Below are 55995 nucleotides of genomic sequence, written 5' to 3'. Positions count from 1 at the left end.
TGCCTCCAGCTCCTTGTGGACCTCCTGGGTGCCGCAGATGAAGCGGACCGAGGCCATGCCGTAGCCCCAGCGGTCCAGCGCCTCGTGGGCGGCGGCGACCACCTCGGGGTGGTCGGCGAGGCCGAGGTAGTTGTTGGCGCAGAAGTTGAGGACCTCGCCCGGACGACCGCCCGAGGACACGTTCACGGTCGCGGACTGCGGGGTGTCGATCACGCGCTCGGGCTTGTGCAGGCCGGCGGCGCGGATCTCGTCGAGGGTGGCGCGCAGGTCGTCGCGCACGGAGTCGAACATCATGGGTCCCTTGGTCAGTTGGTCCAGTCGAGGATGACCTTGCCGCCGCGGCCGCTCGCCGCGTCGGCGAACGCCGCCTCGAAGTCGCGGTGGCCGTACTGGCCGGTGATCACGGGGGCGAGGTCGAGTCCGCCCTCCAGGAGGACCGACATCGCGTACCAGGTCTCGAACATCTCACGGCCGTAGATGCCCTTGATGGTGATCATCGAAGTGACGATCCGGGCCCAGTCGACGGGGAACTCCGCGGCCGGCAGCCCCAGCATCGCGATCCGGCCGCCGTGCGTCATGTTGGCGATCATGTCGCGCAGCGCCTCTGGCCGCCCGGACATCTCCAGGCCGATGTCGAAGCCCTCGCGCAACCCCAACTCCCGCTGCCCGTCGGAGATCTGAGCCTCCGCCACATTGAGTGCCAGGCTCACCCCGATCTTGCGGGCCAGCTCCAGGCGCTCCTCGCTGATGTCGGTGATCACGACGTTGCGGGCACCGGCGTGCCGGGCGACGGCCGCCGCCATCAGGCCGATCGGGCCGGCCCCGGTGATCAGCACGTCCTCCCCGACCAGCGGGAAGGACAGCGCGGTGTGCACGGCGTTGCCGAACGGGTCGAAGATCGCGGCCACGTCGAGCTCCACGGGAACCCGGTGCACCCACACATTGGCCGCCGGCAGGGCGACGTACTCGGCGAAGGCCCCGTCCCGGCCGACGCCGAGGCCGACGGTGGCCCGGCACAGGTGCCGCCGCCCGGCGAGACAGTTGCGGCACTTCCCGCAGACGAGGTGCCCCTCACCGCTCACCCGGTCCCCGACCTGGATCTCCGTGACATCGCGCCCGGTGTCGACGACCTCGCCGACGAACTCGTGCCCGAGGACGAGCGGGGTGCGGATCGCCTGCTGCGCCCAGCCGTCCCAGTTGCGGATGTGCAGATCGGTGCCGCAGATCCCCGTGCGCAGCACCTTGATCAGCACATCGCCGGGTCCGACGGCGGGCTCCGGGACGTCCGCGAGCCAGAGCCCGGGCTCGGCCCTCTCCTTGACCAGCGCCTTCACGCTACGGCTCCTGTGGGTACGAGGGGTGGGAACGCAAGCAATCTGCCGTACGACACGGTCCTGGTCCATCGAGGATTTCTTAAGCGGTGCCACAGCTCCGCTTCACGCCTGGGGCACGCGAGGCTCGCCGTGGGGGGGCGGGGTCAGTCCGGCCGGGCGTGCTGGTCGCGGGCGGGGAGCGGGGCGTCCGGGGTTTCGGGGTCGTCCGGGGTTTCGGGGCCGTCCGGGGTTTCGGGGCCGTCCGGGGTTTCGGGGCCGAGGTGGCCACCCCCGCCCGACCTGGTCCGGCGCGCGAAAGTCGATCTCCGGCGGGGAGCAGCGCGGCACCGCGCGGATGGTGTGTGCGACCGCCCGGCCACTCATCCCGGCCACCGCCGCCGTACGCGAAATCCAGCCCGGCGGAAGCCAGTCGACGCGCCGAGGCGGACCGCGTGCGAACCCGCGAGGCGGCTCATGCGGCGCCGGAGGACGTCGGTCCGCTCCAGCAGCGCGGCCGCGGCGACCGTCGTCCTCCGGGGCGGATTCCCGCATCACATGGTCATCGCGGGCCGATCGCGGAGAGAATCGACCGAGGGGGCCAGGTCCGCGCACCGCGGTCCCGACGCCCTCGCCCCGCACTCGGCCGACTGACCTGGAGCCGCTCATGACCACCGCACGGGACCTCGCGATCGTCGCTCTGGACGTGGCTTCCGGCCGCTCCGTGGAGCAGGGCGATCTTTCGCTCGCGCTCGCGGCGGCCGAGGTGCTCGACCTCCTGGACGCCGGGGCGATCACCCTGGACGAAGACCGGATCGTGCCGGGCCCGCAGGCGGCCACGGGAGACCGGCTGCTGGACGAGGCCAGCGCGTCGCTCGTCCGGCAGGAGCCCTACGAGACGGTGGAGGACTGGTTGTGGCGCCGGGGCCGCGAGCTTGCCTCGGCCTACGTCCACGACCTGGAGAAGATCGGGCTGACCAGCCGCCCGCGCGGCCGTCGCCTCCCGCTGCTCTCCGGCCGCACGGTGCCGGTCGACTCCCCGGCCCGCAGCGCCGCGGAGGAACGCCGGGCGTCGGGCGAGCCGATTTTCGCCGCCCTGACCGCCGCCGCCGGGGTGGCGGAGAAGGAACCGGAGTTCGACGAGAACGTCGTCGGAGAGGTGGTCACGACCGTGCTGGCCGCCGTCGGGGACGCGGTGATGGAGCTGGAGGCCGTCCGGCAGCGACGGGCGATCGAGAGCTCCGCCTTCGACAACGTCTGGCGCGGAGGGGTGTGACGCTCACAGGCGGGTGCCCCTCCCTGTGACGCTCACAGCGGGAACCCGTCGGACTCCCTCCGCTCCAGCCGCGCCACGAGTTCGGCCGCCGACGCCTTGATGGTCTCCAGGCCGGACTTCCCCCAGGTCCGCGGCTGCACGTCCTCGACGCACACGGTGCCGAGGACCATCCCGGTGGAGTCGATGAGCGGTGCGCCCAGATAGGACCGGATGCCGAACTCGTCGACCACCGGGTTGCCCGCGAAACGCGGGTAGTCGCGGACGTCCTCCAGGGCCAGCGCCTTGCGCCGGACGACCACATGGGGGCAGAACCCATGGTCGCGCTCCATGTAGCGGCCCACCTCCGGCTTGGCCTCGGCGCCGTCCGCCGGGGCCGGAGGGCGAGCGGCGGGAATCCTGAGACCGGCGAAGAACTGCCGTTGCTCACCGATGAAGTTGACCATGGCGTACGGCGCCCTCGTGCGCTCGGCGAGCCGCTCGGCGAAGGCGTCGAGCGCCGGCTCCGGATGCTCCCCGAGCCCCAGCAGACGCAGCCTTCGCGTCCGGTCCGGGGCCTCCTTGTCCTCCGGGGTGAGCAAGAGCCGACCGGCCGGGCGTGGTGGGTCGTAGCTCATGGGCGGCTTCCGTCGCTGTGGACGTCGGTCATATGCGGCTCCGTGGCGGTGTGTGCGAGGGTCACATGTGGGCGCCATGGCTCGGCGCGGGCGCCGGGCTGTGGGCGATGAGATGGCGGACGAGGGTGAGCAGGGTCTGCACACCCGAACTGGAGATCCGGGCGTCGCAGCGCACGATCGGGATCTCCGGCGGGAGGTCGATGGCGACGCGGACCTCCTCCGGGTCGTAGCGGTACCCGCCGTCGAACTCGTTGATCGCGACGATGAACCCGAGCCCGCGCTGTTCGAAGAAGTCGACCGCCGCGAAGCAGTCCTCCAGTCGGCGGGTGTCCGCGAGGATCACCGCGCCGAGCGCGCCCTCGGAGAGCTCGTCCCACATGAACCAGAACCGCTCCTGCCCGGGTGTGCCGAACAGGTAGAGCACATGTTCCGGATCGAGCGTGATGCGTCCGAAGTCCATGGCCACCGTCGTCTCGACCTTGTTCTCGATCCCGTCGAGAGAGTCGGTCGCGGCGCTGACCGTGGTGAGCAGTTCCTCCGTGCTGAGCGGGGCGATCTCGCTGACCGCGCCCACGAAGGTCGTCTTGCCTACCCCGAACCCTCCCGCCACCAGGATCTTCAGTGCGGTGGGGAAGGGGTCAGAGCTGTCGTCGTAGTCCATCGAGCACTGCCTCCAGAAGAGCCCGGTCAGTCGGGTTGTGGGTGAACTCGGGGGGCTTGGTGGTCAGCGCCCCGCAGTCGACGAGGTCGGACAGCAGCACCTTGGTGACCACCGCCGGCAGCTTCAGATGGGCGGCGACCTCGGCGACCGAGACGGTCGACCGGCACAGGTCGAGCGCCTGCGCGTGCTCGGGGCCGAGGTAGCCGATGGGGGTGACCCCGGTGGCCCGCACGTGCGACAGGAGGTCGAGCGCGATGGACGGCCGGGTGCGGCCGTTGCTGACCGTGAAGGGCCGCACCAGCCGCCCGGCCGCGTCGTCGAGCCAGGGCCCGTCGCCGGCCGCCGCCACGCTCAAGGCCTCATCGCCGGGGATTCGACGGCGTGCTGCCGGGGCGCGGTCACCAGGTAGGGGCGGACGCTCTTGACGAGCATCGCCATCTCGTAGCCGAGCACGGCGGCGTCGGCCTCGCGTCCCGCCAGGACGGCGAGACAGGTGCCGGAGCCGGCGGTGGTCACGAACAGCAGCGTCGAGTCGAGTTCGACGACGACCTGGCGGACGTCTCCGCCGTCGCCGAACCGGGCGCCCGCGCTGCGGCCGAGGGAGTAGAGGCCGGAGGCCAGTGCGGCCATGTGGTCGGCGCTGTCGACATCGAGGCCGTGGACCGACTTCACGAGCCCGTCGCAGGACAGCAGGACCGCGCTGCTGGTGTGCGGCACGCGCTGCACGAGGCCGCTCATCAGCCAGTCGAGGTCGGATACATGGCCGGTCGGCGCTTCGCTCGCCATGGTGGATCGACTCCTTGAGGTACGAAGGTCTGCGGGAGCGGTGGGGGGTGGGGTGAACGCGGGGATGCTCATCCGGCGGGTGCGCTCCCGTCGTGCCGGGGGGTGGTGCGGTCGGATATGTGGGGCCGCTCCATGGGGGTCACGTCTGCGGAAGCGGACCCGGTCGTGGGTGCGGCGGCATCTGTACGACCCGTGCCATGCCCGAAGTCGAAGTCGAACGCGGCAGAGGGATCGGGGGCCGGAACGGGACGCGACTCCAGGGAGGCGGAGGTTGTGTATGCCAGGCCCACGGGACCGGACTCCATGTGACCGGGCGCTGTGTGCGCCGAGCCCACGGGACCGGACTCGCTGTGGGTGGACGCCGTATGCGCGGAGCTCGGGAGGCCGGCCTCCATGGTGTGACCGGACGAGGTGTGCGCCGGGCCCACGGGGCTGGAATCCAAGCTGTGACTGGACAGGGTGTGCTCGGGACCCATGTGGCCGGGCACCGACCGGCCGGTGTGCTCGGACTCCGTGTGGGTCGAAGCCACAGGCACTGCCGGTCCCGATTCACCGGGGGCCGACTCCAGGTGCTGCTGGGCCTCGGCGAGGCTGATGCCGCGTTGGAAGGCCGCCATGAGTCCCGGGTCGTGGCCGGCGAGGTACTCGGGGTCCTGGCGGGGCGCGGGCCCGCCGCGCAGTTGGGGCACGATGTGCTCCTGGGCGCGGCGCCGGGGCAGTTGTGGCTTGCCCATGGTGCCCCGCACGGTCCCGGTTCGCGGGGTGGGAGGCGCGACCACGTGCTCCGCGACCAGCGGCCGATCACCGGGCCTGATCCCGGGCACGGCCTCGGCGGGATTGGGCCGCCCACCGCGCGCGCCACGCACCGGCAACGGCGCGGGCCGCCCGGAACGAGCCCCCTGCCCGGCCCGGTCGCGACCGGCCGAAGGCCCCGTCCTGCCGGCGTCCACTGCGCCGCCACCACCCGACGACCCAGCCTTGTCGGCGCCCACCGCGTAGTCACCGGCCGACAGCCCGGCCCCGTTTGCGCCCACTGCATTGCCACCGGTCGAGGACGCGCCACCGTCCGGCACGACTCCGTTGCCACCGGCCGAGGGCGCGACACCACCCGACACAACTCCGTTGCCACCGGCCGAGGGCGCGACACCACCCGACACAACTCCGTTGCCACCGGCCGAGGACGCGACACCACCCGGCACAACTCCGTTGCCGCCAGGCGACTGCCAACTCCCATCCGCCACACCCCGGTTGCTGACGGCCCCCGGTTCGATCCCGTTCGGCCCAGCTCCGCTGCCCCCGGCAGCCGACCCGATCCCATCCGTCCCCGAGCCACCGCCCTCCGACGTGAACCGGCCCTGCTTCAGCACAGCCCCGCCGGCCAACGCCCCCGAGCCACCGTTCAGAGAGGACCCACCGCTCGACAGGGCATCGCTCCCACCGGAACTCAGCCCACCGCCGTGCGACACACCCGCGTCACCGCCCAGCGAAGTCCTCTGGTCCCCGAGAGCGGCAGCCCCGCCACCGTCCGTACCGCCCGCCGGCGCCCCGACGCCCCCGGCCACACCTCCCCCACGGCCACCAGCGTCCGCCGCACGCCCGCTTCCCCCAGACCCACGCCCACCAATGCCCGACGCACGCCCGTCACCACCTGCCCCACGCCCCCCACCACTCGACGGACCTCCACCGCGCCCAGGCCCGCCCCCCTCACTCCCGGCCTCAGCCTCAGCCGCCGCCCCCCGCCCATTAACCGCACTCCCCGCACCCTGGGCCCCCGCCCCGCCGCCCCTCGCCATAGGCGTCACGTGGCCGTTGCGGTTCGTCGCCGCGCCGCCCCCGGCCTCACGCCGCCCCGGTTCGCCCCCGGGACGCAGCTCCGCAGGTGCTCCCCGGTGCCGTGCCTCGTGGCCGGGCCGCAGCTGGCCAGGACTCCGCGGCGGCACCCCGATGCCGGAAACCGCGGCCGTCCCCGCCCCCTCCGGCGACTGCGCGCCCAGCGCCCCCGGCGCCGACCCCAGCAGCACCTGAGGTACGACGAGAACCGCCTGCACCCCGCCGTAGATGTTGGTCTGGAGCCGCACATGGATCCCGTGCCGCTTGGCGAGCTGCGACACCACGAACAATCCGATGCGGCCGTCCGCCAGCAGGCTGGCCACATTCACCTGATCGGGGTCGGTCAACAGCGTGTTCATCCGGTGCTGTTCGGCGACCGGCATACCCAGTCCACGGTCCTCGACCTCGACCGCGAGCCCCGACGTCACGAGGTTGGCCCGCAGCAGCACTTGGGTGTGCGGCGCCGAGAACACCGTGGCGTTCTCGACGAGTTCGGCCAGCAGATGGATGACGTCGGCGACGGCGTGCCCCCGCAGCGTGCCGTCGATCGGCGGCACCAGTTTGACCCGCGAGTACTGCTCGACCTCGGCGATCGCCGAGCGCAGCACCTCGGTCATGGAGACGGGGTTGCTCCACTGCCGACGCGAGACGGCACCGCCGAGCACCGCGAGGTTCTCGGCGTGCCGCCGGATCCGGGTCGCGAGGTGGTCGACGTGGAAGAGCCCCTTGAGCAGGTCGGGATCCTCGATCTCGTTCTCCAGCTCGTCGAGAATCGAGATCTCCCGATGCACCAACGACTGAAGCCGCCGCGCGAGATTGACGAACACCTCCAGCTTCTGTTCGCTGCCGGCCTGGCTGGAGAGCTGGGCGGCCTGGACGACAGCCGTGACGGCCCCGTCGTGCGCCCGGGCGAGGTCCGCGGCGAGCAGCTCGAAGTCGTCGGCGTCGTCGGACGGACCGCTGCGCGGAGCCCGCCCCGGCGGGACCTCCCCGCGCCGCAACCCCTCGACCAGCGCCCGCAGATCGGCCTCGCGGCGCGCACTGCTGCGGCGCAGGTCGCCGACCCGGTCGCTCACCGTGCTGGCGGCTCGGTCGGCCGCCACCGCGGCGATCAGGATCCCCGCCAGCGTCACCGAGACCGCGCCGCCGAGGACGCACCACAGGACGAGGCCGGGCCGGGCCCCGGTGGAGCGGACGGTGAACAGGACGGCCGCGCAGCCGCTGAGGGCGACCGCGATCGGCGGGAGCACGGCCAGGCGCAACAACTGGGGCCGTATATGCGTCTCCGGCAGCGAGGGTGCGGGGCGGGCGACCTGCCGCCCGTGCCGCCCGCCCTCACGGCGGTCTGCGCGCGCGGCCGGTGCACGGAGGTGAGACATCGGTGTCCTTGTAGTGGTCCGTCGGTCCTGATGGCCGGTGGGCCCCGGGCTGACCCGCCCGGGCCGGCGGGCCGCGGCGCGCGCCCCTGCGGGCTGCCGGGCGGGGGGCGCGGGGGTGGGTGCGGCGGCGCGTTCGTCGGTCACCGGCGCCTCCCCTCCCTCCTCCCCGCCCCCGCGGCGGTGTGCCGTGGGCATGCGTCGTGGCGTACCGGTCGAGAGAACCGAATACTTCAACCCCTCGTCGCCCGGCGGACACTCACAGTAGTCGCCAACGCATCATGTGCGAGCGGCAGTTGACAAACTCCCCCGGGGAGCGTCCCTCTCTGGTATGAGGCCTCGCACGACAGACCGACAACCCGACCAACAGGGCACCCTCGAACGAGTGAATTCCGATCATCCCTGGTCAGATGCGGTCAGCAACGCACGGCCGACCCTCGGGACACACGCACGCCCCGGTCATCACATCAGCCGCTTTTCCGCGTACGACCGCCCCCGGAAGCCCCTCCGGAGCCTTGGCCCAAGCCTTCCCCACCGTCACTGAACGTGTCCGTCAGCCCTCAACGCCCCGCCCCGAAACGGCACCACCCACACCCCACGCCCCACATGGCCCACCCACGCCCCACGCCCCACATACCGGAAGGAGCGCAGCACGAAGGGGTGCCGCGCGCCCCCGGCGGAACCATCGCCCGCCGCGACCACCCGACACCCCCACACCACCCCGCGAAGCACTCGACCAGCGGCGCTCAGCCGTCAGCCGTCAGCCGTCAGCCGTCAGCCGTCACCCCTCAAGCACGGCCTCCGGTTCACCCGTGACCGTGGGCAGCGCGTCCCATCCGCCGGCCGGTGCCTTGGCCACCGCCCGCCACCAGGGGTCGACCACCGGAACCGCCGCCGGCTCGAACGGCTCACCCGGCCGGGGCGAAGCCATCGCGACCCCGGCCTTGTGGGCCAGCAGCATCGTGCGGTCGGCCGGCTCCGCCCAGGGATGCGTGGCCAGGTTGAACGTCCCCCAGTGGATCGGCAGCAGCACGCCCTGCGCCGCGTCCCCGCCCTGGAGGTCCAGATGGGACCGCAGCGCCTCCTCGGGGGTCATGTGGATGTCCGGCCAGAAGTCCGAGTACGCGCCGAGCTGGATCATGGTGGCGTCGAAGGGCCCGAAGGCCGCGCCGATGTCCTTGAAGCCGTCGAAGTACCCGGTGTCACCGCTGTGGTACACCCGGTGCTCCTCGCCGGCGACGACCCAGGACGCCCACAGCGTGTGCTGGGGTTGCCGCAGCCCGCGCCCGCAGAAGTGCCGGGCCGGTGTGGCCGTCAGCGTCAGCCCGGCGACCTGCGTCGACTCGTGCCAATCCAGCTCGCGCAGCCGGTCCGCGGACACCCCCCAGTGCTCCAGGTGCGCTCCCACGCCGAGCGGCACGGCGAACACGGTGTCCGTCCCGGCGAGTGCCTTGATCGTGGGCATGTCCAGGTGGTCGTAGTGATCGTGGGAGATCACGACCACGTCGACGGGCCCGAGCGCGGCGATCGGCAGCGGCACGGGGTGCAGCCGCTTGGGCCCGGCGAAGGGGAAGGGCGAGCACCGCTCACCCCAGACGGGGTCGAACAGCACCCGCCTGCCGTCGATCTCGGCGAGCACGCTGGAGTGGCCCATCCAGGTCAGCCGCAGTCCGGTGGCGGGGGGCTTGGACAGGTCGGCGAGTGTCGTGGGGTGGACCGGGATCCGGCCTTCGGGAGCCCGCCGGGGCCGGCTGTCGCGGTCGAAGTAGACCTTGGCGAAGTCCAGCGGCGACGCGTCGGGCCGCATCCGCGTGGGGTTTCCGCCCGGGTTCTGGAAGACGCCGTCCTTGAAGTGAGGGGATCTGCGGATGCGCGCCATGCGCTCACCGCTCGGGTCCGCACCGAAGGCCGCGGGCTGCACCGCGCGGAGCCCGGAGCTCAGGGAACGGAAACCGGTCACGGTACCTCCATGGGGAGAAGCTGAGGCATCCATTATGGTCCGCCCCACTGACAGTGCCGGGGTCTGTCCGGTCACATGTGTGAAGACGCCCGGGGAGCGCTCCACGTTGACACGGCGGACCAGGATGCCAATACTGACTCCCCGTTCAGTAACCGTCCATCGCCCCCGGAGCCCGTGTGACCACCCCCTTGCTGTCGCTCACCTGGACCGACCACGTCACCGGCCGGCGCGGCTTCCTGGTCGTCGACCGGCTGGTGCGGGGCGTCGCCAGCGGCGGTCTGCGGATGCGCCCCGGCTGCACGCTGGACGAGGTCACCGGGCTCGCCCGGGGCATGACCATGAAGGAGGCCCTGCACTACGACCCCGCCGCGCGGTACGTCCCGCTGGGCGGCGCGAAGGGCGGCATCGACTGCGACCCCCGGGACCCGGAGGCGTACGGCCTGCTCGTGCGGTACCTGCGCGCCATGCGGCCGTACGTCGAAAGTTGCTGGACCACCGGAGAGGACCTCGGCCTCAGTCAGGACCTGGTGGACCGGGCGGCCGCGGAGGCGGGTCTGGTCTCCTCGATCCAGGCGGTGTACCCGCTGCTCGACGACGAGGCCGCGGCCCGGCGGCGGCTCGCGGACGCCTTCGCCGTCGAGGTGGACGGCATCGGACTCGACGAACTGGCGGGCGGCTGCGGGGTCGCCGAGTCGGTGCTCACGGCCCTGGACCGGGCCGGGGTGCCGTACCCGGGCACGCGCGTGGCCGTTCAGGGGCTCGGCACCATGGGCGGGGCCACGGCCCGCTTCCTCACGCGCGCGGGGCTCACCGTGGTGGCCGTCGCCGACATCAAGGGCACGATCTTCAATCCGGCGGGCCTCGACATCGAGGCATTGCTCGCCGCCCGGGACTCCTACGGCACCGTGGACCGCTCCGTGCTGCGTCCCGCCGACCGTGAGCTGCCCGGCGACGCCTGGCTGTCGCTGGAGGCGGAGGTGCTGGTGCCGGCGGCGGTGTCGTACGCGATCGACACCGGCAACCAGGCACGGATCCGGGCCCGTTGGATCGTCGAGGCGGCCAACATGCCGGTCCTGCCCGCAGCGGAGGAGATGCTGGCCGGGCGCGGGGTCACCGTGCTGCCGGACGTGGTGGTCAACTCCGGGACGAACGCCTGGTGGTGGTGGACGCTGTTCGGCGACATCGGCGCGGACGCGGACGAGGCCTTCGCCCATCTACGGCGTTCCATGCGCGCCCTGGTCGAGCAGCTGCTGGCGCGGGCGGAGGCGGACGGCATCTCGCCGCGCGCCGCCGCGCACGCGCTGGTGGCGGACCGGCTGCCGGTGATCGCGGAGCGGTTCGGCTGGTACCGCTCACCTTGACCCGGCCGCTCGGTGTCCCGCCGGGCGACGGATTAAGGTGACCTTGTGGCAAGAGTGCGGTTGACGGTGGCCGAGCGGCGCGAGGAACTGCTGCGGGCGGCCATCGAGCAGATCGAGGCGCGGGGCGTGGCGGCCGTCAGGATCGCCGACGTGGCCTCGGCGCTCGGGGTGAGCAACGCCCTGGTGCTGTACCACTTCTCGACGAAGGAGAAGCTGGTCGCCGCCGCGTTCACCCATGCCGCCGAAGAGGACCTGGCCCACCTCCGCAAGCTCCTCGGCCGCCGCACCAGCGCGCTGCGCCGACTGCGCTCGGCCGTGCGCTGGTACGCCCCGACGGGCCAGGCCAAGGGCTGGCGGCTGTGGATCGAGGGCTGGGCGGTGGCACTGCGCGAACCGGCCCTCCAGGAGGTCACCCGCGACCTCGACCGGCGCTGGAAGGCGGCGCTGGCCGAGGTGATCGCCGAAGGCGTCACGGCGGGAGAGTTCCACTGCCCGGACCCCCAGGCCACGGCCCTGCGCCTCACCGCCCTCCTGGACGGCCTCGCCGTGCAACTGACGTCCTACGCCGGAGCGGTCCCCCGAACCCGGGCCCAGGAATGGGTGGAAGAGGCCCTGACCCGCGAACTGGGCCTGGACCGCCCCGCGTTGACGCCGTAGCTCTCCCGGCGGAGGTCGGCGTCCTCGCCGCGGCGCCGACCGCCGTCATCGCCGAAGGGCACCCGGGCCTGTTCGACCGGGCTCGCTGACTCGGGACACCGATCCGGGCACCCCTGAGCAACTCTTCGGCGTCGGGGCACGGCACTGCCGGACCTCGGTGGCTGCGGATCTCGTTCGCTGCCCAGCCACCGCCACCACCCCGCCTCGGCCCCCGCATCCCCGCGCACAACCTCTCGCGCCCCGCCACAGCCTCGGGTACGGCGCGCGATCCCTCACCGCACCGCGACCGTCCCCGGAAGCACGCACGCGTGGAGCCCTCTCGTGAAGCACGCGCGCGTGGAGCGTCCTCAAGCCACCGAAGCGATCCGCGTCTTGATGTCGTCCGGCGACAGCACGCCCTTGGCCGTCACATGGTCCCCGGAGGACTCCCCCCGCAGGCGGCGGCCGATCCACGGCACCAGGTACTCCCGGGCCCAGTGGACGTCGTCGCGTCGCACGTCCAGCGTGCCGCGGGGCGGCAGCGGGGGCCATGCCTGGTCCGGGTCGGCCGGGACTTCGAGGCCGAGGACCTGGCCCGCGCGCAGCGCCACACGCGTGTGGCCCTCCGGAGACAGGTGCAGCCGGTCGCCGTCCCAGGCCCGCCGGTCCTGGATCGTCTTCAGGGACCACAGGTCGAGGACCGGGCAGCCGTACCGGTCGGCGATGGCCCGCACATGCCCGTTGTACGTGGCGATCTTGCCGCGCAGATGCTTGAGCACGGGCACGCCACGGGTGTCGAAGCCGGTGGTCACCATGACGGTGCCGCACGCCTCGCTGAGCCGGGCGACCGCCCGCTCGAAGCGCTCGGCGACCTCGTCGGGGTCGGTACCGGGCCGGATGATGTCGTTGCCGCCGGCGCAGAACGACACCAGGTCCGGTGCCAGTTCGACGGCCTGCGGAAGCTGGTCCTCGACGATCTGGTCGAGCAGCTTCCCGCGCACGGCGAGATTGCTGTACCTGAAGTCGCCCTCGGGCCGCCGGTCCGCGAGCAGCACCGCGAACCGGTCGGCCCAGCCGACGAACGCCCCGTCGGGGCCGGGGTCGCCGACGCCCTCGGTGAAGCTGTCCCCCACCGCCACGTACGACCCGATCACTGATCTGCTGTCATTCTTCGAATCGTCTGCCACAGCAGTTCATGATTCACCTTCGAATGTGACCTACGCGACCGTAGGAAAGGCTTGACGGTCGGTGAGATAAGCCACTCCTAAAGTGTTCGCCAAACAAGGAATAGGTCCCTCGTCACGGCTGTTGACGGTGCGATCGCCATACCCGGAAGTCATTGATCCGGAAGTGGCTCCAGGTGGTGCGGAACGCGAAGTGGCCACTCGTGTACGGCTCCGGATCGGCGTAGTCGAAGACGAGCCGCCCGTTGTTCCACCACTCGACCCCGGAGCCGTCGGAGACGATCCGCACCCGGTTCGGCCGGTTCGCGACGAGCAGCGGCTCGGTGTAGTCGTAGATCAGCGGCCGCACCCCGGCCTCGCCGACGTAGCGGCGCAGCCGGGTCGTGGTGTTGGTGTTGGCGCCGTAGCCGACGTAGTACGTCCTGAGGTAGTCGTACTCGGCGAGCGCCCCGCCGCGGGTCGTGGCGAAGATGTCCCCCGGGGACCGGACGTCGACCGCGTTCCAGAAGTTGTTGAGGTCGGAGACGCGGTCGTTGACCCCGCCCTCCGATACCGGCGTGGCGGTGTACTCGACGACGTACGGCCCGTCGAGCCGCTGCTTGAACCAGATCGTCGCACCGGCGGGCACGTCGACCTCCAGGGTCCCGCGCCTCGCGGTGACCGTGCCGCCCTTCTCCAGCTCGACGGCCCACTGTCCGAGACCGTGGCGGAAGTCGTCGTGGGCGACGAGGCGACGGTGACGGGGCGAGGCGCTCGCGCCGGCCGCGGGGCCGAGAGCGGTCAGGCCGACACCTGCGACGAGAGCTCCGAAGGCTCTGCGGGTGGTCGTCACGTCAGGGGGCTCCTTTCGGGTCGGATAGGCGCGGCAGGCAGCGCGGAACGCGGCGGAGCCGAACGCGGCGTCGCTGGCGGCCCGGTTCACCGCAGAAAGCGCTTACGCGGCAACGGAGTTCACTGTGTCCCCACCCTCCCCTCCCTGTCGACGCCCCGAGCACCCCCGCCACAAGAACGCAATGAAGGGACCATGAACGCGCAGACACCCACGCGGAACCCCTCCCCACGCAACACCGAAGGCCGGACCCGGGGATCGGGGTCCGGCCTTCGGTGGCTCAGGGGCGGGGGTCAGCCGACGGCGACACCCTTGGAACGGAGGTAGGCGACCGGGTCCACGTCGGAGCCGTAGTCCGGCGTGGTGCGGATCTCGAAGTGCAGGTGCGGGCCGGTCACGTTGCCGGTGGCGCCGGAGAGGCCGATCTGCTGACCCTCGGTCACGGTCTGGCCGGCCGAGACGGAGAGCTGCGAGAGGTGGGCGTACTGGGCGTAGTAGCCGTCGTTCAGCTTGATGACGACCTGGTTGCCGTAGGCGCCGCCCCAGCCCGCGGAGACGACCGTGCCCGCGGCGACGGCCTTCAGCGAGGTGCCGGTCGGGACGACGAAGTCGACACCGGTGTGGTAACCGCTGGACCACATGCTGCCCGCCACGCGGTACCCGGTGCCGATGGTGGCACCGGTGACCGGGAGGGTGTAGCCGCTGGAGCTGGTGGTGGCGGCGCTCCGGGTCGCGGCCGTCGACTTCGACGACTTCGCCTCCGCCTTCTCCGTCTTCGCCGAAGACGACTTGGAGGAAGACGACTTCGGGGACGACGACTTGGCCGAGGACCCGGTCTTCGCCTTGCCCGTGGTCGCCTTCTTGCCGATCGACAGCTTCAGGCCGGGGTGGATGAGCGAGGGGTCGTCACCGACGGCCTCGCGATTGTCGGCGTAGAGCTTCTTCCAGCCACCGGCGACATTCTGCTCGTCGGCGATCTTCGAGAGATAGTCACCGACGCGCACCGAATAGACGCGCACGGTCGAGGCCTTCGCGGCGCTCTTCTTGGCGGCGGTCTTTTCGGCCGACTTGTCGGCGGCCTTCTGCGCGACCGGAAGCGACTGAACGGCCTTTTCCGACACGGACTGCGAGGTGGCGGCGTGAGCGCCGGTGGCCCCCATGAGCGGGAGGGCGAGCGCGGCACCCCCGGTGCCGGCGACGGCGATCGAGCGGGTGAAGCGCTGGGACTTCGGGCGGCGGTGCTTACCCTTCGCGGGCATGGCGAATCCCTCTCCGGCGCCTGCGAGGTGAGCTGTCGGGTGCGAGCTGGAGATGCCCGGCCGCGTCGGGACGCGACTAAACCCCAAGCCTGTTCCGGAGACCGGAACAGGCGGTACTGCCTGTGGGTCCCCCGCTCCTGCCGTGCACGGGTGAGTGTGTGCGGAATCCGTTCGGCGGCAGGATTGGGCGTCCGACCGGATCGGTGGCGAACGTAAACGAGCAAGACGCAAAGGGACAAGTGAGAGGTTCCCCGTGAATGCGTTCCTGTTGATCCCTTATGAGAATTACCGGTCACCCTGCGTGAATCGGACGCCCGCCACAGACGCAAATCGCCTTGGAAACCACGCGAATTACGTGAACATGACGGGCGACGCACCGTCACCGTTATGACGCTCCTCACGTCACGAATTCACAGGATCCCTTTCCCCGGGAGGAGTTGGAAAGAATCCAGCAATTCGGACAGAAGCCCTAGATGCGGCGCAGCCGGAGAACTGCCGCATCCAGGTCGCCCCGCAAACCGGTGCGAAGTCCGTGATGCAGCAATACGGCCCCTCGGTGAACTTCGCCCGTTTCGAGGCATTCGTACGACGCCGTCGGGTCGAGTCCCCGCAGCCGCACCGCCGGTACGGGTTCCCCGTAGTGCTGGGCCTGAAGCCACGCGAGCACGACCGCCTCGCCCCCGCGGACGTACTGCACCGCGCTCAGCCCGCCCCGCGGAGGCCGCAGCCGGTAGAGCTCGCCGTGCTGCACCAGCGGGCGGATCTCCTTGTAGAGCTCCACCCAGCGGCGGGCCTCGGTGAGCTCCCCCTCGGTCCACTCCGTGAGGTCGCCGCCGACCCCGAGCACCCCGGCCATGGAGCTGACGAACCGGAACCGCAGCGAGCTGACCCGGTCGTTGAGCTGGGTGTTGGGGCTGTCGGTGACCCAGGCGGCCATCACGCGCGCGGGGTGGATCTGAGTGAAACCGTGCTGGATGGCGAGGCGGTCGAGCGGGTCGGTGTTGTCCGAGGTCCACACCTGGTCGGTGCGGCTGAGCACCCCGAGGTCGATCCGGCCGCCGCCGCCCGAGCAGGACTCGAAGGCGACACCGGGGTGGGCCGCGCGCAAGCGGTCCAGCAGGGCGTAGAAGCCGCGCACATGGTCCACCCACAGCCGCTGCGGGTAGGGGTCACCGGGCCAGCCCGCGTCGGTGAAGCAGCGGTTGAAGTCCCACTTCACGTAGTCGATCGGGGCGCTCGACAGCAGGGCGTCGAGCTGCTCCCACAGATACTCCCGGACGTCCTCGCGCGCGAGGTTCAGTACGAGCTGATTGCGGAACTCCGTCCGCTTTCGTCCCTCTTGGTACTGCACCCAGTCCGGGTGGGCCCGGTACAGCTCGCTGTCCGGGTTGACCATCTCCGGCTCGACCCAGATGCCGAACTGCATGCCGAGTGTGTGCACGTAGTCGCCGAGCGGCTTGAGGCCGTTCGGGAAGCGGTCGGGGTTGGGAGCCCAGTCGCCGAGGCCGGCCCGGTCGCTCGTGCGGGTGCCGAACCAGCCGTCGTCGACCACGAACAGCTCGACGCCGGCAGCCGCGGCCCGCCGGGCGAGGGCCTCCTGCTGCTCCTCGGAGATGTCGAAGTTGGTGGCCTCCCAGGAGTTGAACAGCACGGGCCGGTCCTGCTCCGCGTCCGGGATGACGTACGCGCGCTGGTAGGCGTGCCAGGCCCGGCTCGCGCCGCCGAAGCCGCCGTCGCTCCAGAGTCCGGCGAAGACGGGGGTCGTGAAGGACTCGCCCCCGGCCAGGCTCAGCAGGCCGGACTCGTCGTAGCCGGCGCCGCCGGTGATCTGCACGCGCGCGTCGGGGAGTTGGGCGACCGCGATCCGCCAGGACCCCGACCAGCCGAGCGCGACCCCGTAGACCTCGCCGCGCTCCTCGGTGGCGTCGGTGTCGAGCGCGACCCAGGGCAGATGCTGGTGCCCGGTGTGACCGCGACGGCTGCCGATGACCTTCTCGCCGTAGGTGAGCGGGGTCTGGGCGAGCAGGGACTCGGCGGCCCAGCGGCCGTGCAGCTGGGAGAGCCGCCAGCCGTCCTCGCGGTCGGGCAGGGTCCAGGTCGCGGAGTCGGCGCGCAGCAGCTCCAGGGGGTCGGGTCCCTCATTGTCCAGGGTCACCCAGCGCTCCAGGACGTCATGGCGCATCCGGTAGTGCAGCGTGATGGCCAGGCCGCCGTCACGGAACCGCAGCCGCAGCTCGTCGCCCTCGGTGTCGTAGGCCTCGAAGCCCCACTCGGTGCCCCGCCGCTCCTGCGTGCGCACGGACAGGGCGGGGCGGGTGAAGCGGGGGCCGCCCTCGACCGGGTACTCCTCGCGCCCGTCGAGCTGGGACTCGAAGGGCCAGTAGCCGGGCAGGGTGCGGTCGGTCAGGGCCTCGGCGTCGGCGAGGGCGATGCGCGGGCCCCAGTGCAGGTGCAGCAGCTCGTCCTCGGCGGTGAGGTGCAGGGCGTAACTGCTGGCCGGCCCGGACAGAATCCACGTACGGCCGTTCTCGGCGATCTCCAGCATGGTGTTCCTTACAGATTCGAACAGGTGCCAACAGGTGCACTCAGGCCCCAACATCATCAATGGCCGTGGGCTCCTGCTGCAACGGCTGTGGACAACTGATTGCCAGGCCTGTGGACAACTCATTGCCCCAGGAACCCATGTCGTATCGTCGAGAGGTGCCCGTCGACGAGCAGCGCCGGCGGTGCCCGGCTGGGAGGAGCCCCCGTGACGCAGCAGATCCCGTCGACCGAACCCGAGCTCGCCGGTGTCCGCAATTTCCGTGATGTGGGCGGACTGCCGACGACGGACGGACGGCGGGTGCGGTACGGGGTGCTGTTCCGCAGCGGTCACCTCGCGCACGCCACCGAGGACGACGCGGCCTTCCTGTCCTCGCTCGGGCTGCACACGATCTTCGACTTCCGCAACGCGGCGGACCAGAAGCTGGAGGGTCCGGACGTCGACCTGCCCGGGGTCACCAATGTGAACCTGCCGCTGAGCGACCCGGCGGAGGGCACCTGGTTCTGGAAGATGGTCCGGGACGGCGACATCGAGCAGCTGCGCGAGCTGCTCGGCGACGGCAAGGCCGCGGCGCGGATGACCAACTCCTACCGCACGATGATCAAGGAGCGCACCGGCGAGCACTCCCAGGTGCTGCACTCGCTCGCCGAGGACAGCGTTCCCGCCCTCATGCACTGCGCGGCCGGCAAGGACCGCGCGGGCCTGTCGATCGCGGTGACCCTGCTGGCGCTGGGCGTGGAGCGCGAGGCGATCGTCGCCGACTACCTGGAGTCGAACGCCAAGCACCGCCGCTACAAGGTCCGCCGCACCAGCACCTCAGCCGACGCCTACTCCCCCGAGGTCATGGAGCTGCTCAGCCCGCTGTTCGAAGCGCGCGCCGAGTATCTGACGGCGGCCCTGGAGACCATCGAGGAGACCTGGGGCAGCGTCGAGGTGTACCTGGAGGAGGGGCTCGGCCTCACCCCCGAGATCCGCGAGCGGCTGCGGGAGCGGCTGCTCGACTGAGGCGTACGGCTCCTACTGTCCGGCTCCCACCTCGAAGAGCAGGTAGAGGAAGGCCGCGAAGACATGTCCGGCGGCCAGGTAGATGAGCAGGCGCACCCACAGGGCGCGGGGGAACTTCTCCTCCATGTCACTCATGGCGTCTCTCCAGGGGTGGGGCCCAGGCACAGGGTGGCCGTGGGACTCTGCAACAGGGTGTGGACGAACAGGAGCTCGACTCCGTCGGGGTCCTGGGCGGCGATGCGGTGCGGGGTGAGCGAGTCGAAGTGCGCGCTGTCGCCGGGTCCGAGCAGGTGCGTGGCGTCACCGAGGCGCAGGCGCAGCCGTCCGCGCAGGACGTGGAGCCACTCCTCGCCGGGGTGCACGCGCACGATGTCGCCCTGGGAGCCGTGCGGCACCTGCACCCGCAGGGCCTGCATCGCGCGCCCGGAGGCGCCCGCCTGGAAGTAGGTCCAGCCGCCGGCCGCGGTCGGTTCCATGTCGGCGGCGCGTACGACGGAGTCCCGGTCGGCGACCGTCTCGCCCAGCAGTTCCGAGACCGTCGTACCGTAGATACGGGCGAGCGCGAGCAGCATGGGCAGCGAGGGCTGGCGCTGACCGGTCTCCAGGCGGGACAGGTGAGCGGGCGACAGCCCCGCGGCGGCGGCCGCGGCCTCCAGGGTGAGGGAGGCGCGGCGGCGCAGGGCGCGAAGCTGGGGAGCCACCGAGGGCAGCTCCGTGAAGGCTTCAGGGGAGCTCATGACTCCATTGAGCCGCAGTTTTGCCTCAGCGGCAATTTTCTTGCCTCAGAGGCAAACCCGCGGATCAGCGATTCGCCACCGCCTGCTTCACCAGCGTCTTGCTGAAGTCCCACATCAGCCCGCTGCCGCTGTGCGCGTCGTCCATCACATCGGTGAAGGCGTCGACGAACCGGTCCACTTCCTTCTCGCCGACGACGAGCGGCGGGATCAGCTTGATGACCTCCAGGTGGTCCCCGGAGACCTGGGTGAGGATCCGGTGCCGTTGCAGCAGCGGTACGACGACCATCTGCGCGAACAGGCCCTTGCGTGCGGCCTGGAGCATGGTCCAGCGGCCGCGCAGCTTGAGCGACCTGGGCTTTCCGAACTCGATGCCGATCATCAGGCCCCGGCCGCGCACGTCGGCGAGCAGCTCGTACTTGTCGACGAGGGCAGCGAGCCGGGACTTCAGCAGCTCACCGGTGGCGCGTGCATTCGCGACGATCTGCTCCTGCTCCATGACCGACAGCACGGCGAGCCCCGCGGCCATCGCCTGGGCGTTGGACCCGAAGCTCGCCGAGTGGACCAGCACCCGGTCCATGGACGAGTAGACCTTCTTGAAGATCCAGTCCTTGCCGAGGGTGGCGCCGACCGGCACATATCCGCCGGAGAGCGCCTTGGCCACGCACACCAGGTCGGGCTCGACCTCCTCCTCGTGCTGGTAGGCGTAGAAGTCCCCCGTGCGCCCGAGCCCGGTCTGCACCTCGTCGGCGATGAGCAGTGCCTTGTGCTTGCGCAGCAGCTCCTGCGCGGCCCGCAGATAGCCGGGCGGGGCCTCGTGCACGCCCTTGCCCTGGATCGGCTCGACGACCAGGGCGGCGACATCGCCCTTCTTCAGCTCCCGGGCCAGGGCGTCGAGGTCCCCGAGGGGCACGGCCGTGTCGGGCAGCAGGGGCGCGAAGCCGTCCCGGAAGCCGGCCTCGCCGTTGACCGACAGCGACCCGGTGGTCAGTCCGTGGAAGGCGTGGTCGCAGTACAGGACCCGGGGCTTGCCGGTGGCGTACCGGGCGAACTTGAGCGCGGTCTCCACCGCCTCGGTGCCGCTGTTGCCGAAGAACACCCGGTCCAGGTGCGGGCTGTGCGCGAGGAGCTTCTCGGCCAGCAGCCCGGGCAGCGGCTGGCAGTCGAAGCGGGTGAGGTCGGCGAGCTGGGCGTCGAGGACGTCGTGCAGGGCCTTGCGGACGACGGGGTGGTGGCGCCCCAGGCCCATCACCCCGAACCCGGCGAGCATGTCCAGGTAGTCGTTGCCGTCCGCGTCCCAGAAGTAGGCGCCCTCACCGCGCTCGTAGACCTTGTCGAAGCCGATGGTGTGCAGCATGCGCGGGAGCTGGTGGTTCAGGTACTTCCCGTGCAGCTCGTACCGCTCGGCTCCGCGCTCGGCCAGGAGTCTGCCGAGGTCGAACTCCGTGCTCATTCAGCTTTCTCCTTGGCTTCGGCCTGTTCCTTGACGGCCAGGCTCGCGCTGATCCGCCCCGCCACCTCGACCGGCGTCAGACCGATGTCGGCGAGCACCTCGCCCCGCTTGGCGTGCGCGAGGAACTGCTCGGGGATCCCGAACCGCCGCACCGGCACATCGACTTCGGCGTCCCCGAGGGCCAGCGCGACCGCGGCGCCCACCCCGGCGGCCCGGCTGTTGTCCTCGACGACGGCCACCAGCCGGTGCTCGGCGGCGAGGCCGGGCAGCGCCGGGTCGACGGGTTTGACCCAACGGGGGTCCACGACCGTGCAGTTGATGCCGCGGGCCGCCAGCAGCTCGGCGGCCTGGAGGCAGACGGGCGCCATGACACCGACGGCGACCAGCAGGACGTCCGGTACGTCCGAGGAACGGTGCAGGACGTCCAGTCCGCCCACCCGGTCGACGGCCGGCACCGCCGGTCCCACCGACTCCTTCGGGAACCGCACCAGCGTCGGCGCGTCGTCCACGGCGACCGCCTCCCGCAGCTGCGCCCGGAGTTGGTCGGCGTCCCGGGGCGCGGCGATCCTCAGACCGGGCACGACCTGGAGGATCGACATGTCCCACATGCCGTTGTGCGAGGCCCCGTCGACCCCCGTGACCCCGGCCCGGTCCAGCACGAACGTGACCCCGCAGCGGTGCAGGGCGACATCCATGAGGAGCTGGTCGAAGGCACGGTTCAGGAAGGTGGCGTAGACGGCGACGACCGGGTGCAGCCCGCCCGTCGCGAGGCCGGCCGCGGAGACCGCCGCGTGCTGCTCGGCGATCCCGACGTCCCACACCCGGTCCGGGAACCGGGCGGCGAACTTCCCGAGCCCGACCGGGTGCAGCATGGCCGCCGTGATCGCCACGACGTCCTCGCGCTCCTCCCCGATCGCCACGATCTCGTCGCCGAACACCGAGGTCCAGGACGGCCCGTTGGAGGGGGCGAGCGGCTCGCAGGTGAGGGGGTCCATCACACCGACGGTGTGGAAGTGGTCCTCCTCGTGCGCGAGGGCGGGCTCGTAGCCGCGTCCCTTCTCCGTCAGGCAGTGCACGAGCACCGGCCCGTGGAACCGTTTCGCCCGCCTGAGCGCCGACTCGACGGCCCCGATGTCGTGTCCGTCTATCGGGCCGACGTACTTCAGCCCGAGGTCCTCGAACATGCCCTGCGGCGCGAAGGCGTCCTTGAACCCCTTCTTCGCGCCGTGCAGGGACTCGTAGATGGTGTTGCCGACCACCGGGGTCTTCAGGAGTACGTCCTTGCCCCAGGCCAGCACCTTCTCGTAGCCGTCGGTCGTGCGCAGGGTGGCCAGGTGGTTGGCGAGGCCGCCGATGGTCGGCGAGTACGACCGCTCGTTGTCGTTGACGACGATGATCAGCGGCCGGTCCTTGGCGGCCGCGATGTTGTTGAGCGCCTCCCAGGCCATGCCGCCGGTGAGCGCGCCGTCGCCGATGACCGCGACGACATGCCCCGTCTCCCCCTGCACCTGGCGGGCCTTGGCGAGCCCGTCGGCCCAGCCGAGCGCGGTGGAGGCGTGGCTGTTCTCGACGATGTCGTGCTCGGACTCGGCGCGCGAGGGGTAGCCGGACAGGCCGCCCTTGGAACGCAGCTTCGAGAAGTCCTGACGCCCTGTCAGGATCTTGTGCACATAGCTCTGATGGCCGGTGTCCCACACGATGCGGTCGGCGGGTGACTCGAAGACCCGGTGGAGCGCGATGGAGAGTTCCACCACCCCCAGGTTGGGCCCGAGGTGTCCGCCGGTCCTGGCCACCGCGTGCACCAGGAAGTCCCTGATTTCCTCGGACAGTTCACCGAGATCCGATTCGGACAGCGCCTTCAGGTCGCGTGGTCCCCGGATGTTCTCCAGAATGGTCACGCTCGGGCCCCCTTCGGTCCGTGCTGTTCAACTCACGGTGACGGCCGGCTCCCCCGACGCGACGCCGTCCTTCTCCATCTGTTCGGCGATCTTCATCGCCTCCTCGATGAGGGTCTCCACGATCTTCGACTCGGGGACGGTCTTGATGACCTCGCCCTTCACGAAGATCTGCCCCTTGCCATTGCCGGAGGCGACCCCGAGGTCGGCCTCCCGCGCCTCGCCGGGACCGTTGACCACACACCCCATCACCGCGACCCGCAGGGGCACTTCCATGCCCGTAAGGCCCGCCGTGACCTCGTCGGCCAGCTTGTAGACGTCGACCTGGGCGCGCCCGCAGGACGGACACGAGACGATCTCCAGCCGCCGTTGCCGCAGGTTCAGCGACTCCAGGATCTGGATGCCGACCTTGACCTCCTCGGCGGGCGGGGCGGACAGCGAGACCCGGATGGTGTCGCCGATGCCCCTGCTGAGGAGCGCCCCGAAGGCCACCGCCGACTTGATCGTCCCCTGGAACGCGGGACCGGCCTCCGTGACGCCCAGGTGCAGCGGGTAGTCGCACTGCTCGGCCAGCTGCTGGTAGGCGCTGACCATCACCACCGGGTCGTTGTGCTTCACCGAGATCTTGATGTCCCGGAACCCGTGCTCCTCGAAGAGCGACGCCTCCCACAGCGCGCTCTCCACCAGGGCCTCAGGGGTCGCCCTGCCGTACTTCTGGAGCAGCCGCCGGTCCAGCGACCCGGCGTTCACCCCGATCCGGATCGGCGTGCCGTGGTCCTTCGCGGCCCGCGCGATCTCCTTCACCTTGTCGTCGAACTGCTTGATGTTGCCGGGATTGACGCGTACGGCCGCGCAGCCGGCCTCGATCGCCGCGAACACGTACTTGGGCTGGAAGTGGATGTCCGCGATCACCGGGATCTGCGACTTGCGGGCGATCGTCGCGAGGGCGTCCGCGTCGTCCTGCGTGGGACAGGCGACGCGGACGATCTGGCAGCCGGACGCCGTGAGCTCGGCGATCTGCTGGAGCGTGGCGCCGATGTCGGACGTACGGGTCGTCGTCATCGACTGCACCGACACCGGGGCCCCGCCCCCGACCGCCACCGGCCCGACCATGATCTGCCGCGACACGCGCCGCTCGGCGATCGGCCGGACCGGTACCTCGGGGACGCCCAAGGGAATGGCGGTCATGGCACTACTCGCGGTTTCCGGAGACGGTCTCGCGCATGGCCCGCAGCGACTCCTTGAGCGAGCCCATGGTGGCGAGGACGGCGGTGGGCTCGTAGCCGCAGTGCGCCATGCAGTTGGCGCAGCGCGGGTCCTTGCCGCGGCCGTACTTGTCCCAGTCGGTCTCCTCGATGAGTTCGCGGTACGTCGGCACGTACCCGTCGCTCATCAGGTAGCAGGGCCGCTGCCAGCCGAACAGGGAGTAGTTCGGGATCGCCCAGGCCGTGCACGGGAAGTCGACCTTGCCCTCCAGGAAGTCCAGGAAGAGCGGGGAGTGGTTGAGCCGCCACTTCCTGCGGTTGCCCCCCGCGAAGGCCTTCTTGAACAGCTCACGGGTCTGCTCCACGCCCAGGAAGTGCTCCTGGTCGGGCGCCTTCTCGTAGGCGTAGGCGGGCGAGATCATCATCTCGTCGACCTTGAGGTCGTCGTTGAGGAAGTTGAGCACCTCGATGATGGTCTGCGGGGTGTCGGTGTTGAAGAAAGTCGAGTTGGTGGTGACCCGGAAGCCGCGCTTCTTGGCCTCCTTGATCGCCTCCACCGCCTCGTCGAACACGCCCTCCTTCGCCACGGACTCGTCGTGCCGCTCGCGCAGCCCGTCGATGTGCACCGCGAAGGCGAAGTAGGGGGAGGGCGTGAACTTGTCCATCTTCTTGCGCAGCAGCATGGCGTTGGTGCAGAGGAAGACGTACTTCTTCTTCGCCACCAGCTGCCGCACGATCTCGTCGATCTGCGGGTGCATCAGCGGCTCGCCGCCGGCGATGGAGACCATCGGCGCACCGGACTCCAACACCGCCCCGACGGCCTGCGCCACCGGCATGCGCTGCTTGAGCACGCCCGCCGGATGCTGGATCTTGCCGCAGCCCTCGCACTTCAGGTTGCATGCGAAGAGAGGTTCCAGCTCCACGATCAGCGGGAACTTGTCCCGCTTGCGGAGCTTCTGTTCGGCCAAGTATGTAGCGACCTTGATGGACTGACGCAGCGGCATGGCCATCTGGCTCACCTCCTGGGGAGCAGCAAGGAACGGTGCCATTCATAGAAAGCGGGAAGAACGGAACGAAGGACGCGGAAGGCCGATATTCCACCGCGTACCGTGCCGATCCGGACGAGTTCATGTTGTGGAGCGTCCACGACCACCCGGACGGCCGCAACCGGGCGCTCGCCCGCGCGCACGGCGCTCAGCAGCGTGGCCGCGGACTCCATGTCGACCGCGATCGCGCCGGTCGCGAGCAGATCCGACCGCTCGTGACCACGGACGACGTGATCGGAGCCGGTGAGGGGTCCGGTATGCACGGTACGTCCCGGTACGGCCCGAACCAGCTCCTTGACGAGTAGGTCGGTCTCCACACAGGGAACGGTTCCGTCCGGATCCCGGGTCTCCTCGGCGACGACCAGATCGCCGGGGTGCATCCCGGGGGCGAGGCCCGCGCAGAAGCCGGTGGCCAGGACGGCGGCCCCGTCGAGCGCGGGGTTCGCCAGGGCCTCGGTGACGGCACGCTCGGCCGCCCTGGGGCCCATCCCGGTCCGGAGCACGGTGACCGGGCCACCCGCCCCACCTCGGCCGCCCGCTCCGCCGCGCCCGCCGGCCCCGCCGCGCTCGCCCGTGCGCAGGGCGAGGTGCTCGATGCCGAGCGCGCAGGCGATCAGCAGCGGGGCGGTGGCGGGCTCGGTGCTCATCAGAGTGCCTCGGTCCGGGAGAACGGTTCTCCATGGACGTAACGGCCCAGCGCGGTGAGCGGGAAGACCTGCCGGTAGAGGTGGTAGTTGATGGAGAAGTCCCAGGGGAAGCCGGTTCCGGTGAAGTAGGGCTCGTCCCAGGAGCCGTCCTCGCGCTGGGTGCTCGCGAGCCACTCGATGCCGCGCTCGACGGCCTTGGAGTCCCTCTCCCCCGCCGCCAGCAGCGCCATCAGCGCCCAGGCCGTCTGGGAGGCGGTGGAGGCGCCGCGGCCGCTCCACTCCTTGACGTACTTGTAGGAGCGCAGGTCCTCGCCCCAGCCGCCGTCGTCGTTCTGCACCTTCTCCAGCCAGGCGACGGCCCGGCGGATCGCCGGGTGCGAGGAGGGCAGTCCGGCGGCGGTCAGCGCGGGCACCACGGACCCCGTGCCGTAGACGTAGTTGACGCCCCAGCGCCCGAACCACGAGCCGTCCGCCTCCTGTTCGGCGAGCAGCCAGTCGATGCCGCGCCGGGTGCGCGGGTCGTGGGAGAGCCCCTCGACCGCCAGCATCTCCACCACGTGGGCGGTGACGTCGGCGGACGGCGGGTCGATGACCTCGCCGAAGTCGCAGAAGGGCAGCCGGTTGGGGAAGGGACTGGTGTTGTCGACGTCGAAGGCGCCCCAGGCGCCGTTCTTCGACTGCATCCCGAGGTTCCAGCGCACCCCCCGTCCGATGGCCCGCTCGACCCGCTCGGGGTCGTGGTGCCGGACCCGGCGCAGGGCGAGGACGACCTCGGCGGTGTCGTCGATGTCGGGGTAGTTGTCGTTGTGGAACTCGAACGCCCAGCCCCCCGGCGGGAGTTGGGGACGCTTGACGGCCCAGTCGCCGGGCCGCACGATCTCCTCGCCCAGCATCCAGTCCGCCGCCCTCACGAGCTGCGGATGATCGGCGGGTACGCCCGCGTCGACGAGGGCGATGGTGGCGAGGCAGGTGTCCCACACCGGGGACTGGCAGGCCTCGATCATCCGGGCCCCGTCCTCGCGCCAGATGGCGAAGCGGTCCAGGGATTCCAACCCGGCCCGCATGACGGGGTGTTCGAGGTCGTAGCCGAGCAGGTGCAGGGCGATCACCGAGTACACGGCCGGGGGCTGGATGCCGCCCCAGCAGCCGTCGTTCTCCTGCCGCTCGATGATCCAGCGAGCGGCGGAGTTCATGGCGGCTCTGCGGAGTCTGCGCGGGGCGACCTTGCGCAGCTGGTGCAGGGCCTTGTCGAGGCGCTGGAAGGCGCCGTCCCAACTCGCCACCGGGGCGAGGGGTGTGGCGGGGTTCGGGTCGGCGGGGTCGGTGTGCAGTTCGTCGAGCGGGAAGGGCGCGGGCCGGACCGGACGCTTCGCCGAGACGATCGTCAGCGGGACGATGGTCTGGCGGGCCCAGCACCCGAAGTCGTAGATGTTGAGCGGGAACCACTTGGGGAAGTAGATGAGCTCCGGCGGGAGTTCGGGCAGGTCCTCCCACTTCCACCAGCCGAACAGGGCGAGCCAGATCCGGGTGAACACCCGGGCGGCGGCGATACCGCCCTGGGCGCGGATCCAGGCCGACGCCTTGGCCATGTGCGGGGCGTCCGGCGCGTCGCCGTCCAGGCGGAGGGCGACGTACGCCTCGATGGTGGTGGAGAGTTCGCCGGGCCCGCCGTAGAAGCTGGCCCAGGTGCCGTCCTCGCGCTGCTCTCCGCGGATGAACTGGGCGGCGGCACGGGTGGTCGCCTCGTCGCGGATGCCGATGAACTGCCGGAGCAGCAGGTCCTCGGCGTCCATGGTGACGTTGGTCTCCAGGTCGCCCTTCCACCAGCCCTGGGCATCCTGACGGGCGAGCAGGTGGTCGGTGGCGCGCTGGACTGCCCGTACGGCGGCTTCTTGTACCCCGGCCGCCACGGGGGTGTCGAGACGGGTTTCGCTGGCCGCGGCAGCGCGGGACGGCAGGGCCCCGGTGCTTCCGTCGGTCGTCGCTGTCATGGCTTCCCCTTCGTGCAGTGTGCAATGTGGTGCTCTGCTGCGGGTCCGCCGTCGGCCGGTGCCTTTCCTTTCCTCGCAGCACCGGCCGGCGACTACGCGAGGGCTATTCGACCGATAGTGATCATCTCTTTCGTACGACGACGAAGTCGGCCAGCGCCGTGAACTGCTCCCGGACCCGCTCGGGCATGTCGACGGCGTGGAGGGCCTCGATGGCGACGGCGTGCTGACGGCGTGCCTCCGCGGCCGTCCACTCGCGGCCGCCCGCCTCCTCGATGAGGGCGGCGCGGGCCGCGAACTCCTCCTCGGAGAAGTTCTCGAAGTCGCTGCTCTTGGCGTCGGCGGCGAGGAGCTCGCCGAGCCGCTCGGAGGCGGCACCGCCCGCCGCGAGCGCGGCCACCACCGGCAGGGACTTCTTGCGCTGGCGAAGATCGCTCCAGGTCTGCTTGCCGGTGGAGACCGGGTCGCCCCAGATGCCGAGGAGGTCGTCGACGGCCTGGAAGGCGAGGCCGAGGTGGTAGCCGTACTTCTCCAGGGTGTCGGCGGTGCGGTCGTCCGCCCCGCCGAGCACCGCGCCGATGGAGGAGGCGCAGGCCAGCAGGGCGCCGGTCTTGTTGCCCTCCATCTCCAGGCACTCCTCGACGCTCACGCGGTCGCGGTGCTCGTAGGAGATGTCCTGCGCCTGGCCGTCGATGAGGGCGCGGGTGGCGGTGGTGAGGCGGCGCGTGGCGCGGCCCGCCTCGACGGTGCCGAGCTCCAGGAGGATCTCGTTGGCGAGGGCGAACAGGGCGTCGCCGACCAGGATGGCCTGGGCGGGGCCGTGCACCTTCCAGACGGTGTCGCGGTGGCGGCGCTGTTCGTCGCCGTCCATCAGGTCGTCGTGCAGGAGCGAGAAGTTGTGGACCAGTTCGACGGCGACCGCGCCCGGGATGCCGGTCTCGGGCGCGGCACCGGTGACCTCGGCCGAGAGCACCGCGAGCGCGGGGCGCACGGCCTTGCCGCCGTCGCCGTCCGCGGGGTTGCCCTGGGCGTCGATCCAGCCGAAGTGGTAGGCGGACACGGTGTCCATCGGGGGCGCCAGGCGGTCGACGGCCGCCCTCAGCACCGGTGTGGCCAGGGTCCGGCCGCGCTCCAGGAGCGCGGTCACGTCCACCGCGGTCCTCCGAGCAGCCGTCTCGGCAGGGGGCACAGTGGGCACAGTCTCTCCTCTTGTTGCGGTACCGGAGGTGCTGGGGCCGGTCGCGCCGTGCTGATCGAGCATCACGCGGCCTCCTCGACGTCGAAGAGGTGGGCGGGGCGGGGCCGGCCCAGGGTGCTCAGCGCGGCGTCCGCCGCACTCACACCGCTGCGGACCGCACTCTCCATGGTCGCGGGCCACCCTGTGGCGGTCCACGCACCGGCCAGGTAGAGGCCGGGGGCTTTCGTACGGGCGCCGGGCCGCAGCCGTCCGACACCGGGGGTGGGAGCGAAGGTCGCCGTGCGCTCCCTCGTCACGAAGAAGTCCTGCACCTCGGCGCCGCGCGCGAGCGGGAGCAGCCGCTCCAGCTCGGGCAGATACCGCTCGCGCAGTTCCGCCACCGGTGAGTCGATCTCGTGGTGCGCGGCCGACTGGGACAGGGCGAGGTACTGGCCCGCGCGCAGTCCGGAGGCGTCGGTGCGGTCGAAGACCCACTGCACGGGGCTGCCCAGGGCGGCGAAGAAGGGTGTGCCGAGCACCTTGCGGTCGTAGACGACATGGACGTTGAGGATCGGCGCGGTGCCGATCTCCCGGAGATTTTCCGGGGCGTCCAGCGCGCCCTGAGGCAGCAGGTCAGCGGCCTCGTGCTGGGCGACGGCCAGCACCACGGCGTCCGCCCGGAGTGTCTCCCCGGGAACCTGAACGCTCCAAGTGCCGTTCTCGTCAGTAGAGATGGAGGTGACGCGTGTACGGACCTCGGTACGCACGCCCGCGGAGTCGAGCGCCTTGCGGGCGAGCCGGTCATGCAGGTCGCCCAGCGGGACGCGCGCCCAGCCGATGTCGGCCGCGCCCGGGTCGGACAGCAGACCGGTCTTGAACACCATCGCGGCGAGCCCCAGCGAGGCGTCGCCCGCGACCGCGTTGAGGGTGGCGACCCCGACCAGGTCCCACAGGGCCTCGACGGCACGCGCCGACTGACCGTGCGCGGTCAGCCAGCTGCCGAAGTCCTGTGCGTCCAGGCTCGGATCGGCGAGGTCGAGCCCCTTGAGCGCGAGCGCGGCACGCCCCACCCTGGCCCGCTCGGCGAGCGAGAGATGCGGGTAGGTCGCGAGACTGCGCCCCAGGTGCAGGGGCACCGGCAGTGCGTCGCGCCGCAGTCTGCCGAGCCGCCGGCCCGCGGGCCGGGCCAGGTCGAGAACGGGCACGTCGAGACGATCCTGCAAGGGCGCCAGCGCCGTCCCCTCGATGCGGTCGAGGAACCAGCGGTAGGCGGTGCAGCACCGCAGGTAGACGTGCTGGCCGTTGTCGACGGTCAGGTCGCCGCGCTGGAAGGAGAAGGCGAGCCCGCCGAGGCGGGGCCGTCCTTCGAGCAGGGTGACGCGCACTCCGGCGTCGGCGAGCGCGAGCGCGGCGGTGATCCCGGCGAGCCCGCCGCCGATCACGACGGCGTCCCGCCCGGACTGATGCCCGTCGGTCATCGCACACCCTCCCCTGCGCGGCCGCCGTGGTGCTCGGTGGGTGCACGGCCGACCGTTGCAGTCAGGGACGCCGTCCCGGAGCGGAGGGTTGCGTGCCACTTTTCTCCGGCGGCATCACCTTGGAGTGGATTGTCCACTTCGCCCATCAGGCGCGCCTCCTGACGGTCTGCCGCGTCACATGCCGTGCGTCCAGCCCCGACAGGCCGCGGACCGCGACGTACGCCTTCTCGCGCCCGGGGAGCGAGACCCGGCCGCGCAGCACCGCCTCGGGGTCGCGCTCGATGCGGTCGAGCAGCCGGCGGTAGATGCCGGCCATGGCGGCGACACAGGCGCCGCTGCGCCGGTCCAGCATGGGGAGCAGCCGGTAGCCCTCGGCGAAAAGAGCGCGGGCCCGACGCACTTCGAAGTGCACGAGGCCCGCGAAGTCGGCTCCCTCGGGTGGTTGCGACCCCTTGAAGCCGGCCGAGCAGCCGAACTTCGCGAGGTCGTCGGCGGGCAGATAGGTGCGGCCGCCCTCGGCGTCCTCACGGACGTCTCTGAGGATGTTGGTGAGCTGGAGGGCGAGCCCGAGCGTGTCGGCATACTCCGGCGCGCGTTCGGCGGCGCGCGCCCCGGGTTCGGTGCCGAAGACGCCGAGCGAGAGCCGGCCGATGGCGCCCGCCACACAGCGGCAGTACACCTTCAGGTCGTCCCAGGTCTCGTAGGTCTCGCCGCGGACGTCCATCAGGACGCCGTCGATCAGTTCGTCGAGGCCGCCGAGCGGGATCGGGAAGGTCCGGGCGGCGTGGGCGAGGGCGACGGCCACCGGGTCGGTGTCGTCCTCGTCGACCGAACCCTCCTGCACCCGGGTCAGCATCGCCCGGGTGTCCTCGAGTCTCGCGGCCTTCACGTCGTCCGCCAGCGCGCCGTCGCCGATGTCGTCGACGCGCCGGGAGAACGCGTAGAGCGCCGACATCGCACGTCGCTTGGACGTCGGCAGCAGCCTGATGCCGTAGGCGAAGTTGCGCGCCTGCTGTCCGGTCACTGCCTCGCAGTAGCTGTAGGCGGCGAGTACCGGTGCGGACACGTGCGGTGGTGACTCCACGGTCCGATTCACCCCTCTCCTCGCAGAGCGACGCCCACCTCGCGCAGCAGCTGGAGCTTGCCGGGCTTGGGCGGGCCGGGAAGTACGTCGTGTTCTGCGGCGGCGATCGCGCGGAGCGCCGCCCTTCCCCCGGCCACGAACCCCGCGAGCAGCAGCTTCAGTCTGCCGTGGACGCTACCCACCAGGGGGGCGCCTTCATTCAGGAGTTCGCGGGCGCGTTGCGCTTCGTATGCAACCAGAGCGCGCACCGATGCGCCCGCGCTTTTCGTGGCGAGATCCGCCTCCTGGACATGAAAGCGCTTCATGTCCGCGGCGGGCAGATAGATCCGGTCGCGGCCGAGGTCCTCGGCGACGTCCTGGAGGTGTTCGACGATCTGGAGGGCCGTGCAGACCGCGTCGGAGAGGCGGACCCGCTCGGGGGTCGAGGTGCCGGTGACGGCGAGCACGAGACGGCCGACGGGGTTGGCGGACAGCTCGCAGTAGGCGAGCAGGTCGTCGTAGGTCTCGTAGCGGGTGACGAGCTGGTCCTGGCGGTTGGCGGCGATCAGGCCGAGGAAGGGCTCGGGGCTCAGTGCGCGGCGGCGGACGGTGGGCTGGAGGCGGCGCAGCAGGGGGTGGTGCGGGGTGCCGTCGAAGACCCGGTTCAGGTCGGCCTCGAAGGCGTCGAGGAGCAGCAGGCGGTCCTCGGCCTCCTGCGGTGCTACGCCGAGCAGCCGGGCGTCGGCGCCGCCGGGGGCGAGATCGCCGTCACCGATGTCGTCGACGAGGCGCGCGAAGCCGTAGACCGCCATGAGGTCGGCGCGCCAGTCCTTGGGCAGGAAGAAGGGGGCCACGGGGAAGTTCTCCGCCGCGGCCTTGTCGAGCGTTCCGCGCTCCGTCGCTCCGGGGCGCGTCGTGCCGGTCTCCGTCATCGCTGCCTGCCTGGGGCGGGGACGGCACGTGCTGCGCTGAGCTGGGGAGTTTCCGAAGCCATCGCCGTCACATCTCCCGTTCTACACCGCGGACCCAATACACACTATTTCGGACACGCCGCCCGGCCGTCCGCGCGGCGTCCCTGTGCGGGTGTCGCGCATTATCGCCCTACTTGCCGCGATTGGGCACCGGTACAGCTTACGTTGTACAACGCGGCGGGGATCGTCGGGGTGTCCTGCGCATCACAAGAACACACCGATTGGCCCCAAGATTCCTAAGGGCCGCGGAAGTTGACGTTTCCTTTGCAGACGCGGGGCCCCGCCGGAGCAGTTCCGGCGGGGCCCGGTCAAGCGGAGCGGTCTTTTTCGTCGGGGCGCGGTGGACTACTTGCCCGTGAACTTCTCGTACTCCTTGATGACCTCTTCGGTCGGGCCGTCCATGCGCAGCTCCCCGCGCTCCAGCCACAGGACGCGGTCGCAGGTGTCACGGATCGACTTGTTGTTGTGACTGACGAGAAACACCGTGCCGGCCTCCTTGCGCAGTTCCCGGATGCGTTCCTCGGAGCGCTTCTGGAACTTGCGGTCACCGGTGGCCAGGGCCTCGTCGATCATGAGGACGTCGTGGTCCTTGGCGGCGGCGATGGAGAAGCGCAGCCGGGCCGCCATGCCCGAGGAGTAGGTGCGCATCGGAAGGGTGATGAAGTCGCCCTTCTCGTTGATCCCGGAGAAGTCGACGATCTCCTGGTAGCGCTCCTTGATCTGCTCCCGGGACATGCCCATGGCCAGACCGCCCAGGATGACGTTCCGCTCACCCGTGAGGTCGTTCATCAGAGCCGCGTTGACGCCGAGCAGGGAGGGCTGGCCGTGGGTGTAGACGCGGCCGCTCTCGGCGGGCAGCAGACCGGCGATGGCGCGCAGCAGGGTCGACTTGCCGGAGCCGTTGGAGCCGATCAGACCGATGGCCTCCCCCTTGTACGCGACGAAGGAGACGCCCCGCACGGCGTGCACCTTGCGCACACCCCGCGCGGCGTCGTCGGAGCCTCGCTTGAGGATGCGGCTGAGCGCGGCGGTCGCGCTGCCCTTGCCGGTCTTGGCGCCGTTGACGCGGTAGACGATGTGCAGCTCGTCCGCGATGACGGTGGGCGTCTGCGCGTCCGCCGTCATCATGGGCAGCTGCGCGTCGCGGATGTCCTCAGCCACGGCCGTACCTTTCCTCCGCCTTCCAGAAGTACACGAAGCCGCCGATCGCGAAGAGCGCCGCCCAGCCGCCCGCCGCAGCCCAGACGTGGTCGGGCAGGTTCTCGGCGCCGTAGTCGTCGATCAGGGCGAAGCGCATCAGGTCCATGTAGAGGGCCGCGGGGTTCCACTGGAGGACCGTGGCGACCCACTGCGGCTTGTCGGCCAGCATGATCGGGATGGAGAACATCACGCCGGACGCGTACATCCAGGTGCGCATCACGAACGGCATCAGCTGGGCCAGGTCGGGGGTCTTGGCGCCGGCGCGGGCCATGATCAGCGCGAGGCCGGTGTTGAACAGGAACTGAAGGGCCAGCACCGGGACGATCAGCGCCCAGGACAGGTCCGGGTAGTGCCCGAAGCCGACCGCCACCGCGAACAGCACGAGCATCGAGAACAGCAGCTGCTGGAGCTGCTGGAGCGCGAAGGAGATCGGCAGGGAGGCGCGCGGGAAGTGCAGCGCGCGGACCAGGCCGAGGTTGCCGGAGATGGCGCGCACGCCCGCCATGACCGAGCTCTGCGTGAAGGTGAACACGAAGACACCCGTGACCAGGAACGGGATGTACACGTCCTTCGACATCCCCCGGCTCGCGTCGAGGATGACGCCGAAGATGACGAAGTACACACCGGCGTTCAGCAGCGGGGTCGCCACCTGCCACAGCTGGCCGAGCTTGGCCTGGCTGTACTGGGCGGTCAGCTTCGCCCGCGAGAACGCGAGGATGAAGTGGCGCCGGTCCCAGAGCTGGCGGACGTAGTCCACGAGCGAGGGCCGGGCGCCGCTCACGGCCAGTCCGTACTTCGCGGCGAGCTGCGCCGCCGTGAGGCCCTGGTCGGGCGACACGGGCGCGGCGGTCGCGACCTTGCCGTCGTGCGTTGTCTCACTCAATGGTGGGTAACTTTCGTCTTCGAGATGCGCGGCCTGTGGAGGCAGGGCATGAGCGTGGGGCCGCGGTGCGGCCCGGCTGCTCTCGGATACGAGCTTGTCAGATGACAGGGGGGCGGCCCAGTCGGGTGAGCCGCCACACCGTACGCCACTTCATGGGCCGGCGCGGACCGCACGGGGTGCTCCAGCCTTCCCGGAAACCGCCGAACCAGGCCTTCAGCGCAGGCCGAGAGGGGCGGCGCAGCAGGGTCAGCAGCAGCCAGACGCCGAGGTAGACGGGGACCAGCGGGGCGGGCAGGTTGCGGCGGGCGAGCCAGACGCGGTTGCGGGCGACCATGCGGTGGTAGACCGCGTGCCGCGAGGGCGCGGTCGTGGGGTGGTACAGCACCATGTCGGACCGGTAGTCGATCATCCAGCCCGCGTCGAGGGCCCGCCATGCCAGGTCGGTTTCCTCGTGGGCGTAGAAGAATGCCTCCGGCAGGCCGCCGACTTCGGCGAGGACCTGGGTGCGCACGGCGTTGGCGCCGCCGAGGAAGGTGGTGACCCGGGAGGAGCGCATCGGATCGGAGGCGCGCAGCCGCGGGACGTGCCGGCGCTGGGTGACCCCGGTGTCGGGGTCGGCGATGCGGAAGCTGACGATGCCGAGCCGGGGGTCCTCGGTGAACGCCTGGCGGCACAGTTCGGCGGTGTCGTGGTGGGGGAGGAGGCCGTCGTCGTCGAGGAAGAGCAATATGTCGACATCTCGACCGCTGGGCCCGAAGGCCTCGATGCCGACGTTGCGCCCGCCGGGGATGCCGAGGTTCTCGGGCAGCTCGATCGTGCGGACGCCCTCGGGGACGTCCGGGACGGGTGAGCCGTTGCCGACCACGACCACCTCGATGGGGTCGCCGTCCTGCTTGGCGACCGAGTCGAGCAGGGCCCGCAGCTCCTCGGGGCGGTTGCCCATGGTGATGATCACCGCGCCGACCTTCACGCCGGTGCTCACTTCAGCCTGCTGGAGGCGAGGATCGACACGAGGTGCAGCAGGGTCTGGAGCATCGCGATGCCGGCCAGCACGGCGACGCCGAGCCGGGAGAAGAACAGGTCGTCGCGCACCTGGTCGACGATCGCGAGGACCAGGATCAGCAGGGACGCCTCGATACCGAGGATCAGCCGGTGGAACTTGAGCAGGGAGGCGGCCTTGCGGGCCAGCGCCATGCCGGAGGAGCGCATCTCGGCGGCCGACTCCTGCACGGGCGGCTTGCCGGTCTGGTGCCGGGCCACGCCCACGAGGTCGGTCTCGGCCTTGATCAGGATCGCGCCGAGCGCGGCGAGCGTGCCGAGGAAGGCCCACAGCCAGTCGATACGGCCGCTGCCGAACGGGTCGGCGGCGCGCAGCCCGAAGCCGACCAGGACGGCGGCGTCGGTGAGGTAGGCGCCGACCCGGTCCAGGTACACGCCGCTCAGCGAGTACTGCTTCTTCCAGCGCGCGATCTCGCCGTCGACGCAGTCCAGCAGCAGGTACATCTGGACGCAGACCACGCCGAGCACGGCCCCCGGGATCCCCGGCACCAGCAGCGCCGGGGCCGCGAGGACACCGAAGACGGTCATCAGGTACGTGAGCTGGTTGGGCGTGACCCTGGTGTTCACCAGGTAGCGGTCCACCCGCAGGGACACCTCACGCATGTAGAGGCGTCCCATCCAGTGCTCACCGCTGCGCCGGTCCTTGACCCCGACGGGGTGGACGACCGGACGGAGTTCAGCTACCGATGGCCTTGACATAGTCGGTGTAGATGTCCTTGATCTGGTCGGTCTTGAGGTCGAGGTGTTCGAGGATGGTGTAGCGGCCCGGGCGGGTCTCCGGAGCGAACTCCACGGCACGGACGAACTCCGCGGGCGTGAAGCCGATCTCCTCCGGCAGCACCGGCAGTCCGTGCCGGCGCAGCACCTGGGCCATGGAGGCCGCTTCCTCATGGGCTCCGCGCACGTACATCGCGAAGGCCGCGCCCAGGCCGCACTGCTCGCCATGGGCGGCGGCGCGCTTGGGGTAGAGCAGGTCGAACGCGTGGTTGATCTCGTGGCAGGCGCCGGAGGACGGGCGGGAGTCCCCGGACACCGACATGGCGATGCCGGTGAGGACCAGCGCCTCGGCGAGGACCTGGAGGAAAGCGTCGTCGCCGACTCCGCCAGGGTGCCTGAGCACCGCTTCCCCGGCCTGACGGGCCATCGCCGCGGCGAGACCGTCGATCTTCTCGCCGTTGACCCGGTTGGCGAGTTCCCAGTCGGCGACGGCCGAGATGTTCGAGATGGCGTCGCCGATGCCGGAGCGCACGAAGCGCACCGGGGCCTCACGGATCACGTTGAGGTCGATGACCACCGCGATCGGGTTCGGCACCCCGTACGAGCCGCGGCCGGCGTCGTTGTCCAGGGTGGCCACCGGCGAACACAGGCCGTCGTGCGCGAGGTTGGTGGCGACCGCGACCAGGGGCAGGCCCACGCGGGCCGCCGCGAACTTGGCGCAGTCGATGATCTTTCCGCCACCGAGCCCCACGACGGCGTCGAAGTGGCCGGCCTTTATGTCGGTGGCCAGTTGGACCGCGTCGTCGATGGTCCCACCGCCGACCTCGTACCAGGTGGCGCCGGGCAGGGCGGGCTCGATCCGCGCACGCAACCGGGCGCCCGAACCGCCGCTCACGGCGACGGCGAGCTTGCCCGAGTGCGAGATGCGCTCGTCGGCGAGTACCCCGGCCAGGTCGTCGAGGGCACCCGGGCGGATGTCCACGACGACCGGCGAGGGAATCAGCCTGGTCAGTACCGGCATGCGATCTCCCGTCCGCGGGCGAGATCGTCGTGGTTGTCGATCTCCACCCACTGGACGTCGCCGATCGGCGCCACGTCGATCCGGAAGCCGCGGTTCACGAGCTCCTGGTAGCCGTGCTCGTAGAACTGCTGCGGGTCGGTCTCCCAGACCGCCTTCAGCGCGTCGGCCAGTTCGGGGGCGGCGTCGCCCTCGATGAGGGTGACGCCGATGTACTCGCCGGTGGCCTCGGCGGGGTCCATCAGCTTGGTGATCCTCGTCATGCCCTTCTCGGGGTCGACGACGACCTTCATCTCCTCGTCCGCGAGGGACTTCACGGTGTCCAGGGCCAGGATGATCCGCCTGCCCTCACCGCGCGCGGCGAGCAGCGTCTTCTCCACGGAGACCGGGTGGACGGTGTCGCCGTTGGCGAGGATCACGCCGTCCTTGAGGGCGTCACGGCCGCACCACAGGGAGTAGGCGTTGTTCCACTCCTCGGCCTTGTCGTTGTCGATGAGGGTCAGCTTGAGGCCGTACTTGGCCTCCAGGGCCGCCTTGCGCTCGTACACGGCCTCCTTGCGGTAGCCGACGATGACGGCGACCTCGGTCAGGCCGATCTCGGCGAAGTTGGCGAGGGTCAGGTCGAGAACCGTGGGTTCGCCCTCTATGCCCGCGGGGCCCACCGGCACCAGAGCCTTCGGCAGGCTGTCGGTGTAGGGGCGCAGTCGGCGTCCGGCGCCGGCCGCCAGCACGAGGCCGATCATGCGGGTTCTCCTTCGTCGTGTACGGCGGGTGCCCCTGCGGACACCCAGAAGCGGATGCTCTCGGCGAGCACCACCAGGGCGACGGCCACGGCCAGGACCGTGAGCGCGACCGTGAACTGCGAAGCGGTGAGCACCGCGGCCAGAACGGCGACGAGGAGCGTGCGCCCCTCCTGCCCCCCGACGGCACGCACCAGCCAGGCCGGGGGCGCTCCGGCGTTGCCGCGGATGCGGTACACCGTGTCGTAGTGATGGTAGGCGACGGCCGCCACCAGCCCGAAAGCCGCAGGAAGGGCTCCGTTCACGTCCGCCTTGGCCGCGAGGATCAGGACGGTGCCGTACTCGGCGGCGCGGAAGAGCGGGGGGACGAGCCAGTCGAGGGCGCCCTTGAGGGGGCGGGAGACGGCTTCCGCGGAGAGCAGGACATAGGTGCCGGCCATCAGCACGACCCACCATCCCGAGCCCCACACCCAGGCTCCGGCGACGACCAGGCCGCCGCCCACGGCTGCGCTCAGGGGCGCCAGGTGCGGGCCGTTCCCCCGGAGGATCCGCGCCAGCGCCTGGACGAGGGGCCCGCTGTCCGCCAGATCCGCCAGCGCCCCCGCCGCCCGGTCCGTCCGCTGCGCCTTGCGCGTCAGCGACCGCAGCACCCGGCCCGCGGTCGTGTAGGTCGCCGCGAACGCGCAGCCGATGAGCAGCACGTAGAAGGTGATCCGGGGAGTGGTGACCGCCGTGAGGACCGCGATCATCGCCCAGCGTTCGCCGATCGGCAGGACGATCATCCGCCGCACCCAGACCGTCCAGCCGACGCTGTCGAGCTTGCCCGAAAGTGCGGCCGTGGGGCTGGTGTTGGCGGTGGCGTCGTGGTTCGCCTCGTTGAAGGAGAAGTCGACGACGTGCCGGCAGGTCTGGAGGATCATCGCGCCCAGCGCGAGGGCCCAGACGTCGTCGCCGCCGCGGGCGGCGCCGAGCGCGAGGCCCGCGTAGTAGGCGTACTCCTTGGCCCGGTCGAAAGTGGCGTCGAGCCAGGCGCCGAGCGTGGAGTACTGGAGGGAGTAGCGGGCGAGCTGGCCGTCGGTGCAGTCCAGGACGAACGAGGCGATCAGCAGGACACCGGCCGCGATGAACCCGCCGCGCGTCCCCGTGGCCGCGCAGGCCGCCGCGATCAGGGCGGTGATCAGGGAGGCGGTGGTGACCTGGTTCGGGGTGAGGCCCCGGCGGGCGCACCAGCGCGCGATGTAGCGGGAGTAGGGGCTGATGAAGTACGTGGTGAAGAACCCGTCGCGGGACTTCACGGCCGACTTCAGGCGTACGGCCTCGTCGTCGACGTCCGCGACGGCCTGCCGTGCCTCGTTGCGGGCCTGGGGGTCGGCGGGGACGGCGGCGACCAGGCTGCCGAGCTCGGGGCGGTGCACGTCGGCGCCGTCCTCGACCAGCGCGGAGACTATGCGGTCGGGCAGGCTGTCCACGGCGACCGCCGTACCGCCGCCGGCGGAGTTCTCGCGGGCCAGCGCCCGGGTGAGCGTCACGCGGCCGTCGGGCTGCGCGGTGACGGCGCCGGGCACGGCCGCGAGGGAGAAGCGGGGGTCGGTGAGGCCGAGGCGCAGCGCGTGCACATGGCCCACGAAGCGGGCGTCGACCAGGGCGACCCGTTGCTCACAGGGTGATTCGGCGACCAGCCGCTCGGCGTCGGCGGCGTCCACGGCGACCCGCACGTCGAAGCCGAGGGACCGCAGATCACCCTCGATCGACGATCCGGGGACCGGCTGACCGGTGAGGATGGCGGTCGACAACCGAACTCACTCCCTGGGTGCCGACGCGCGGGCGCCGGTCATGTGCACGATGGGGGCGCCCCTTGGCTGGACCAGGCGGGCGGCATGTCGGCAGAGGCTATCGGATGCCAAGAAGGCTGCGTTCACCGCCCGTTAACGGGCCGATCAACACCGCCTCCCCCGGCCTTTGCCGCGATCATCATCGGTGATCCGGCCCCCCGCCCACAAACCGCGCCCCCCAGAGCGGACATCCGGGACATCACGCGGCCCGAGGGTGTCGACATAGGGTGGACGACCATGACGTGGCTGATCACCGGCGGTGCCGGATACATAGGGGCGCATGTGGCGCGGGCCATGACGGGGGCCGGGGAACGGGTGCTCGTCCTGGACGACCTCTCGGCGGGGGTGCCCGCGCGGCTCCCTGCCGAGGTCCCGCTGGTCCGCGGCTCCGCGCTGGACGGCGGCCTGCTCAAGCGGGTGCTGGCCGAGCACGCGGTGACGGGTGTGGTGCATCTCGCTGCGCGCAAGCAGGTCGCGGAGTCGGTGGCGCAGCCCACCCGCTACTACCAGGAGAACGTCGGCGGCCTCGCGACGCTCCTGGAGGCGGTCGCGGAAGCCGGGATCGAGCGCTTCCTCTTCTCCTCGTCGGCGGCCGTCTACGGCAACCCCGCTGTGGGACTGATCACGGAGGAGACGCCCTGCGCCCCCGTGAACCCGTACGGCGAGACGAAGCTCACCGGGGAGTGGCTGGTGCGGGCGGCCGGACGGGCCCACGGGATCTCCACCGTCTGTCTGCGCTATTTCAACGTGGCCGGAGCGGTCGCGCCAGAACTGGCGGACACCGGTGTCTTCAACATCGTCCCGATGGTCTTCGACCGGCTCACCCGCGACGAGGCCCCGCGGATCTTCGGCGACGACTACCCGACCCCGGACGGCACCTGCATCCGTGACTACATCCATGTCGCCGACCTCGCCGAGGCCCACCTCGCGGCGGCCCGACGGCTGTCCGCGGGCGACCTGAGCGGTGATCTGACGGTCAACATCGGTCGCGGCGAGGGGGTCTCCGTGCGCGAGATGGTCACGGTGATCGGCGAGGTGACCGGAGACCGCAGGACCGCCGTCGTGGAACCGCGCCGCCCCGGCGACGCCCCCGTGTCGGTGGCCTCGGCCGCCCGGGCCGCCGAGACGCTCGGCTGGAGCGCGCGGCGCGGGGTACGCGAGATGATCGAGTCCGCCTGGCAGGGCTGGCAGCTGCACCACCGGTGAGGCTGCCCTGACCTGCGGATCGTTTGCCCAGGTCAGGGCACATGACAACGGTGTTCAGTGCCGCGTTGCCCGATACCCCCCGCCCGTAGTTCACTGTGATCGCGGACCGGCTTCTCCGGCTGCTCCGCACCGATGCGTAGGAGGCGGCAGCCATGGGGGCAGGGCACGATCACGGGCACACGCACTCGCACGCCCCGGCCGGCGGTACGGCGACCGCGGCGTACGTCGGCAGGCTGCGGGTGGCGTTGTCGATCACGCTCACCGTCATGGTGATCGAGATCGTCGGCGGTGTCGTCGCGGACTCCCTCGCCCTGGTCGCGGACGCGGCGCACATGGCCACGGACGCGCTGGGCCTCGGCATGGCCCTCCTCGCGATCCACTTCGCGAACCGCCCGGCCACCGGCAACCGCACCTTCGGGTACGCCCGCGCGGAGATCCTGGCCGCCCTCGCGAACTGTCTGCTGCTGCTGGTGGTCGGCGGGTACGTCCTGTACGAGGCGATCCAGCGGTTCATCACGCCGGCCGAGACCGAGGGCGGGCTGACCATCGTGTTCGGCGCGATCGGTCTGGTCGCCAACATGATCTCGCTGACCCTGCTCATGCGCGGTCAGAAGGAGAGCCTGAACGTGCGCGGCGCCTTCCTGGAGGTCGCCGCGGACGCGCTGGGCTCGCTCGCGGTGCTGATCTCGGCGACGGTGATCCTCACCACGGGCTGGCAGGCCGCCGACCCGATCGCCTCGCTCGTCATCGGCCTGATGATCGTGCCGCGCACCCTCAAGCTGCTGCGCGAGACCCTCGACGTGCTGCTGGAGTCGGCGCCCAGGGGCGTCGACATGACGGAGGTGCGGACCCACATCCTGGCTCTCGACGGGGTGGAGGACGTCCACGACCTGCACGCCTGGACGATCACCTCGGGCATGCCGGTGCTGTCCGCGCACGTGGTGGTGAGCTCCGAGGTGCTCAGCGCGATCGGCCACGAGAAGATGCTGCACGAACTCCAGGGCTGCCTCGGGGACCACTTCGACGTGGAGCACTGCACCTTCCAGCTGGAGCCGGGCGGGCACGCGGAGCACGAGGCGCATCTGTGCCACTGACACACGTGTACGGTGCATGAAACGCCCGTTCTGACGGAATGCAGCGATCCGGCGCACCTTTGCGTCCTCCACCCCACAGCCCCGCCCCAGGCGGTTCCCCGCCCGCCGCGCCGGGCACGATCAACTGCCGGGAGTGCCGGATCCGTGCGGCACACTTGGGGCGCGAAGACCGATGTGAAGGATGGGTATGCCGACCACACCTGCCACCACGACGCACACTCCGTCGAACGGCGCCGCGAACGCGATCCTGCTGGAACTGGTCGACGAGCACGGTGTGACGATCGGCACCGCGGAGAAGCTCGCCGCCCACCAGCCGCCGGGACAGCTGCACCGCGCCTTCTCGGTGTTCCTCTTCGACGAGCGGGGCCGGCTGCTGCTCCAGCAGCGGGCGCTGGGCAAGTACCACTCCCCCGGTGTGTGGTCCAACACCTGCTGCGGCCACCCCTACCCCGGCGAGGCGCCCTTCGCGGCGGCGGCCCGGCGGACGTACGAGGAGCTGGGCGTCTCCCCGTCGCTGCTGGCCGAGGCGGGCACGGTCCGCTACAACCACCCGGACCCCGACTCCGGTCTGGTCGAGCAGGAGTACAACCACCTGTTCGTCGGCCTGGTGCAATCGCCGCTCGACCCGGACGCCGAGGAGGTCGGCGCGACCGCCTTCGTGACCCCGGCGGAGCTCGCGGAGCGGCACGCGAAGGACCCCTTCTCGTCGTGGTTCATGACGGTGCTGGACGCGGCCCGACCCGCGGTCAGGGAGCTGACGGGCCCGACCGCGGGCTGGTGACCGCGGTCGCCCCTAGGACACGGACACGGTCTTGAGCGGCAGGGCGGCCCAGATCACCTTGCCGCCGCCCGCCGTGTGCTCGACGTCGCAGGCGCCGCCCGCCTCCCGGGTGATCTCGCGCACCAGCAGCAGGCCCCGGCCCCCGGTCTCGCTGTGGGCGGCCTCCAGGGCGGTCGGCCGGTAGGGGTGGTTGTCCTCCACGGACACCCGCACCCACTCCGCGCCCACGGCCACCTCCACGGCGAGCATCGGCGAGAGCAGAGCCGCATGCCGCACGGCGTTCGTGACCAGCTCGGACACGATCAGCAGGAGGCCCTGGACGAGGTCCTCCGAGACGGGCACGCCCTGGCGGTGGAGCAGGTCCCGCACGGCGTGCCGGGCCTGCGGGACCGACGCGTCGACGGCCGGGGCGGTGAACCGCCACACGCCCTCGTACGGCAGCGGGTCCGGTGTGCCCCGGTCGAGGGGGGCCGGTTCGAGGGGATCTTCTCCGCTGTCCGTCGGGCGTGGGCCTGACCCGCGCCCATGGTCGTCCATTCTTCGGTCGCCACCCTTGCGCTCGATTGTCACCACATGTCGAGTGTTGGCAGGGCACCGCCCCCCTCCGGATGTCTGAACAGAAGTCAGCACATATCGAGTGCCCCTGACCGATTCCGCGCGGAACTATTCGGATGGTGTCGGCTTGACGACCGCCTCGCGCTGCTCGGTGACCATGCCGACGATCTTTCGTCCGCCGAAGCCGGTGGCGATGAGCCCGAGGCCGTCGAAGAGCAGGGCGAGCGAGAAGAAGCAGCCGATCACGTACTTGCTGCTGCTCGGCCAGGAGGCCAGCACCAGGATGCCCAGCAGCAGACCGAAGGCGCCCTGCACGAGCGTCCAGCCGAACTGCGGTCCCCGCACCACCAGACTGCCGACCAGCCGGAACACCCCGCCGGTCAGGAAGAGCAGCGCGGCGAACATGGTCAGCGCCGCGGCCGCCGCCTCCGGGCGGGCGATGACCACGACACCGGCCGCGATGTTCAGGGCGGCGACCACGACCCCGAGCCAGAAGAAGCTGGAGCCCCGGGCCTGGACCGCGTGCAGCAGTCCGACCACGCCGCCGATCAGCAGGAGCCAGCCGAACAGGATCATCGAGGTGAGCGTGGCCACCCCGGTGTAGACCAGCCCGACGAGTCCGGCGATCACCAGGATCACACCGAGCGCCGCGAGCCAGCCGAACTCCCGGCTCAGTTTGGCCGTCTCCGGGTTCTCCGCCTTGTTCACTGCCATGCGGGGCCTCCTCGCGCTGCGGCCCCCGTCGTGATCGTCCGGTCGGGGGGTACGGCTAGCATCCGACCCATGGAGTACCCCGAGCCGCAGCTGCTGCACACCGTCACCGACTCGGTCGCCACCGTCGTGGTCCACCATCCGGCCAAGCGCAACGCCATGACGGCCGCGATGTGGCGGGCGCTGCCGCCGCTGCTCGACACGCTGGCCGCCGATCCGGGGGTGCGGGCGCTCGTGCTGACCGGGGAGGGCGGGACGTTCTGCGCGGGCGCCGACATCTCCACGCTGCGTCAGGGGCCCGAGGAGGCGCAAGGGCTCGCGGTGCGGGCCGAGGAGGCGCTGGCGGCCTTCCCCAAGCCCACGCTGGCGGCCGTCCGGGGGCACTGTGTGGGCGGCGGGGCGCAGCTCGCGGCGGCGTGCGATCTGCGGTTCGCCGAGGAGGGCGCGCTGTTCGGGGTGACCCCGGCGAAGCTCGGGATCGTCTACCCGGCCTCCTCCACGCGGCGGTTGGTCTCGCTGGTCGGGCCCGCCGCCGCCAAGTACCTGCTGTTCTCGGGCGAGTTGATCGACACCGAGCGGGCGCTGCGCACCGGTCTCGTCGACGAGGTGCTTCCCGAGGGTGCACTCGCCAAGCGGGTCGGGGAGTTCACCCGGATCCTGGCCTCCCGTTCGCAGTTGACGCAGGCCGCGGCGAAGGAGTTCGCCAACGGGCACACGGACCGGGACGCGCACTGGGCCGGGCAGGCGTGGGACAGCGGCGACACCGCGGAGGGGGTCGCCGCGTTCCTGGAGCGCAGGGCACCGCGCTTCACCTGGACTACGTCAGGATGAAGCGGCTCTTGGCGCGGAACTCCTCGACGAGGTGCGCAGGGGCCTTCCGCGGCGAGCCCGCGTCGTAGGGCGGCTGCGGGTCGTACTCGGTCAACAGCTGTACGGCCTGGGCGTGTTCGTCGCCCGCGATCCGGCCGAGCAGGGCCAGCCCCATGTCGATCCCGGAGGAGACGCCCGCGGCGGTGACGTACTTGCCGTCGAACACGACCCGCTCCCCCGTGGGCTCGGCGCCGAAGCGCTCCAGGTGGTCCAGAGCCAGCCAGTGGGAGGTCGCCCGCCGGCCTTCGAGGAGCCCGGCGGCGGCCAGCAGGAGGGAGCCGGTGCACACGGACGTCGTCCAGGTGCTGGTGGCGTCGGCGGCGCGCAGCCAGTCGAGCAGTGCCGTGTTCTCCATCTGCGGGGTCTGCCCGGGGCCGCCCGGCACGATCACGATGTCGGGGTCCGGCACCTCGGCGAGCGTCCGGTCCGCGGTGATGGCGAGCACACCGGTGTCGGTGCGCACCGGGCCGGTCCGCTCGGCGACGAACACGGTCTCCGCGTCGGGGAGGCGGCCGAGGGTCTCGTACGGTCCTACGGCGTCCAGGGCGGTGAAGCGGTCGTAGAGGACGATGGCGATCTGCACGGGGGGTCCCTTCAGTGGGCCGGGGTCGGGTGGAAGCGGCGGCGGTACTCGGACGGGGCCGTGCCCAGGGCCCTGACGAAGGCGCGGCGCATGCCCTCGGGGGTGCCGTAGCCGCTGGCGCGGGAGATCTCCTCGACGCCGTCGGAGGTGTCCTCCAGGAGGCGGCGGGCGTGTTCGAGGCGGACCCGGTCGACGTAGCGGCCGGGTGTCATGCCGGTCTCGGACTGGAAGGCACGGGCGAAGTGGCGGGGCGAGAGCCGGGCCCGGGCGGCGAGGCTCTCCACGCTCAGGTCGTCGGCGGGGTGCTCGGTGATCCACCGCTGGACCTCGCGCAGCGGCTCGCGCTGGGCGGTCTGGGCGGCGAGCTGGGCGCTGAACTGGGCCTGGTTGCCGGGTCTGCGCAGGAAGACGACCAGGTGGCGGGCGATGGTGAGGGCGGCGTCCCGGCCCAGGTCCTCCTCGACCAGGGCGAGGGCGAGATCGATGCCCGAGGTGACGCCGGCGGACGTCGAGACATGTCCGTCGCGTACGTAGATGGGGTCGGGGTCCACCTCGACGGCCGGGTGGTCGCGGGCGAGCTTGTCGCAGTAGGCCCAGTGGGTCGTGACCCGGCGGCCGTCCAGCAGTCCCGCCTCGGCGAGCCGGATCGCGCCGGTGCACACCGAGACCAGGCGCTCGGCCCGCGGCCCGTGCTCCCGCAGCCAGTCGGCGAGGTACGCGTCCGGCCGCCGGGTGCCCTGCCCACCGGGCACGAGGAGGGTGTGCGGGGTGCCGGCCTGTGCGAGGGCTTCGTCCGGTACGACGGTCAGGCCGCTGGAGGTGCGCACGGGAGCCCCGTCCGGCGAGGCCGTACGGATGCGGTAGGTGCCCGGCGTCTGCTGCTCGGCCCCGGCGAAGACCTCCAGCGGGCCGGTGACGTCGAGGCTCTGTACGCCGTCGAAGAGGACGAGGAGAACGGTTCGCGGGGCCATGCCTCCGATTCTTGGGGGCGGCCGCGATGGCGGCAATGACGAGTTTCCCACCTTTCCCGCCATGCCCGACTCCCCCGTCGAGCGGATACCAAGCGGTCGGTAACCTGCGGGGCATGACTACTGCCGCCCTGGAGCCGCGTGCCGGTCGCCGCTGTCACAACCCGCTCAACTCGCTGCACGCGGCGCACTACTTCTCCCCCGACCTGGGACGGGAGCTGGCCGCGATCGGCGTGACCCATCCGCGGGCCGTCAACTTCGCGGTGCGGGCCGCCGCGCTGGGGGCGGTCGGCGCCGGGGCGGTGACGGCGGCGTTCTACAACTACAAGCACGACCTGGTGGCCGAGCACGTACCCGCGGTGTGGCGGACCGCCGCCCCGAAGGACGTCCTCGCGGCACGCGCGCGTGCCGTCGACGCGACGCTGCGCCGTCTGCTCGGCGACGAGGTCCTGACGTCCGACGGGATGGCCGAGGCCGCGCGGCTCGCGCTGCGTGCCGCCGAGGGCTGCTCGCGGGCCGCGCGCCCGCTGTACTCCGCGCACGCCGACCTGCCGGTGCCCCAGGAGCCGCACCTGGCGTTCTGGCACGCCGCGACGCTGCTGCGCGAGCACCGGGGCGACGGGCATCTCGCCGCCCTGACGGCCGCGGAGCTCGACGGCCTGGAGGCCCTGGTCACCCACACCGCGACGGGCCGGGGGATGACGCCGTCCTGGGTGTTCACCACGCGCGGGTGGAGCCGTGCGGAGTGGGACGCGGCGGTGGGACGGCTCCGGGCGCGCGGGCTGCTCGACGCCGACGGCGAACTGACGGAGCGGGGCGTCGCGCTGCGCGAGGGGATCGAGGCGGAGACGGACCGGCTGGACCGGGCCCCCTACGCACACCTCGGTGCGGAGGGCGTGGGGCGGCTGACGGAGCTCGCGGTGGGCTTCGCGCGGACCGCGCTGGCCGCGGGCGCCTATCCGGCGGACCTGATCGGCAAGCGCTGAGCTTCCGTGGGGCAGCCGAGGGCAGCCGGGGCATCCGGGGAGCTTCCGGGCGACGAAGATTGTCCGGGCGGCTGAGAGGTACCCGTTCTTCTCCCGGTCGTGGTGGCCGGGAGAGGAAAGGGGATGCACATGTTCCGCGCGATCGCAGACGTACTGCGCCAGATCGGTGGCGCCATCGCCACCGTCGTGACGCTGCCCTTCCGGGCCCTTGCCCGGCTCTTCGGCGGTGCGTCCGGCTCGACGAGGAGCCGCAGGGCCTGACGACCACGGCCGGATGACCGCGCCCTGATCCCCGACTGTCGGTGCCGCCTGCCACAATTGCCGCGCAACCTCAGTGAGAAGGCGGTACGGGATCGTGACGACACCCGGGTCCAGCGGGTCCACCCACCCAGGGTCCATCGAAGGCAGGATCGCCGAGGAGCTCGGCGTAAAGGAGCGGCAGGTCAAGGCGGCCGTGGAACTGCTCGACGGCGGTTCCACGGTTCCCTTCATCGCCCGCTACCGCAAGGAAGCGACCGAGATGCTCGACGACGCGCAGCTGCGCACGCTCGAGGAGCGGCTGCGCTATCTGCGGGAGCTGGAGGAGCGGCGGACCGCGATCCTCGACTCGGTGCGTGAGCAGGGCAAGCTCACCGACGAGCTGGAGGCGCAGATCCGGGGCGCGGAGACCAAGGCGCGCCTGGAGGACATCTACCTGCCGTTCAAGCCCAAGCGCCGCACCAAGGCGCAGATCGCCCGCGAGGCCGGTCTGGAGCCGCTCGCCGAGGGCCTGCTGGGCGACCCGGGTGTCGCACCGCTCGCCGCGGCCGCCGCGTTCGTCGACGCCGACAAGGGAGTACCGGACGCGCAGGCCGCGCTGGACGGCGCCCGGGCGATCCTCACCGAGCGGTTCTCGGAGGACGCCGACCTGATCGGCGAGCTGCGCGAGCGCATGTGGGTGCGCGGCCGGCTGGCCGCCAAGGTGCGGGAGGGCAAGGAGGAGGCGGGCGCCAAGTTCGCCGACTACTTCGACTTCGCCGAGCCCTTCACCGACCTTCCCTCGCACCGGATCCTGGCCATGCTGCGCGGCGAGAAGGAGGAGGTCCTCGACCTCGTCCTGGAGCCCGAGGAGCCTTCCGAGCAGCCCGGCCCCTCCTCGTACGAGGCGATCGTCGCCTCGAAGTTCGGCATCGCCGACCGCGGCCGTCCCGGCGACAAGTGGCTGACGGACACCGTCCGCTGGGCCTGGCGGACCCGCATCCTCGTGCACCTCGGCATCGACCTGAGGCTGCGGCTGCGCACGGCCGCCGAGGACGAGGCGGTCAACGTGTTCGCGGCCAACCTCCGCGACCTGCTGCTCGCCGCCCCGGCCGGCACGCGCGCGACGCTCGGTCTGGACCCCGGCTTCCGTACGGGCGTGAAGGTCGCCGTGGTCGACGCGACCGGCAAGGTCGTCGCCACCGACGTCATCCATCCGCACGTCCCCGCCAACCGGTGGGACGAGGCCATCGCCAAGCTGGCCCGCCTCGCCAAGGAGCACGCGGTCGAGCTGATCGCGATCGGCAACGGTACGGCGTCCCGGGAGACCGACAAGCTCGCCGGTGAACTGATCACCAAGCACCCGGAGTTGAAGCTCACCAAGGTGATGGTGTCCGAGGCCGGCGCGTCCGTGTACTCGGCGTCCGCCTTCGCCTCGCAGGAGCTGCCCGACATGGACGTGTCGCTGCGCGGAGCCGTCTCCATCGCGCGCCGGCTCCAGGACCCGCTCGCCGAGCTGGTGAAGATCGACCCGAAGTCGATCGGAGTCGGCCAGTACCAGCACGACCTGTCCGAGGTGAAGCTGTCGCGTTCGCTGGACGCGGTGGTGGAGGACTGTGTGAACGGCGTGGGGGTCGACGTCAACACCGCGTCCGCTCCCCTGCTCGCCCGGGTCTCCGGGATCACCTCTGGGCTCGCCGAGAACATCGTGTCGCACCGGGACTCCAACGGGCCGTTCAAGTCGCGCACCGAGCTGAAGAAGGTGGCCCGGCTGGGTCCCAAGGCGTACGAGCAGTGCGCGGGGTTCCTGCGGATCCGTGGCGGGGACGACCCGCTGGACTCCTCCAGCGTGCACCCCGAGGCCTACCCGGTGGTGCGGCGCATGGTGAAGACGGCGGGGCAGGAGGTCGCCTCCCTCATCGGCAACACCGGTGTGCTGCGCTCGCTGCGGCCGCAGGACTTCGTCGACGAGACGTTCGGTCTGCCGACGGTGACCGACATCCTCAAGGAGCTGGAGAAGCCGGGGCGTGACCCTCGGCCCGCCTTCAAGACGGCCACCTTCAAGGAGGGCGTCGAGAAGATCTCCGACCTGGTCGCCGGGATGGTGCTGGAGGGGGTCGTGACGAACGTGGCGGCCTTCGGGGCGTTCATCGACGTGGGTGTCCACCAGGACGGGCTCGCGCATGTCTCCGCGTTGTCGAAGACGTTCGTCAAGGATCCTCGGGATGTGGTCAAGCCCGGGGACATCGTCAAGGTGAAGGTGCTGGAGGTTGATATTCCGCGGAAGCGGATCTCGTTGACGCTGCGGCTTGATGACGAGACCGAGGCCAAGTCCTCCGGTGGGGAGCGGCGACAGCAGCGGGGTGGGCGGCCCCGGACCCCTCAGCAGCGCCAGCAGCAACCCCGTCAGCAGCAGCGGTCTGCGCCTGCTCCAGCCAACAGTGCGATGGCCGACGCTCTGCGCAAGGCTGGGTTGCTCGAGTCCAAGAAAAAGGGGCGGTAGCGGTTGTGGGGGACTGCGCGGTCCGTTGTGGCTGGTCGCGCAGTTCCCCGCGCCCCTAGGGGGTTTCCGTCACCTTGCCTGATGAGAGCTCCAAGCGGCGGTTCACTCTCACCGCGTCCAGCATTCTGCGGTCGTGCGTGACCAGGAGCAGGGTGCCCTCGTAGGCGTCCAGGGCCGACTCCAGCTGTTCGATCGCCGGTAGGTCCAGGTGGTTCGTCGGCTCGTCCAGGACCAGGAGGTTGACGCCCCTGCCCTGGAGCAGAGCCAGCGCCGCCCTCGTCCGCTCGCCCGGTGACAGCGTCGCCGCCGAGCGCATCACGTGCTCGGACTTCAGGCCGAACTTGGCCAGGAGGGTGCGGACCTCCACGGGTTCGGTGTCGGGGACGGCCGCGCAGAAGGCGTCCAGGAGGGACTCCTCGCCGTGGAACAGCTTGCGGGCCTGGTCGACCTCGCCGATCAGGACGCCGGAGCCGAGGGAGGCCTGGCCGGCGGTCAGGGGGACGCGGCCCAGGAGGGCGCCGAGCAGGGTCGACTTGCCGGCGCCGTTCGCGCCGGTGACCGCGACCCGGTCCGCCCAGTCGATCTGGAGGGACACCGGGCCGAGCAGGAAGTCGCCCTGGCGCACCTCGGCGTCCCGCAGCGTCGCGACCACCGCTCCCGAGCGCGGGGCCGACGCGATCTCCATGCGCAGTTCCCACTCCTTGCGCGGTTCCTCGACGACGTCGAGGCGTTCGATCATGCGCTGGGTCTGGCGGGCCTTCGCGGCCTGCTTCTCGCTGGCCTCGCTGCGGAACTTGCGGCCGATCTTGTCGTTGTCGTTGTTCGCCTTGCGGCGGGCGTTCTTGACGCCCTTGTCCATCCAGGAGCGCTGCATCTGTGCCCGGTCCTGGAGGGCGGACCGCTTGTCGGCGTACTCCTCGTAGTCGTCCCGGGCGTGCCGGCGGGCGACCTCGCGCTCCTCCAGGTACGCCTCGTAACCGCCGCCGTAGAGGGTGATCTGCTGCTGGGCCAGGTCGAGTTCGAGGACCTTGGTGACCGTGCGGGTGAGGAACTCGCGGTCGTGGCTGACGACGACCGTGCCGGCCCGGAGGCCCGTCACGAACCGCTCCAGGCGCTCCAGACCGTCCAGGTCGAGGTCGTTGGTGGGTTCGTCGAGGAGGAAGACGTCGTAGCGGGAGAGCAGGAGGGAGGCGAGGCCGGCGCGGGCCGCCTGGCCGCCCGAGAGGGAGGTCATCGGCTGGTCCAGGTCGACCGCGAGGCCGAGCGAGTCCGCGACCTCCTCGGCGCGTTCGTCGAGGTCGGCGCCGCCCAGGTCCAGCCAGCGCTCCAGGCTGGTGGCGTAGGCGTCGTCGGCGCCCGGGGCCCCGTCGACCAGTGCCTGGGTCGCGTCGTCCATCACGCGCTGGGCCTCGGCGACCCCGGTGCGGCGGGCCAGGAACTCCCGCACGGTCTCGCCCGGTCGGCGCTCGGGCTCCTGCGGGAGGTGTCCGACGGTGGCCGTCGGCGGGGAGAGCCGAAGCTCCCCCTCCTCCGGTGCGAGCAGGCCCGCGAGCATCCTGAGCAGCGTGGACTTGCCCGCGCCGTTGGCCCCGACCAGGCCGATCACATCTCCGGGCGCGACGACGAGGTCGAGCCCGCTGAACAGGGAGCGGTCGCCGTGGCCGGCGGCGAGGTTCTTGGCGACGAGGGTGGCAGTCATCAGACCGCCGATCCTAATGGCCGTACGGGACGGCCGGCCCCCGGACATTCAGCGGGCCATCGGCTCCACTTCCAGCGAGCCACGGCCTCCCCCGTTCAGCGGGCCATCGCCTCCACCAGGACGCTTCCCGAGGTCCGTGCCACCACGAACGACTCTCCCTTCACCGCCTTGGCGTCCAGGGCGATCCGGTGCCGGCCCGCCTCCAGGACGCCGTCGAAGACCTCCTGGGCGTGGGTGCGGTAGAGGCGGTCGAGGCGGTACGCCGTCAGCCGGACCCGGCACGACGAGGTGACCTCGACGCCCGCCTCGCCGTCGGCGGCGACCAGGCGGGTCAGGCGGCGCTGTTCGACGGGGCTGCGGTCCAGGGCGTGCTCTATCTGGGCCACGAGCAGCGGGATGATCGGGGCGAGGCCGTCGACGTAGGCCACCTCGACACCCGCGCGGGCGAAGGACCGGCGTACGGCGGCACGTTCCTCCTCGGTGACCGCACGGCCGAAGACGACGGCGCCGTAGCCACGCAGTTCGTCGGCGGGGACACCGCCCACGCCGTGGGTGATGTCGGCGCCGATGCCGATGGTGCGCAGGGCGGCGGCCAGTTTGGCGAGGACGGCGACGCGGGCGCCGATGAGCAGGACGCGGCGGCGGGCCGGATGGGTCTCCTCCTGGAGCAGGGAGTCCAGGGCCGCGCGGTACTCGGCGCCCTGGAAACGGAAGGGGCCGATGCCGTGGTAGCCGTTGAGATGGAGGTCCACGGCCTCCTCGGTCTGCCAGGCGAAGTCCCGCCAGATGAAGTCGTCGCCGTCCCGCTCGATGACGGCGGTGACGGCCCCGCAGGCGAGGTCCTCGCACTCGGGGCAGCCGTAGACGACGTAGCGGCCGCCCGGGAGCGGGGCGTCCGTCTCGCCGAGGAGGCTGCGGACCTGGGCGGTGAAGATCGCGGGCGGGACGTCGGAGGCGAGGGGGGAGACGGCGTCGAGGTCGGAGAGCTGGAAGAGGAGCGGGCGGCCGTCGACGATGAAGTCCACGAAGTCCCGGTGCACCTGGAAGTCACCGTTGGCGAGGACTCCACCGGCACGCATCGCCGGTGCCAGGCCGAAGGTCGCGTAGGCGGCAGACATGGTGTGAGTATTCCCGCCTTTGGGGCGGTCTGAGCACGGCATGGGTCATTCCGCTCACGGCGGATGTCCGGATCCCTCGGCTCGCGCGGGGAGTTGGGCCCGTGGCTCGGCGGCTCGGCGTCTTCCGCGTACGCGTGGTCGAAGGGGGAGGGGGTGGCGCGGGCCTGGACGCGCCCCGCGGAGGAGGCGGTCGGGCTCGCCTCCTCCACGCGCGCGGGCGGCGCTCAGGCGTGGTCGTGACCCAGCGGGTCGCCCTCCGTCTCGGTGCCGGGGCCGGGGCCGATCTGGATCCCGAAGTCGCCGTCGTACTTGCGGTGGCCCTCGATCACGGCGAGTTCGACGGCCTCGGAGCCCATCTCGCCGCGCACGATGACCGGGTCCCGGCGCAGGTCGCGCATGAGGGCGACGCACATGCCGATCATCACGAGGACGAAGGGCGCGGCGGCCAGGATGGTGAGGTTCTGCAGACCGGTGAGCGCGTCGCCCTGGCCGCTGCCGACGAGCAGCATGATGGCGGCGACCGCTCCGGTGACCACGCCCCAGAACACGACGACGAAACGGCCGGGTTCGAGGGCGCCCTTCTGGGAGAGCGTGCCCATCACGATGGACGCGGCGTCCGCGCCGGACACGAAGAAGATGCCGACCAGGATCATCACCAGCAGGCTGGTGGCGGTGGCGATGGGGAACTCCTGGAGGACTCCGAAGAGTTGGCCCTCGGGGGTGGTCTCGCCGCCGAGCGCGCCGCCCTCCTTGAGCTTCATGGCCGTGCCGCCGAAGATCGCGAACCAGATCAGGCTAACCGTGCTGGGCACCAGGATCACCCCGCCGACGAACTGGCGGATGGTGCGGCCGCGGCTGATGCGGGCGATGAACATGCCCACGAAGGGCGTCCAGGAGATCCACCAGGCCCAGTAGAAGACGGTCCAGCTGCCGAGCCAGTCCGCGACCCCCTTGCCGCCGCTCGCCTCGGTGCGCCCGGCCAGCTGGGGCAGATCGCCGAGGTAGGAGAAGATCGACGTGGGCAGCAGGTCGAGGACGATGATCGTGGGCCCCGCGACGAACACGAAGACCGCGAGGATCAGGGCCAGCACCATGTTGGTGTTGGACAGCCACTGGATGCCCCGCTCGATGCCGGAGACCGCCGACAGCACGAAGGCCAGGGTCAGCACCGCGATGATGGCGACGAGCAGTCCGGTGCTGACGTCGTCCATCCAGTTCAGCTCATGGAAGCCGGAGCCGATCTGGAGGGCGCCGAGGCCGAGGGAGGCGGCGGAGCCGAAGACGGTGGCGATGATGGCGAGGATGTCGATCACCCGGCCGACGGCGCCGTTGGCGTGCCTCTCCCCGATGAGCGGGGTGAAGACGGCGCTGATGGTCTGGCGCCGGCGTTTGCGGTAGGTGCTGTAGGCGATGCCGAGTCCGACCACCGCGTAGATCGCCCACGGATGCAGGGTCCAGTGGAAGAGGGTGGTGGCCATCGCCGTCTCCATGCGTTCGCCGGAGTTCGCGGGATTCGTGCCCGGCGGCGGGGTCGTGTAGTGCGAGAGCGGCTCGCTGACGCCGTAGAACATCAGGCCGATTCCCATGCCCGCGCTGAACATCATCGCGACCCAGGACACCGTCCTGAACTCGGGTGCCTCGCCCTCGGCGCCCAGGTGGATGCGGCCGTAGCGGCTCATCGCTAGCCACAGGGCGAACACCACGAAGCACGAGGCGGCCAGCATGAAGGCCCAGCCGCCGTTGTGGATCAGCCCGCCCAGCATGCTGGTGGAGACGTCCTCCAGGGAGTCCGTGGCCGCCCAGCCCCAGATCACGAAGGCCAGGGTGATGACGGCGGTGACGCCGAACACCACCCGGTCGGTCTCGTGGCCGAGAACGCCCCGGGGACCTTCCCGGCCACCTCTCTTCTTCAGGTCTTCAGTCATCTGCGGCACCTTCCCCTGGGGCGGTGATTACGCCGGTTTTCACACAGTTCCCCAGGACCTACCACAGATGCCGCAGATCAGTGCTCGATCAGCAACCGGTGTCGGGCTCCCCGGCCGTCAGGTGGTAGGGGGCGCGTTCGTCCAGGAGCAGCGGGACGAGGGCGCGCAGAGGCTGGCGGAGCGGGACGTAGGTGCCCTGCGTCCGCACCCCGTGCAGGGCGAGTTCGTCCTTCACCTCCGTGTACTGGGCCTCGGTGAGCCGGTAGCCGCAGGGCGGGTCCTGGATCACCTCGGCGGGCTCGGGCGGGTCGTTGTCGGCGCCGCCGAGGTACACGGGGCCGGAGGCCGGCCGGTGGCGGGCCTCGGTGGTGGCCGCCTCGATCCGGCCGCGTCGGCTGTCGGTGTATCCGAACAGCCCCTTCAGAGCTGCCAGTTGGGAGTTCACCCGGCGCCGGTTGTTGCTCGCCTGGTCGGTGTCCGCGAGCGGCTCGACCCTGCTCTCGATCAGCAGCCCGATCGCGTGCTTGACGCCGGACATGTTGCGCAGGATCCGTTCCTGGCCGTCTCCGGCGACCTGTCTGATCGGGTCGCCGGTGAGCGGGTCGGTCCAGATGCCGTACGTGCCGCTCGTGTACCCGGCTCGCGCGGCGGCCGGTCGTACATACGACCGGGACAGGGTCTCGGCCTCGTCGTGGACGGCCCGGTCGGTGTTCAGGTTGCGGGGCCAGAGGTCGAAGAGGTCCTTGTCGTAGTAGCGCGGGGTGGCCGAGTACTCGTGCAGGTCGTAGATCACGTCCGGTTGCCGGTCCCGGACGACCGTCGCCAGGGCGCGGGCCTCGGCGGTGGCCAGGGCGAGGTGGTCGCGGTTGATGTCGACGCCGTCGCCGTTGCCCCGGGTGTCGGCGGCCCGGCCGTCCGGGTTGGCGGTGGGCACGACCAGCACGGTGGTGCGGTCCAGGAAGCGCCGGGTCCGGGAGTCCTCGGCGTACGCCAGGTCGCGGACCGTGCTGAGACAGGCCTCGCG

The 55995-nt window shown here is 71.2% G+C and carries 52 protein-coding genes and 1 riboswitch (2 of these 53 cut by a window edge); of the genes, 12 read left to right on the top strand and 40 right to left on the bottom strand.

The window, feature by feature from the left end; genetic code table 11:
- Window positions 1-291, bottom strand: the 5' portion of a protein-coding gene (locus ACFULQ_RS08930) for a glycine C-acetyltransferase (protein ID WP_383540253.1). Its footprint begins 927 nt before the window's first position; only the first 291 of its 1218 coding nucleotides appear in the window; the start codon lies at window positions 289-291; the stop codon falls past the left edge of the window.
- A gap of 14 nt (window positions 292-305) precedes the next feature.
- The gene (tdh, locus tag ACFULQ_RS08925; protein ID WP_383540158.1) at window positions 306-1334 is read right to left on the bottom strand and encodes an L-threonine 3-dehydrogenase; all 1029 of its coding nucleotides are present in this window, start codon (window positions 1332-1334) and stop codon (window positions 306-308) included.
- 643 nt (window positions 1335-1977) lie between these two features.
- On the opposite strand from tdh, the gene ACFULQ_RS08920 reads away from it, so the two are divergent.
- Window positions 1978-2586 carry a GPP34 family phosphoprotein gene (locus ACFULQ_RS08920; RefSeq protein ID WP_383540155.1) on the top strand — a complete coding sequence of 203 codons (609 nt, stop codon included), beginning with the start codon at window positions 1978-1980 and terminating at the stop codon, window positions 2584-2586.
- A gap of 32 nt (window positions 2587-2618) precedes the next feature.
- On the opposite strand, the gene ACFULQ_RS08915 is transcribed toward ACFULQ_RS08920, so the two are convergent.
- The 6 genes from ACFULQ_RS08915 to ACFULQ_RS08890 all read right to left on the bottom strand — a co-directional run bounded on the left by ACFULQ_RS08915 (window position 2619) and on the right by ACFULQ_RS08890 (window position 9813).
- Window positions 2619-3200: a GAF domain-containing protein gene (locus ACFULQ_RS08915; protein ID WP_383540152.1), complete on the bottom strand. Its 582-nt coding sequence runs from the start codon at window positions 3198-3200 to the stop codon at window positions 2619-2621.
- A 61-nt stretch (window positions 3201-3261) separates the two neighbouring features.
- Window positions 3262-3861 carry an ATP/GTP-binding protein gene (locus tag ACFULQ_RS08910; protein ID WP_383540150.1) on the bottom strand — a complete coding sequence of 200 codons (600 nt, stop codon included), beginning with the start codon at window positions 3859-3861 and terminating at the stop codon, window positions 3262-3264.
- The gene (locus tag ACFULQ_RS08905; RefSeq protein WP_383540250.1) at window positions 3839-4210 is read right to left on the bottom strand and encodes a DUF742 domain-containing protein; all 372 of its coding nucleotides are present in this window, start codon (window positions 4208-4210) and stop codon (window positions 3839-3841) included. The genes ACFULQ_RS08910 and ACFULQ_RS08905 overlap by 23 nt, the downstream gene beginning before the upstream one ends.
- A gap of 2 nt (window positions 4211-4212) precedes the next feature.
- Window positions 4213-4647: a roadblock/LC7 domain-containing protein gene (locus tag ACFULQ_RS08900; RefSeq protein ID WP_123764475.1), complete on the bottom strand. Its 435-nt coding sequence runs from the start codon at window positions 4645-4647 to the stop codon at window positions 4213-4215.
- 68 nt (window positions 4648-4715) lie between these two features.
- On the bottom strand, window positions 4716-7856 hold the full coding sequence (locus tag ACFULQ_RS08895) for an ATP-binding protein (RefSeq protein WP_383540146.1): 3141 nt from the start codon (window positions 7854-7856) through the stop codon (window positions 4716-4718).
- Between the two features lie 778 nt (window positions 7857-8634).
- Window positions 8635-9813, bottom strand: a complete 1179-nt coding sequence (locus tag ACFULQ_RS08890; protein WP_383540143.1) for an MBL fold metallo-hydrolase — start codon at window positions 9811-9813, stop codon at window positions 8635-8637.
- Window positions 9814-9989: 176 nt separating this feature from the next.
- On the opposite strand from ACFULQ_RS08890, the gene ACFULQ_RS08885 reads away from it, so the two are divergent.
- Together ACFULQ_RS08885 and ACFULQ_RS08880 are read left to right on the top strand one after the other, a co-directional pair.
- A complete protein-coding gene (locus tag ACFULQ_RS08885; protein ID WP_383540140.1) occupies window positions 9990-11174 on the top strand; it encodes a Glu/Leu/Phe/Val dehydrogenase dimerization domain-containing protein in 1185 nt (394 codons plus the stop codon).
- Between the two features lie 45 nt (window positions 11175-11219).
- A complete protein-coding gene (locus ACFULQ_RS08880; protein ID WP_383540138.1) occupies window positions 11220-11831 on the top strand; it encodes a TetR/AcrR family transcriptional regulator in 612 nt (203 codons plus the stop codon).
- A 347-nt stretch (window positions 11832-12178) separates the two neighbouring features.
- Here the strand turns inward: ACFULQ_RS08880 and ACFULQ_RS08875 are convergent, their stop codons facing one another.
- From ACFULQ_RS08875 to ACFULQ_RS08860, 4 genes are all read right to left on the bottom strand, one after another.
- The gene (locus tag ACFULQ_RS08875; protein WP_383540247.1) at window positions 12179-12964 is read right to left on the bottom strand and encodes an SGNH/GDSL hydrolase family protein; all 786 of its coding nucleotides are present in this window, start codon (window positions 12962-12964) and stop codon (window positions 12179-12181) included.
- A 145-nt stretch (window positions 12965-13109) separates the two neighbouring features.
- Window positions 13110-13826, bottom strand: coding sequence for a DUF6250 domain-containing protein (locus ACFULQ_RS08870; protein ID WP_383540136.1), 717 nt, complete (start codon window positions 13824-13826; stop codon window positions 13110-13112).
- 290 nt (window positions 13827-14116) lie between these two features.
- Complete coding sequence (locus ACFULQ_RS08865; RefSeq protein ID WP_383540133.1) at window positions 14117-15082, bottom strand: peptidoglycan DD-metalloendopeptidase family protein; 966 nt, start codon at window positions 15080-15082, stop codon at window positions 14117-14119.
- 2 nt (window positions 15083-15084) lie between these two features.
- A riboswitch (cyclic di-AMP (ydaO/yuaA leader) is annotated at window positions 15085-15249 on the bottom strand.
- 302 nt (window positions 15250-15551) lie between these two features.
- The gene (locus ACFULQ_RS08860; RefSeq protein ID WP_383540130.1) at window positions 15552-17627 is read right to left on the bottom strand and encodes an alpha-galactosidase; all 2076 of its coding nucleotides are present in this window, start codon (window positions 17625-17627) and stop codon (window positions 15552-15554) included.
- 204 nt (window positions 17628-17831) lie between these two features.
- Here ACFULQ_RS08860 and ACFULQ_RS08855 point away from each other — a divergent pair, with 204 nt between their 5' ends.
- Window positions 17832-18629: a tyrosine-protein phosphatase gene (locus tag ACFULQ_RS08855; RefSeq protein WP_383540128.1), complete on the top strand. Its 798-nt coding sequence runs from the start codon at window positions 17832-17834 to the stop codon at window positions 18627-18629.
- Window positions 18630-18641: 12 nt separating this feature from the next.
- Here the strand turns inward: ACFULQ_RS08855 and ACFULQ_RS08850 are convergent, their stop codons facing one another.
- From ACFULQ_RS08850 to ACFULQ_RS08755, 20 genes are all read right to left on the bottom strand, one after another.
- Window positions 18642-18764 carry a DUF6126 family protein gene (locus ACFULQ_RS08850; RefSeq protein WP_020135411.1) on the bottom strand — a complete coding sequence of 41 codons (123 nt, stop codon included), beginning with the start codon at window positions 18762-18764 and terminating at the stop codon, window positions 18642-18644.
- The gene (locus tag ACFULQ_RS08845) at window positions 18761-19366 is read right to left on the bottom strand and encodes a helix-turn-helix domain-containing protein (RefSeq protein ID WP_383540126.1); all 606 of its coding nucleotides are present in this window, start codon (window positions 19364-19366) and stop codon (window positions 18761-18763) included. The genes ACFULQ_RS08850 and ACFULQ_RS08845 overlap by 4 nt, the downstream gene beginning before the upstream one ends.
- 64 nt (window positions 19367-19430) lie before the next feature.
- Window positions 19431-20816, bottom strand: a complete 1386-nt coding sequence (locus tag ACFULQ_RS08840) for an aspartate aminotransferase family protein (protein WP_383540123.1) — start codon at window positions 20814-20816, stop codon at window positions 19431-19433.
- Window positions 20813-22714, bottom strand: coding sequence for a 1-deoxy-D-xylulose-5-phosphate synthase (dxs, locus tag ACFULQ_RS08835; protein ID WP_383540121.1), 1902 nt, complete (start codon window positions 22712-22714; stop codon window positions 20813-20815). The genes ACFULQ_RS08840 and dxs overlap by 4 nt, the downstream gene beginning before the upstream one ends.
- A gap of 27 nt (window positions 22715-22741) precedes the next feature.
- On the bottom strand, window positions 22742-23899 hold the full coding sequence (gene ispG / locus ACFULQ_RS08830) for a flavodoxin-dependent (E)-4-hydroxy-3-methylbut-2-enyl-diphosphate synthase (RefSeq protein ID WP_383540118.1): 1158 nt from the start codon (window positions 23897-23899) through the stop codon (window positions 22742-22744).
- A 4-nt stretch (window positions 23900-23903) separates the two neighbouring features.
- Window positions 23904-24926 (bottom strand): adenosyl-hopene transferase HpnH, encoded by a 1023-nt coding sequence (gene hpnH / locus ACFULQ_RS08825; RefSeq protein ID WP_059194988.1) that lies wholly within the window; start codon window positions 24924-24926, stop codon window positions 23904-23906.
- Between the two features lie 5 nt (window positions 24927-24931).
- Complete coding sequence (locus tag ACFULQ_RS08820; RefSeq protein WP_383540115.1) at window positions 24932-25609, bottom strand: 1-hydroxy-2-methyl-2-butenyl 4-diphosphate reductase; 678 nt, start codon at window positions 25607-25609, stop codon at window positions 24932-24934.
- A complete protein-coding gene (gene shc, locus ACFULQ_RS08815; RefSeq protein WP_383540112.1) occupies window positions 25609-27600 on the bottom strand; it encodes a squalene--hopene cyclase in 1992 nt (663 codons plus the stop codon). The genes ACFULQ_RS08820 and shc overlap by 1 nt, the downstream gene beginning before the upstream one ends.
- 121 nt (window positions 27601-27721) lie before the next feature.
- On the bottom strand, window positions 27722-28786 hold the full coding sequence (locus ACFULQ_RS08810; RefSeq protein WP_383540244.1) for a polyprenyl synthetase family protein: 1065 nt from the start codon (window positions 28784-28786) through the stop codon (window positions 27722-27724).
- A gap of 71 nt (window positions 28787-28857) precedes the next feature.
- On the bottom strand, window positions 28858-30252 hold the full coding sequence (hpnE, locus tag ACFULQ_RS08805) for a hydroxysqualene dehydroxylase HpnE (protein WP_383540109.1): 1395 nt from the start codon (window positions 30250-30252) through the stop codon (window positions 28858-28860).
- Window positions 30249-30398 (bottom strand): DUF6380 family protein, encoded by a 150-nt coding sequence (locus tag ACFULQ_RS08800; RefSeq protein WP_383540106.1) that lies wholly within the window; start codon window positions 30396-30398, stop codon window positions 30249-30251. The genes hpnE and ACFULQ_RS08800 overlap by 4 nt, the downstream gene beginning before the upstream one ends.
- The gene (hpnD, locus tag ACFULQ_RS08795) at window positions 30398-31348 is read right to left on the bottom strand and encodes a presqualene diphosphate synthase HpnD (protein ID WP_383540103.1); all 951 of its coding nucleotides are present in this window, start codon (window positions 31346-31348) and stop codon (window positions 30398-30400) included. The genes ACFULQ_RS08800 and hpnD overlap by 1 nt, the downstream gene beginning before the upstream one ends.
- Window positions 31345-32247 carry a squalene synthase HpnC gene (hpnC, locus tag ACFULQ_RS08790; RefSeq protein WP_383540099.1) on the bottom strand — a complete coding sequence of 301 codons (903 nt, stop codon included), beginning with the start codon at window positions 32245-32247 and terminating at the stop codon, window positions 31345-31347. The genes hpnD and hpnC overlap by 4 nt, the downstream gene beginning before the upstream one ends.
- A 384-nt stretch (window positions 32248-32631) precedes the next feature.
- Entirely contained in the window at window positions 32632-33414 is a 783-nt protein-coding gene (locus tag ACFULQ_RS08785) for an ABC transporter ATP-binding protein (RefSeq protein WP_383540242.1), read from the bottom strand.
- A 25-nt stretch (window positions 33415-33439) separates the two neighbouring features.
- Window positions 33440-34369: an ABC transporter permease gene (locus ACFULQ_RS08780; protein ID WP_383540097.1), complete on the bottom strand. Its 930-nt coding sequence runs from the start codon at window positions 34367-34369 to the stop codon at window positions 33440-33442.
- A 97-nt stretch (window positions 34370-34466) separates the two neighbouring features.
- Window positions 34467-35312 carry a glycosyltransferase family 2 protein gene (locus ACFULQ_RS08775; RefSeq protein ID WP_383540240.1) on the bottom strand — a complete coding sequence of 282 codons (846 nt, stop codon included), beginning with the start codon at window positions 35310-35312 and terminating at the stop codon, window positions 34467-34469.
- A 35-nt stretch (window positions 35313-35347) separates the two neighbouring features.
- Window positions 35348-36127: a CDP-alcohol phosphatidyltransferase family protein gene (locus ACFULQ_RS08770; protein ID WP_383540094.1), complete on the bottom strand. Its 780-nt coding sequence runs from the start codon at window positions 36125-36127 to the stop codon at window positions 35348-35350.
- On the bottom strand, window positions 36105-37166 hold the full coding sequence (locus ACFULQ_RS08765) for an iron-containing alcohol dehydrogenase family protein (protein ID WP_383540091.1): 1062 nt from the start codon (window positions 37164-37166) through the stop codon (window positions 36105-36107). The genes ACFULQ_RS08770 and ACFULQ_RS08765 overlap by 23 nt, the downstream gene beginning before the upstream one ends.
- The gene (locus ACFULQ_RS08760; protein ID WP_383540088.1) at window positions 37154-37906 is read right to left on the bottom strand and encodes a sugar phosphate nucleotidyltransferase; all 753 of its coding nucleotides are present in this window, start codon (window positions 37904-37906) and stop codon (window positions 37154-37156) included. The genes ACFULQ_RS08765 and ACFULQ_RS08760 overlap by 13 nt, the downstream gene beginning before the upstream one ends.
- Window positions 37903-39696 (bottom strand): DUF5941 domain-containing protein, encoded by a 1794-nt coding sequence (locus tag ACFULQ_RS08755; protein ID WP_383540086.1) that lies wholly within the window; start codon window positions 39694-39696, stop codon window positions 37903-37905. Before ACFULQ_RS08755 ends, ACFULQ_RS08760 begins: the two co-directional genes overlap by 4 nt.
- A 276-nt stretch (window positions 39697-39972) precedes the next feature.
- Here ACFULQ_RS08755 and galE point away from each other — a divergent pair, with 276 nt between their 5' ends.
- The 3 genes from galE (at window position 39973) to idi (ending at window position 42816) form a co-directional block, all read left to right on the top strand.
- A complete protein-coding gene (gene galE, locus ACFULQ_RS08750; protein WP_383540084.1) occupies window positions 39973-40941 on the top strand; it encodes a UDP-glucose 4-epimerase GalE in 969 nt (322 codons plus the stop codon).
- Window positions 40942-41093: 152 nt separating this feature from the next.
- A complete protein-coding gene (locus ACFULQ_RS08745; RefSeq protein WP_383540081.1) occupies window positions 41094-42035 on the top strand; it encodes a cation diffusion facilitator family transporter in 942 nt (313 codons plus the stop codon).
- A 187-nt stretch (window positions 42036-42222) separates the two neighbouring features.
- Complete coding sequence (gene idi / locus ACFULQ_RS08740) at window positions 42223-42816, top strand: isopentenyl-diphosphate Delta-isomerase (protein WP_383540078.1); 594 nt, start codon at window positions 42223-42225, stop codon at window positions 42814-42816.
- Between the two features lie 12 nt (window positions 42817-42828).
- Here the strand turns inward: idi and ACFULQ_RS08735 are convergent, their stop codons facing one another.
- Window positions 42829-43353: an ATP-binding protein gene (locus ACFULQ_RS08735; protein ID WP_383540077.1), complete on the bottom strand. Its 525-nt coding sequence runs from the start codon at window positions 43351-43353 to the stop codon at window positions 42829-42831.
- Window positions 43354-43479: 126 nt separating this feature from the next.
- Window positions 43480-44085 (bottom strand): HdeD family acid-resistance protein, encoded by a 606-nt coding sequence (locus ACFULQ_RS08730; protein WP_383540075.1) that lies wholly within the window; start codon window positions 44083-44085, stop codon window positions 43480-43482.
- A gap of 69 nt (window positions 44086-44154) precedes the next feature.
- On the opposite strand from ACFULQ_RS08730, the gene ACFULQ_RS08725 reads away from it, so the two are divergent.
- Window positions 44155-44913: an enoyl-CoA hydratase/isomerase family protein gene (locus ACFULQ_RS08725; protein WP_383540068.1), complete on the top strand. Its 759-nt coding sequence runs from the start codon at window positions 44155-44157 to the stop codon at window positions 44911-44913.
- Here ACFULQ_RS08725 and ACFULQ_RS08720 read toward each other — a convergent pair.
- Both ACFULQ_RS08720 and ACFULQ_RS08715 read right to left on the bottom strand, forming a co-directional pair.
- A complete protein-coding gene (locus ACFULQ_RS08720) occupies window positions 44900-45535 on the bottom strand; it encodes a DJ-1/PfpI family protein (RefSeq protein WP_383540066.1) in 636 nt (211 codons plus the stop codon). The two genes, ACFULQ_RS08725 and ACFULQ_RS08720, sit on opposite strands and share 14 nt — an antisense overlap.
- A gap of 11 nt (window positions 45536-45546) precedes the next feature.
- Window positions 45547-46506, bottom strand: coding sequence for a GlxA family transcriptional regulator (locus tag ACFULQ_RS08715; RefSeq protein WP_383540063.1), 960 nt, complete (start codon window positions 46504-46506; stop codon window positions 45547-45549).
- Window positions 46507-46619: 113 nt separating this feature from the next.
- Here ACFULQ_RS08715 and ACFULQ_RS08710 point away from each other — a divergent pair, with 113 nt between their 5' ends.
- From ACFULQ_RS08710 to ACFULQ_RS08700, 3 genes are all read left to right on the top strand, one after another.
- Window positions 46620-47489, top strand: coding sequence for a hypothetical protein (locus ACFULQ_RS08710; protein ID WP_383540060.1), 870 nt, complete (start codon window positions 46620-46622; stop codon window positions 47487-47489).
- A gap of 129 nt (window positions 47490-47618) precedes the next feature.
- Window positions 47619-47750 (top strand): LPFR motif small protein, encoded by a 132-nt coding sequence (locus tag ACFULQ_RS08705; RefSeq protein WP_252100555.1) that lies wholly within the window; start codon window positions 47619-47621, stop codon window positions 47748-47750.
- 94 nt (window positions 47751-47844) lie between these two features.
- A complete protein-coding gene (locus ACFULQ_RS08700) occupies window positions 47845-50229 on the top strand; it encodes a Tex family protein (RefSeq protein WP_383540058.1) in 2385 nt (794 codons plus the stop codon).
- Window positions 50230-50284: 55 nt separating this feature from the next.
- Here the strand turns inward: ACFULQ_RS08700 and ACFULQ_RS08695 are convergent, their stop codons facing one another.
- Both ACFULQ_RS08695 and ACFULQ_RS08690 read right to left on the bottom strand, forming a co-directional pair.
- Window positions 50285-51928 (bottom strand): ABC-F family ATP-binding cassette domain-containing protein, encoded by a 1644-nt coding sequence (locus ACFULQ_RS08695; RefSeq protein WP_383540055.1) that lies wholly within the window; start codon window positions 51926-51928, stop codon window positions 50285-50287.
- A 95-nt stretch (window positions 51929-52023) separates the two neighbouring features.
- Window positions 52024-53046, bottom strand: coding sequence for an oxidoreductase (locus tag ACFULQ_RS08690; RefSeq protein ID WP_383540052.1), 1023 nt, complete (start codon window positions 53044-53046; stop codon window positions 52024-52026).
- Between the two features lie 63 nt (window positions 53047-53109).
- Here ACFULQ_RS08690 and ACFULQ_RS08685 point away from each other — a divergent pair, with 63 nt between their 5' ends.
- On the top strand, window positions 53110-53286 hold the full coding sequence (locus tag ACFULQ_RS08685) for a hypothetical protein (protein WP_383540049.1): 177 nt from the start codon (window positions 53110-53112) through the stop codon (window positions 53284-53286).
- Here ACFULQ_RS08685 and ACFULQ_RS08680 read toward each other — a convergent pair.
- Both ACFULQ_RS08680 and ACFULQ_RS08675 read right to left on the bottom strand, forming a co-directional pair.
- Entirely contained in the window at window positions 53271-54971 is a 1701-nt protein-coding gene (locus ACFULQ_RS08680; protein ID WP_383540046.1) for a BCCT family transporter, read from the bottom strand. The two genes, ACFULQ_RS08685 and ACFULQ_RS08680, sit on opposite strands and share 16 nt — an antisense overlap.
- A gap of 88 nt (window positions 54972-55059) precedes the next feature.
- Window positions 55060-55995 carry the 3' portion of a M14 family metallocarboxypeptidase gene (locus ACFULQ_RS08675; protein WP_383540043.1) on the bottom strand. It continues 312 nt past the right edge of the window, so the window shows 936 of its 1248 coding nt (coding positions 313-1248); the start codon falls outside the window, past its right edge — the gene reads right to left on this strand; the stop codon is at window positions 55060-55062.

The organism is Streptomyces sp. NPDC057253 (assembly GCF_042669125.1).
Taxonomy (GTDB): domain Bacteria; phylum Actinomycetota; class Actinomycetes; order Streptomycetales; family Streptomycetaceae; genus Streptomyces.
Note: the sequence above shows the minus strand (reverse complement) of the source record. Positions and strands in the feature narration are given on the sequence as shown.

Coding starts and splice junctions, on each gene's coding strand:
- ACFULQ_RS08715 (WP_383540063.1), bottom strand. CDS start 46,506: ATGGCCCCGCGAACCGTTCTCCTCGTCCTCTTCGACGGCGTACAGAGC.
- ACFULQ_RS08820 (WP_383540115.1), bottom strand. CDS start 25,609: ATGAGCACCGAGCCCGCCACCGCCCCGCTGCTGATCGCCTGCGCGCTC.
- ACFULQ_RS08695 (WP_383540055.1), bottom strand. CDS start 51,928: ATGACTGCCACCCTCGTCGCCAAGAACCTCGCCGCCGGCCACGGCGAC.
- shc (WP_383540112.1), bottom strand. CDS start 27,600: ATGACAGCGACGACCGACGGAAGCACCGGGGCCCTGCCGTCCCGCGCT.
- ACFULQ_RS08710 (WP_383540060.1), top strand. CDS start 46,620: ATGACTACTGCCGCCCTGGAGCCGCGTGCCGGTCGCCGCTGTCACAAC.
- ispG (WP_383540118.1), bottom strand. CDS start 23,899: ATGACCGCCATTCCCTTGGGCGTCCCCGAGGTACCGGTCCGGCCGATC.
- ACFULQ_RS08685 (WP_383540049.1), top strand. CDS start 53,110: ATGTCCGGATCCCTCGGCTCGCGCGGGGAGTTGGGCCCGTGGCTCGGC.
- ACFULQ_RS08895 (WP_383540146.1), bottom strand. CDS start 7,856: ATGTCTCACCTCCGTGCACCGGCCGCGCGCGCAGACCGCCGTGAGGGC.
- ACFULQ_RS08915 (WP_383540152.1), bottom strand. CDS start 3,200: ATGAGCTACGACCCACCACGCCCGGCCGGTCGGCTCTTGCTCACCCCG.
- ACFULQ_RS08690 (WP_383540052.1), bottom strand. CDS start 53,046: ATGTCTGCCGCCTACGCGACCTTCGGCCTGGCACCGGCGATGCGTGCC.
- ACFULQ_RS08860 (WP_383540130.1), bottom strand. CDS start 17,627: ATGCTGGAGATCGCCGAGAACGGCCGTACGTGGATTCTGTCCGGGCCG.
- galE (WP_383540084.1), top strand. CDS start 39,973: ATGACGTGGCTGATCACCGGCGGTGCCGGATACATAGGGGCGCATGTG.
- hpnC (WP_383540099.1), bottom strand. CDS start 32,247: ATGACGGAGACCGGCACGACGCGCCCCGGAGCGACGGAGCGCGGAACG.
- ACFULQ_RS08765 (WP_383540091.1), bottom strand. CDS start 37,166: ATGCCGGTACTGACCAGGCTGATTCCCTCGCCGGTCGTCGTGGACATC.
- ACFULQ_RS08910 (WP_383540150.1), bottom strand. CDS start 3,861: ATGGACTACGACGACAGCTCTGACCCCTTCCCCACCGCACTGAAGATC.
- ACFULQ_RS08800 (WP_383540106.1), bottom strand. CDS start 30,398: ATGGGCGAAGTGGACAATCCACTCCAAGGTGATGCCGCCGGAGAAAAG.
- ACFULQ_RS08725 (WP_383540068.1), top strand. CDS start 44,155: ATGGAGTACCCCGAGCCGCAGCTGCTGCACACCGTCACCGACTCGGTC.
- ACFULQ_RS08850 (WP_020135411.1), bottom strand. CDS start 18,764: ATGAGTGACATGGAGGAGAAGTTCCCCCGCGCCCTGTGGGTGCGCCTG.
- ACFULQ_RS08845 (WP_383540126.1), bottom strand. CDS start 19,366: ATGAGCTCCCCTGAAGCCTTCACGGAGCTGCCCTCGGTGGCTCCCCAG.
- idi (WP_383540078.1), top strand. CDS start 42,223: ATGCCGACCACACCTGCCACCACGACGCACACTCCGTCGAACGGCGCC.
- ACFULQ_RS08735 (WP_383540077.1), bottom strand. CDS start 43,353: ATGGACGACCATGGGCGCGGGTCAGGCCCACGCCCGACGGACAGCGGA.
- ACFULQ_RS08770 (WP_383540094.1), bottom strand. CDS start 36,127: ATGTCAAGGCCATCGGTAGCTGAACTCCGTCCGGTCGTCCACCCCGTC.
- ACFULQ_RS08680 (WP_383540046.1), bottom strand. CDS start 54,971: ATGACTGAAGACCTGAAGAAGAGAGGTGGCCGGGAAGGTCCCCGGGGC.
- ACFULQ_RS08745 (WP_383540081.1), top strand. CDS start 41,094: ATGGGGGCAGGGCACGATCACGGGCACACGCACTCGCACGCCCCGGCC.
- ACFULQ_RS08865 (WP_383540133.1), bottom strand. CDS start 15,082: ATGCCCGCGAAGGGTAAGCACCGCCGCCCGAAGTCCCAGCGCTTCACC.
- ACFULQ_RS08785 (WP_383540242.1), bottom strand. CDS start 33,414: ATGATGACGGCGGACGCGCAGACGCCCACCGTCATCGCGGACGAGCTG.
- ACFULQ_RS08900 (WP_123764475.1), bottom strand. CDS start 4,647: ATGGCGAGCGAAGCGCCGACCGGCCATGTATCCGACCTCGACTGGCTG.
- ACFULQ_RS08760 (WP_383540088.1), bottom strand. CDS start 37,906: ATGATCGGCCTCGTGCTGGCGGCCGGCGCCGGACGCCGACTGCGCCCC.
- ACFULQ_RS08920 (WP_383540155.1), top strand. CDS start 1,978: ATGACCACCGCACGGGACCTCGCGATCGTCGCTCTGGACGTGGCTTCC.
- ACFULQ_RS08775 (WP_383540240.1), bottom strand. CDS start 35,312: ATGGGCAACCGCCCCGAGGAGCTGCGGGCCCTGCTCGACTCGGTCGCC.
- ACFULQ_RS08705 (WP_252100555.1), top strand. CDS start 47,619: ATGTTCCGCGCGATCGCAGACGTACTGCGCCAGATCGGTGGCGCCATC.
- ACFULQ_RS08730 (WP_383540075.1), bottom strand. CDS start 44,085: ATGGCAGTGAACAAGGCGGAGAACCCGGAGACGGCCAAACTGAGCCGG.
- hpnH (WP_059194988.1), bottom strand. CDS start 24,926: ATGGCCATGCCGCTGCGTCAGTCCATCAAGGTCGCTACATACTTGGCC.
- hpnE (WP_383540109.1), bottom strand. CDS start 30,252: ATGACCGACGGGCATCAGTCCGGGCGGGACGCCGTCGTGATCGGCGGC.
- ACFULQ_RS08840 (WP_383540123.1), bottom strand. CDS start 20,816: ATGAGCACGGAGTTCGACCTCGGCAGACTCCTGGCCGAGCGCGGAGCC.